This window comes from Cellulophaga sp. Hel_I_12 (assembly GCF_000799565.1).
Taxonomy (GTDB): domain Bacteria; phylum Bacteroidota; class Bacteroidia; order Flavobacteriales; family Flavobacteriaceae; genus Cellulophaga.
Map to the genome: position 1 here is coordinate 1,965,857 of NZ_JUHB01000001.1, position 57,671 is coordinate 2,023,527.

60 protein-coding genes (2 of these 60 running past the window's edge) are annotated in these 57,671 nt (G+C 34.8%); 26 read left to right on the top strand and 34 right to left on the bottom strand.

The genetic code is table 11. The annotated features are described in order from the left end of the window. Positions 1-1,652: the 3' portion of an ABC transporter ATP-binding protein gene (locus GQ45_RS08695; protein ID WP_047416793.1), read on the top strand. 85 nt of this gene lie to the left of the window's left edge; only the last 1,652 of its 1,737 coding nucleotides appear in the window; its start codon lies off the left edge, out of view; it ends in the stop codon at positions 1,650-1,652. Positions 1,653-1,732: 80 nt separating this feature from the next. Here the strand turns inward: GQ45_RS08695 and GQ45_RS08700 are convergent, their stop codons facing one another. The 11 genes from GQ45_RS08700 to GQ45_RS08750 all read right to left on the bottom strand — a co-directional run bounded on the left by GQ45_RS08700 (position 1,733) and on the right by GQ45_RS08750 (position 9,577). After that, positions 1,733-2,329, bottom strand: a complete 597-nt coding sequence (locus GQ45_RS08700) for a hypothetical protein (RefSeq protein ID WP_052188171.1) — start codon at positions 2,327-2,329, stop codon at positions 1,733-1,735. A 167-nt stretch (positions 2,330-2,496) separates the two neighbouring features. Further along, positions 2,497-2,823, bottom strand: a complete 327-nt coding sequence (locus tag GQ45_RS08705; protein WP_047416797.1) for a 2Fe-2S iron-sulfur cluster-binding protein — start codon at positions 2,821-2,823, stop codon at positions 2,497-2,499. A gap of 35 nt (positions 2,824-2,858) precedes the next feature. Beyond that, positions 2,859-3,215 (bottom strand): four helix bundle protein, encoded by a 357-nt coding sequence (locus tag GQ45_RS08710; RefSeq protein ID WP_047416800.1) that lies wholly within the window; start codon positions 3,213-3,215, stop codon positions 2,859-2,861. 56 nt (positions 3,216-3,271) lie between these two features. Continuing rightward, a complete protein-coding gene (locus GQ45_RS08715; protein WP_047416802.1) occupies positions 3,272-4,330 on the bottom strand; it encodes an NAD(P)/FAD-dependent oxidoreductase in 1,059 nt (352 codons plus the stop codon). A 196-nt stretch (positions 4,331-4,526) separates the two neighbouring features. After that, the gene (locus GQ45_RS08720) at positions 4,527-4,772 is read right to left on the bottom strand and encodes a NifU family protein (protein WP_047416805.1); all 246 of its coding nucleotides are present in this window, start codon (positions 4,770-4,772) and stop codon (positions 4,527-4,529) included. A gap of 2 nt (positions 4,773-4,774) precedes the next feature. Then, positions 4,775-5,917, bottom strand: a complete 1,143-nt coding sequence (locus tag GQ45_RS08725; protein WP_047416808.1) for an Mrp/NBP35 family ATP-binding protein — start codon at positions 5,915-5,917, stop codon at positions 4,775-4,777. Positions 5,918-6,061: 144 nt separating this feature from the next. Continuing rightward, positions 6,062-6,400, bottom strand: a complete 339-nt coding sequence (locus tag GQ45_RS08730) for an MGMT family protein (protein WP_047416811.1) — start codon at positions 6,398-6,400, stop codon at positions 6,062-6,064. A gap of 1 nt (position 6,401) precedes the next feature. Next, the gene (locus tag GQ45_RS08735; RefSeq protein WP_047416813.1) at positions 6,402-7,031 is read right to left on the bottom strand and encodes a LysE family transporter; all 630 of its coding nucleotides are present in this window, start codon (positions 7,029-7,031) and stop codon (positions 6,402-6,404) included. A gap of 3 nt (positions 7,032-7,034) precedes the next feature. Continuing rightward, on the bottom strand, positions 7,035-7,706 hold the full coding sequence (gene trmB / locus GQ45_RS08740; RefSeq protein WP_047420225.1) for a tRNA (guanosine(46)-N7)-methyltransferase TrmB: 672 nt from the start codon (positions 7,704-7,706) through the stop codon (positions 7,035-7,037). 120 nt (positions 7,707-7,826) lie between these two features. Then, positions 7,827-8,891, bottom strand: coding sequence for a cell wall metabolism sensor histidine kinase WalK (locus GQ45_RS08745; protein WP_047416814.1), 1,065 nt, complete (start codon positions 8,889-8,891; stop codon positions 7,827-7,829). Then, a complete protein-coding gene (locus GQ45_RS08750) occupies positions 8,891-9,577 on the bottom strand; it encodes a response regulator transcription factor (protein WP_047416817.1) in 687 nt (228 codons plus the stop codon). Before GQ45_RS08750 ends, GQ45_RS08745 begins: the two co-directional genes overlap by 1 nt. Positions 9,578-9,783: 206 nt before the next feature. Here GQ45_RS08750 and GQ45_RS08755 point away from each other — a divergent pair, with 206 nt between their 5' ends. The 5 genes from GQ45_RS08755 (at position 9,784) to GQ45_RS08775 (ending at position 16,037) form a co-directional block, all read left to right on the top strand. After that, positions 9,784-12,606 carry a TonB-dependent receptor gene (locus GQ45_RS08755; RefSeq protein WP_047420227.1) on the top strand — a complete coding sequence of 941 codons (2,823 nt, stop codon included), beginning with the start codon at positions 9,784-9,786 and terminating at the stop codon, positions 12,604-12,606. A gap of 30 nt (positions 12,607-12,636) precedes the next feature. Further along, entirely contained in the window at positions 12,637-13,830 is a 1,194-nt protein-coding gene (locus tag GQ45_RS08760; RefSeq protein ID WP_047416818.1) for a hypothetical protein, read from the top strand. 209 nt (positions 13,831-14,039) lie between these two features. Continuing rightward, positions 14,040-14,351, top strand: a complete 312-nt coding sequence (locus GQ45_RS08765) for a T9SS type A sorting domain-containing protein (RefSeq protein WP_047416820.1) — start codon at positions 14,040-14,042, stop codon at positions 14,349-14,351. A 222-nt stretch (positions 14,352-14,573) separates the two neighbouring features. Beyond that, a complete protein-coding gene (locus GQ45_RS08770; RefSeq protein ID WP_047416822.1) occupies positions 14,574-14,894 on the top strand; it encodes a T9SS type A sorting domain-containing protein in 321 nt (106 codons plus the stop codon). Between the two features lie 126 nt (positions 14,895-15,020). Continuing rightward, entirely contained in the window at positions 15,021-16,037 is a 1,017-nt protein-coding gene (locus tag GQ45_RS08775) for an acyl transferase (RefSeq protein ID WP_369798286.1), read from the top strand. 134 nt (positions 16,038-16,171) lie between these two features. Here GQ45_RS08775 and tyrS read toward each other — a convergent pair whose 3' ends face one another. Further along, positions 16,172-17,467, bottom strand: a complete 1,296-nt coding sequence (gene tyrS / locus GQ45_RS08780) for a tyrosine--tRNA ligase (RefSeq protein ID WP_047416824.1) — start codon at positions 17,465-17,467, stop codon at positions 16,172-16,174. 99 nt (positions 17,468-17,566) lie between these two features. On the opposite strand from tyrS, the gene GQ45_RS08785 reads away from it, so the two are divergent. Further along, positions 17,567-18,574, top strand: a complete 1,008-nt coding sequence (locus GQ45_RS08785) for an NAD-dependent epimerase/dehydratase family protein (RefSeq protein ID WP_047416828.1) — start codon at positions 17,567-17,569, stop codon at positions 18,572-18,574. Here the strand turns inward: GQ45_RS08785 and GQ45_RS08790 are convergent. The 3 genes from GQ45_RS08790 to GQ45_RS08800 are packed head-to-tail and all read right to left on the bottom strand — an operon-like array spanning position 18,571 to position 21,053. Further along, positions 18,571-18,984: a DUF4296 domain-containing protein gene (locus tag GQ45_RS08790; RefSeq protein ID WP_052188172.1), complete on the bottom strand. Its 414-nt coding sequence runs from the start codon at positions 18,982-18,984 to the stop codon at positions 18,571-18,573. The genes GQ45_RS08785 and GQ45_RS08790 overlap by 4 nt on opposite strands. A gap of 3 nt (positions 18,985-18,987) precedes the next feature. After that, entirely contained in the window at positions 18,988-20,322 is a 1,335-nt protein-coding gene (locus GQ45_RS08795) for a dihydroorotase (protein ID WP_047416831.1), read from the bottom strand. Continuing rightward, complete coding sequence (locus GQ45_RS08800) at positions 20,319-21,053, bottom strand: polyprenol monophosphomannose synthase (protein WP_047416833.1); 735 nt, start codon at positions 21,051-21,053, stop codon at positions 20,319-20,321. Before GQ45_RS08800 ends, GQ45_RS08795 begins: the two co-directional genes overlap by 4 nt. Before the next feature lie 226 nt (positions 21,054-21,279). Between GQ45_RS08800 and GQ45_RS08805 the strand changes: the two genes are divergently transcribed. From GQ45_RS08805 to GQ45_RS08815, 3 genes are read left to right on the top strand one after another with little or no spacing between them, the layout of a single operon-like run. After that, on the top strand, positions 21,280-22,947 hold the full coding sequence (locus tag GQ45_RS08805; protein WP_047416836.1) for a glycosyltransferase family 39 protein: 1,668 nt from the start codon (positions 21,280-21,282) through the stop codon (positions 22,945-22,947). 57 nt (positions 22,948-23,004) lie between these two features. Further along, positions 23,005-23,664: a DUF4271 domain-containing protein gene (locus GQ45_RS08810; RefSeq protein WP_047416839.1), complete on the top strand. Its 660-nt coding sequence runs from the start codon at positions 23,005-23,007 to the stop codon at positions 23,662-23,664. Between the two features lie 5 nt (positions 23,665-23,669). Then, positions 23,670-24,416 carry a uroporphyrinogen-III synthase gene (locus tag GQ45_RS08815; RefSeq protein WP_047416842.1) on the top strand — a complete coding sequence of 249 codons (747 nt, stop codon included), beginning with the start codon at positions 23,670-23,672 and terminating at the stop codon, positions 24,414-24,416. A gap of 84 nt (positions 24,417-24,500) precedes the next feature. On the opposite strand, the gene GQ45_RS08820 is transcribed toward GQ45_RS08815, so the two are convergent. The 4 genes from GQ45_RS08820 to GQ45_RS08835 all read right to left on the bottom strand — a co-directional run bounded on the left by GQ45_RS08820 (position 24,501) and on the right by GQ45_RS08835 (position 28,054). Beyond that, a complete protein-coding gene (locus GQ45_RS08820; protein WP_047416843.1) occupies positions 24,501-25,361 on the bottom strand; it encodes an HAEPLYID family protein in 861 nt (286 codons plus the stop codon). An 80-nt stretch (positions 25,362-25,441) separates the two neighbouring features. After that, positions 25,442-25,777, bottom strand: coding sequence for a hypothetical protein (locus tag GQ45_RS08825; protein WP_231555175.1), 336 nt, complete (start codon positions 25,775-25,777; stop codon positions 25,442-25,444). Between the two features lie 205 nt (positions 25,778-25,982). Then, a complete protein-coding gene (gene pckA, locus GQ45_RS08830) occupies positions 25,983-27,590 on the bottom strand; it encodes a phosphoenolpyruvate carboxykinase (ATP) (protein ID WP_047416847.1) in 1,608 nt (535 codons plus the stop codon). 77 nt (positions 27,591-27,667) lie between these two features. Continuing rightward, the gene (locus GQ45_RS08835) at positions 27,668-28,054 is read right to left on the bottom strand and encodes a DUF423 domain-containing protein (RefSeq protein WP_047416850.1); all 387 of its coding nucleotides are present in this window, start codon (positions 28,052-28,054) and stop codon (positions 27,668-27,670) included. Positions 28,055-28,138: 84 nt separating this feature from the next. Between GQ45_RS08835 and GQ45_RS08840 the strand changes: the two genes are divergently transcribed. Both GQ45_RS08840 and GQ45_RS08845 read left to right on the top strand, forming a co-directional pair. After that, positions 28,139-29,512 carry a saccharopine dehydrogenase family protein gene (locus tag GQ45_RS08840; protein ID WP_047416851.1) on the top strand — a complete coding sequence of 458 codons (1,374 nt, stop codon included), beginning with the start codon at positions 28,139-28,141 and terminating at the stop codon, positions 29,510-29,512. 268 nt (positions 29,513-29,780) lie between these two features. Further along, positions 29,781-30,251, top strand: a complete 471-nt coding sequence (locus tag GQ45_RS08845; RefSeq protein ID WP_047416854.1) for an Lrp/AsnC ligand binding domain-containing protein — start codon at positions 29,781-29,783, stop codon at positions 30,249-30,251. Positions 30,252-30,386: 135 nt separating this feature from the next. Here GQ45_RS08845 and GQ45_RS08850 read toward each other — a convergent pair whose 3' ends face one another. The 3 genes from GQ45_RS08850 to GQ45_RS08860 form a co-directional block, all read right to left on the bottom strand. Next, positions 30,387-31,085, bottom strand: a complete 699-nt coding sequence (locus tag GQ45_RS08850) for a zinc metallopeptidase (protein WP_047416856.1) — start codon at positions 31,083-31,085, stop codon at positions 30,387-30,389. A gap of 157 nt (positions 31,086-31,242) precedes the next feature. Further along, entirely contained in the window at positions 31,243-32,334 is a 1,092-nt protein-coding gene (gene ald, locus GQ45_RS08855) for an alanine dehydrogenase (protein WP_047416859.1), read from the bottom strand. Positions 32,335-32,689: 355 nt separating this feature from the next. Continuing rightward, entirely contained in the window at positions 32,690-35,719 is a 3,030-nt protein-coding gene (locus GQ45_RS08860) for a leucine--tRNA ligase (RefSeq protein ID WP_047416862.1), read from the bottom strand. A 162-nt stretch (positions 35,720-35,881) separates the two neighbouring features. On the opposite strand from GQ45_RS08860, the gene GQ45_RS08865 reads away from it, so the two are divergent. The 6 genes from GQ45_RS08865 to GQ45_RS08890 all read left to right on the top strand — a co-directional run bounded on the left by GQ45_RS08865 (position 35,882) and on the right by GQ45_RS08890 (position 41,498). After that, entirely contained in the window at positions 35,882-37,750 is a 1,869-nt protein-coding gene (locus GQ45_RS08865) for a T9SS type B sorting domain-containing protein (protein WP_052188173.1), read from the top strand. A 138-nt stretch (positions 37,751-37,888) separates the two neighbouring features. Further along, entirely contained in the window at positions 37,889-38,767 is an 879-nt protein-coding gene (locus GQ45_RS08870) for an ABC transporter permease (RefSeq protein ID WP_047416887.1), read from the top strand. Between the two features lie 147 nt (positions 38,768-38,914). Then, positions 38,915-39,178, top strand: coding sequence for a DUF3098 domain-containing protein (locus GQ45_RS08875; protein WP_047416890.1), 264 nt, complete (start codon positions 38,915-38,917; stop codon positions 39,176-39,178). Next, positions 39,179-39,973, top strand: coding sequence for an undecaprenyl-diphosphate phosphatase (locus GQ45_RS08880; RefSeq protein WP_047416892.1), 795 nt, complete (start codon positions 39,179-39,181; stop codon positions 39,971-39,973). 19 nt (positions 39,974-39,992) lie between these two features. Then, positions 39,993-40,694 (top strand): tRNA pseudouridine(55) synthase TruB, encoded by a 702-nt coding sequence (gene truB / locus GQ45_RS08885; RefSeq protein WP_047416896.1) that lies wholly within the window; start codon positions 39,993-39,995, stop codon positions 40,692-40,694. Between the two features lie 66 nt (positions 40,695-40,760). Next, positions 40,761-41,498 (top strand): hypothetical protein, encoded by a 738-nt coding sequence (locus GQ45_RS08890; protein WP_047416898.1) that lies wholly within the window; start codon positions 40,761-40,763, stop codon positions 41,496-41,498. Here the strand turns inward: GQ45_RS08890 and GQ45_RS08895 are convergent. The 8 genes from GQ45_RS08895 to GQ45_RS08930 form a co-directional block, all read right to left on the bottom strand. Continuing rightward, positions 41,475-42,107, bottom strand: coding sequence for a thioredoxin family protein (locus tag GQ45_RS08895; RefSeq protein WP_047416901.1), 633 nt, complete (start codon positions 42,105-42,107; stop codon positions 41,475-41,477). The genes GQ45_RS08890 and GQ45_RS08895 overlap by 24 nt on opposite strands. Positions 42,108-42,381: 274 nt before the next feature. Beyond that, complete coding sequence (locus tag GQ45_RS08900; RefSeq protein WP_047416904.1) at positions 42,382-42,738, bottom strand: hypothetical protein; 357 nt, start codon at positions 42,736-42,738, stop codon at positions 42,382-42,384. A gap of 521 nt (positions 42,739-43,259) precedes the next feature. Then, complete coding sequence (locus tag GQ45_RS08905; protein WP_047416907.1) at positions 43,260-44,192, bottom strand: YitT family protein; 933 nt, start codon at positions 44,190-44,192, stop codon at positions 43,260-43,262. A 40-nt stretch (positions 44,193-44,232) separates the two neighbouring features. Continuing rightward, positions 44,233-45,543, bottom strand: coding sequence for a Na+/H+ antiporter NhaA (gene nhaA / locus GQ45_RS08910; RefSeq protein WP_047416910.1), 1,311 nt, complete (start codon positions 45,541-45,543; stop codon positions 44,233-44,235). A 25-nt stretch (positions 45,544-45,568) separates the two neighbouring features. Next, positions 45,569-46,975, bottom strand: a complete 1,407-nt coding sequence (locus GQ45_RS08915; RefSeq protein WP_369798287.1) for a TolC family protein — start codon at positions 46,973-46,975, stop codon at positions 45,569-45,571. Positions 46,976-46,977: 2 nt separating this feature from the next. Next, the gene (locus GQ45_RS08920; RefSeq protein ID WP_047416912.1) at positions 46,978-48,321 is read right to left on the bottom strand and encodes an HlyD family secretion protein; all 1,344 of its coding nucleotides are present in this window, start codon (positions 48,319-48,321) and stop codon (positions 46,978-46,980) included. 6 nt (positions 48,322-48,327) lie between these two features. Then, the gene (locus GQ45_RS08925) at positions 48,328-49,995 is read right to left on the bottom strand and encodes a peptidase domain-containing ABC transporter (RefSeq protein WP_047416915.1); all 1,668 of its coding nucleotides are present in this window, start codon (positions 49,993-49,995) and stop codon (positions 48,328-48,330) included. Beyond that, positions 49,988-50,674 (bottom strand): TetR/AcrR family transcriptional regulator, encoded by a 687-nt coding sequence (locus GQ45_RS08930; protein WP_047416917.1) that lies wholly within the window; start codon positions 50,672-50,674, stop codon positions 49,988-49,990. The genes GQ45_RS08925 and GQ45_RS08930 overlap by 8 nt, the downstream gene beginning before the upstream one ends. A 141-nt stretch (positions 50,675-50,815) precedes the next feature. Here GQ45_RS08930 and GQ45_RS08935 point away from each other — a divergent pair, with 141 nt between their 5' ends. The 6 genes from GQ45_RS08935 (at position 50,816) to GQ45_RS08960 (ending at position 53,797) form a co-directional block, all read left to right on the top strand. Beyond that, positions 50,816-51,190, top strand: a complete 375-nt coding sequence (locus GQ45_RS08935) for a hypothetical protein (RefSeq protein WP_156125389.1) — start codon at positions 50,816-50,818, stop codon at positions 51,188-51,190. A gap of 113 nt (positions 51,191-51,303) precedes the next feature. Then, positions 51,304-51,615 (top strand): hypothetical protein, encoded by a 312-nt coding sequence (locus tag GQ45_RS08940; protein ID WP_047416921.1) that lies wholly within the window; start codon positions 51,304-51,306, stop codon positions 51,613-51,615. A gap of 10 nt (positions 51,616-51,625) precedes the next feature. Beyond that, complete coding sequence (locus GQ45_RS08945) at positions 51,626-51,934, top strand: divalent cation tolerance protein CutA (RefSeq protein WP_047416923.1); 309 nt, start codon at positions 51,626-51,628, stop codon at positions 51,932-51,934. 64 nt (positions 51,935-51,998) lie between these two features. Further along, positions 51,999-52,562, top strand: coding sequence for a DNA-3-methyladenine glycosylase I (locus tag GQ45_RS08950; RefSeq protein WP_047416925.1), 564 nt, complete (start codon positions 51,999-52,001; stop codon positions 52,560-52,562). Next, the gene (locus GQ45_RS08955) at positions 52,549-53,127 is read left to right on the top strand and encodes a hypothetical protein (RefSeq protein WP_231555176.1); all 579 of its coding nucleotides are present in this window, start codon (positions 52,549-52,551) and stop codon (positions 53,125-53,127) included. The genes GQ45_RS08950 and GQ45_RS08955 overlap by 14 nt, the downstream gene beginning before the upstream one ends. Before the next feature lie 25 nt (positions 53,128-53,152). Continuing rightward, entirely contained in the window at positions 53,153-53,797 is a 645-nt protein-coding gene (locus GQ45_RS08960; protein WP_231555177.1) for a DUF2490 domain-containing protein, read from the top strand. Here GQ45_RS08960 and aat read toward each other — a convergent pair. The 3 genes from aat to GQ45_RS08975 form a co-directional block, all read right to left on the bottom strand. Further along, a complete protein-coding gene (aat, locus tag GQ45_RS08965; protein ID WP_231555178.1) occupies positions 53,786-54,448 on the bottom strand; it encodes a leucyl/phenylalanyl-tRNA--protein transferase in 663 nt (220 codons plus the stop codon). The two genes, GQ45_RS08960 and aat, sit on opposite strands and share 12 nt — an antisense overlap. A 106-nt stretch (positions 54,449-54,554) precedes the next feature. Continuing rightward, positions 54,555-54,935, bottom strand: coding sequence for a DUF3127 domain-containing protein (locus tag GQ45_RS08970; RefSeq protein ID WP_047420235.1), 381 nt, complete (start codon positions 54,933-54,935; stop codon positions 54,555-54,557). A gap of 8 nt (positions 54,936-54,943) precedes the next feature. Continuing rightward, a complete protein-coding gene (locus tag GQ45_RS08975) occupies positions 54,944-55,843 on the bottom strand; it encodes a flavin reductase family protein (RefSeq protein WP_369798288.1) in 900 nt (299 codons plus the stop codon). A gap of 95 nt (positions 55,844-55,938) precedes the next feature. Between GQ45_RS08975 and GQ45_RS08980 the strand changes: the two genes are divergently transcribed. Together GQ45_RS08980 and GQ45_RS08985 are read left to right on the top strand one after the other, a co-directional pair. Beyond that, positions 55,939-57,087 (top strand): HAMP domain-containing sensor histidine kinase, encoded by a 1,149-nt coding sequence (locus GQ45_RS08980; RefSeq protein WP_047416931.1) that lies wholly within the window; start codon positions 55,939-55,941, stop codon positions 57,085-57,087. A gap of 3 nt (positions 57,088-57,090) precedes the next feature. Beyond that, positions 57,091-57,450, top strand: coding sequence for a hypothetical protein (locus GQ45_RS08985; RefSeq protein ID WP_047416935.1), 360 nt, complete (start codon positions 57,091-57,093; stop codon positions 57,448-57,450). Positions 57,451-57,463: 13 nt separating this feature from the next. Here GQ45_RS08985 and GQ45_RS08990 read toward each other — a convergent pair whose 3' ends face one another. Continuing rightward, a protein-coding gene (locus tag GQ45_RS08990; RefSeq protein ID WP_047416938.1) for an HIT family protein crosses the window boundary here: on the bottom strand, positions 57,464-57,671 show its 3' portion. 182 nt of this gene lie beyond the right edge of the window; 208 of the gene's 390 nt are visible here — the last part of the coding sequence; the start codon falls outside the window, past its right edge; the stop codon is at positions 57,464-57,466.

A 57,671-nucleotide genomic window follows, 5' to 3' on the forward strand; every position in this document is an offset into this window, starting at 1 on the left:
TGATTGTAATTAGCAAAGCAGCTAGTTTTGTCGCGCCTTTGTCTCTCAAATATTTAATGGACGATATTATCCCCAATAAGGATGTCGATTTTCTAAAACTATTAGTGGGTGCGGTTGCTTTTGCAATTTTCGTACAAGCGATTACTTCGTTTTTGCTAACAAAAATATTAAGTGTACAGGCTCAATATTTAATCTCTGAACTTAGAGCTCAGGTTCAAAAAAAGGTATTATCGCTGCCCATCCGCTTTTTTGACAATGCTAAATCTGGCGCTTTAGTTTCAAGAATCATGACCGATGTTGAGGGGGTTCGAAACCTTATAGGAACGGGTCTTGTACAATTGGTTGGGGGCTCTATTACGGCGGTAGTTTCTTTGATATTGCTGTTAAGAATTAGTTGGACCATGACGGTTTTTACACTCATTCCCTTAGCCATTTTTGCGCTTATTGCTTTAAAAGCTTTTAAATTTATTCGCCCTATTTTTAGAAATAGAGGTAAAATAAATGCCGAAGTAACCGGACGATTAACCGAAACATTAGGTGGGGTTCGGGTTATCAAAGGATTTAATGCTGAAGCGCAAGAAAACAAAATTTTCGAAGAAGGTGTAGAACGCCTATTCTTAAATGTAAAAAAGAGTTTAACAGCAACGGCTTTTATGACTAGTTCTGCTACTTTTTTATTAGGCATTGCCACCACTGGAATTATGGGGATTGGTGGTTATAAAATTATGATGGATGAGTTGACCATCGGAGAGTTTTTGACCTTTACCTTTCTTTTAGGATTGATGGTTGCCCCGATTGTACAAATGAGTAATATTGGGAGTCAATTAACCGAAGCTTTAGCCGGCTTAGATCGTACCGAAGAATTGATGAATATGACTCCTGAGTCTGACCAAGAAAATAGAACCACAGTTTTAGAGAATATCAAAGGATCTATTGTTTTTAATGAGGTGTCTTTTGCCTATGAAGAAGATAAAGAAGTACTCCACAACATTAATTTTGAGGCTAATTCGGGCGATGTTATCGCTTTGGTAGGGAGTTCTGGCTCTGGAAAATCGACTATTGCTGGTTTAGCAGCTACTTTTTTGAATCCTCTTTCAGGTACTATTTTTATTGATGGTCATGATTTATCTAAAGTAGACTTGAATAGCTACCGAAAAAATTTAGGGGTAGTTTTACAAGATGAATTTCTATTTGAAGGCTCGATTAGAAATAATATTTTATTCCCTAGACCAAATGCCACCGAAGCTGAAGTACAAGCTGCAGTAAAAGCGGCATATGTAAATGAATTTACTGATAGGTTCGAAAACGGTTTAGAAACGCTTATCGGCGAACGAGGCGTGAAACTATCGGGAGGGCAACGCCAGAGAATAGCCATTGCTAGAGCTATTTTAGCCAATCCAAAAATATTAATTTTAGATGAAGCAACATCCAATTTAGATACCGAAAGTGAGGCGTTAATACAAAAAAGTTTGGCCACTTTAACCGAAGGTAGAACCACTTTTGTTATCGCCCACCGTTTAAGCACCATTAGAAAAGCGAATCAGATTTTAGTGATTGAAGATGGTCGTATCGCTGAGCAAGGAACGCATGACGAATTGATTGCCAAAGAAGGACGCTATTTTAACTTGTTTACCTACCAAGCTAGAATTTAGGGCGTACTTCCTTGATTAGTTTCTATAAGCCACAAAAAATGCGAGTATATATACTCGCATTTTTTGTAATCTTTTAAATTTTAAAATCGCCATCCAAAATTGAGACCTCCCCTTAATTGTACTTCAATAACATCTCTAAATTGATCATCCTTCACGAATCCTAAGTTTCTTCCCACGCCAACACCTAAATCAACCAGAAAACCACTATCACTTACCCATTTCCAGCCTATCCCAGCACCTATAGCCGTTTCAAAAGCAGTTTCTTCAGAAGAAGTTGTGCCACCTGGGCCTTCATTTATTTGTATACCATCAAAAGTGTAAAACTTCACAAAACCTTCTGCATAAAAACCCTTAGCACCGTAATCTTCTTTTGAAAAGAAATACTGACGATAGTAAGGCGTTAATGAAAATTTTTCATAATCAGAAAAATCTAAATCATCGTCTTCCAAAGAAATAAATAAATCAGCTCCAACACCTGAATATCTTCCCAAAATATATTCGTAGCGAGGACTAAATGCTGGTATCGCCAAAATGGATGTAATATCAAGACTTACTTCATGTTTATTGCTAGTTGCAAATGTCTCCATACGCTTTTGCGAGTCCGTACGGTCATCATCTTGTGCGATAAGATTTACAGTAGCCAATAGAGCTAGAACGCTTAACAGTAATTGCTTCATGATTCTTTATTTTTAATAACTTATGATGAAGATAGCGCAATTATTTAAAGTATTTTGTTTTAAAAAGTATTTTCTACTTTAAGTAGTTGTATTTTTTATGGTGTAGATACAATCCTAATTTTTAAGAAATTAGAAAAATAATTTCAGAACAAAGAAATTATTCAAAATTATGATTCCGGAGCCAACTCAATTTCCAAGCCTTCAATGTCTTCGGTGAGGTGAATTTGACAGCCTAATCGGCTATTGTCTTTGACGTAGAATGCTTCGGATAACATAGCATCTTCATCATCGGATTTTTCAGGAAGGGCTACATCATTTAGTACATAACATTGGCAAGAAGCACACATGGCCATACCACCACAAACACCGATAGTACCTTCTGGGGCCAGTTCGTAGGCACGCACCAGTTCCATGATATTCATATTCATATCGGTTGGAGCATCAACTTCGTGAGTTACACCTTCCCGGTCGGTGATTTTTATTTTTATATCCATAAATAAGTAGTTAGTGGTTAGGAATTAGTAGTTAGCTATTCTTTTTTACTAATCGATTTAATAAAACCAAATAACACTTTTGAGATTTCATTAGTTTTATCAATTAAATCTGAAGCTTTTTCCTTAGAGATAAAGTTAAGTTTTACAGATAAATATAACATGGAACGAACTTCACTGTTTGATGCTGAAGCAAAATATAAAAATCGAACAAAATCAGAATTAGAACTCCTTTCAAAGCCCTCCGCAATATTGTTAGAAATAGAAACCGATGCCCTTGTGATTTGCTCACGAAATCCGTAATCTCTGAGACTTCCAAAATTTTCATATATCTCTACGGCAAGTGCTTGTGCTCTTTGCCAAACTAAAATATCCTCAAATTTTTTAATTGCCATTATAAATTTAACTTACAATAAATCACTAACTCCTAACCCCTAATTACTAGCTACTACTAATTTATTGATTTCACAACAGCTTTTGGCGCTTCTTTTTTACTACCATCAAAACCATTAATTCCGCCAACGGTAGTGTATTTTAATACGTATTTTTTATCTGGAAAAATCCGTTGATAAGCACTTTGACACATTAGCGTAGCTTCATGAAAGCCACATAAAATAAGTTTCAATTTTCCTGGGTATGTATTTACATCTCCAATAGCATATATTCCTGGGATATTGGTTTGATAATCAAAGGTGTTTACTTTAATCGCATTTTTTTCAATCTCTAAGCCCCAATCGCCTATGGGTCCTAATTTAGGAGATAAACCAAAAAGGGGAATAAAATTATCGACTTCTAAATCGATATTTTGGGCTGCATCTGTATGTTTGGTAATCGTGACTGACTTTAAAGCACCATTACCGTTCACAGCTACAATTTCCGCAGGAGTAATGAGATTAATTTTACCCTCGTTCTTTAATTTTTGTACTTTTTCAACAGAATCTAATGCACCTCTAAATTCATTTCTTCGGTGTACTAAAGACACTTCTGATGCTACATCTGATAAAAAAATACTCCAATCTAAAGCAGAATCGCCACCACCAGCAATAACCACTTTTTTATTGCGATACATTTCAGGGTCTTTTACAAAGTAATTGATCCCTTTATCTTCAAAACTTTCGATATTCTCTAAGAGTGGTTTTCTAGGTTCAAAACTTCCTAAACCGCCAGCAATAGCGACTACTGGAGCGTTATGTTTCGTACCTTTATTGGTCGTAACGATAAATGACCCATCTTCCAAAGTTTCAATTGTTTCTGCGCGCTCCCCTAAAGTGAAACCGGGTTGAAAAGGCTTTATTTGTTCCATGAGGTTATCCACCAAATCGCCCGCTAAAACTTCAGGAAATCCTGGGATATCGTATATGGGTTTTTTTGGATACAATTCAGAACACTGTCCGCCAGCTTGCGGCAATGCATCAATTAAATGGCATTTTAACTGTAGTAAACCTGCTTCGAAAACAGCAAAAAGACCCGTAGGTCCTGCGCCAATGATAAGTATGTCTGTTTTAATCATTAAAAATAATCTTTAAAAATGCTAGGTAAAATTACAGCTTAGTTTTAAATGAAAACCTGATATTTATCAGGCCTCTAAGAAAGCTTTAAACCAGCTGTTCACTTCACAATTCATGAAAGCCCATAATGGCTATTTAATTAAATAATGGCAAGACCAACCGATATGAATCAGCGCATAGCAGCTCGTTTGCTAATTTTTATAGTCCCGAAATATTGATGACTTCTTGTATTTGGGGAGCGTATTTTTTAATCGTCATTTCTACTCCACTTTTTAGGGTCATCTGATTTACGGAACACCCTACGCAAGCCCCCTCTAACCGTACTTTTACCGAAGAATCGTTATCTATAGAAATCAACGAAATATCACCCCCATCACTTTGTAAAAACGGACGAATTTCGTCTAGGGCTTTTTCGATATTTAATCTTAATTCTTCTGTGTTCATAATTATTTCTTTTTAACAGCAGAACAACCTGCCATTGTTGTTATTTTAACCGCCTCTGTTGGTGGCAAACTATCGTTTCTATTCACGACTTGTTGTACCACATTGCGCGTCAATTCTTCAAAAGCAGCCTCTGTCGCTGTTCCCGTTTGCATCGCTGCTGGTCTACCTACATCACCTGCTTCTCTAATGCTTTGTACCAAAGGAATTTCACCTAAAAAGGGTATTTTTAAATCTTCTGCTAAGTTTTTAGCACCTTCTTTACCGAATATATAGTATTTGTTATCAGGCAGCTCTTCTGGAGTAAAATAGGCCATGTTCTCTACAATTCCTAAAACAGGAACGTTGATAGAATCTTGTTGAAACATCGCCACTCCTTTACGCGCATCAGCTAAAGCGACTTCTTGTGGTGTGCTAACCACAACCGCACCTGTTATGGGCATTGCTTGCACTATACTTAAATGAATATCGCCTGTTCCCGGAGGTAAATCGATCAACATAAAGTCTATTTCTCCCCAATGAGCATCAAAAATCATCTGATTTAATGCTTTAGAGGCCATAGGTCCTCTCCAAATTACCGCTTGGTTGGGTTGGGTGAAAAATCCGATAGACAATAATTTAACGCCGTAACTTTCTACAGGCTTCATTTTAGATTTTCCTTCGATATTTACCGCTAAAGGCTTTTCATTCGCAACATCAAACATGATAGGCATCGATGGGCCATAAATATCAGCATCTAACAAGCCTACTTTGAATCCCATCTTAGCCAATGTAACAGCTAAATTTGCCGTAACGGTAGATTTACCCACACCGCCTTTACCAGAAGCTACAGCTATAATATTCTTGATACCTGGTATTGGTTTACCTTTAATTTCATTCGTTTTTGGCTTCGTTGAAGGTGCATCAACTTTTACATTAATTTTTATTTTTGCCTTCTCGTAAACCTCTTTATGAATGATCTTAAGGATCTCAACTTCGGTTTTTTTACGTGCTTGAAGACTTGGATTTTTTATAGTAATATCTAATTCAACCTCATCACCGAAAATTTGAATGTTGGTCACTGCTCCACTTTCTACCATATTCATACCCTCGCCAGGTACTGTAATATTTTCTAAAGCTTTCAGGATATCTTTTTTCTCTAACTTCATTGTCAATTTTTTACAGTCTTTATTAAAACTGATTCTAAATTACAAAGATACAGTTTAGAACCGATATTTTGAAAGGATAAAATTGAAATATCGAATGGTTCTATAAGAATGGTTGATATGCTACAGCTTAATTCATCAGGTTACTTAAGCACCCAACTCTTTATAGGGATCCCAAAAAAGTTTTTCGAAATCTTGAATTTGAAAAGCGACAACTTTAATGCCCTCGTTTTCTAACAATTGCTGCATTAAATTGGTGCCTGCAAAATGATGTTTACCCGTTAACAAGCCTTTTTTGTTGACTACTCTATGCGCTGGAATATCGTCCATTGCATGTGATGCATTCATTGCCCAGCCTACCATACGCGCACCACGAGTGGCTCCTAAATGTTTCGCAATAGCACCATAGGAAGTTACCCGACCATAAGGAATTTGCCTTGCAATTTCATAGACTCTCTCAAAAAAATTTTGATGATCAGGCTTCATTTTATTGATTAAAAATACGAACAGTGGTGATGACAAAAAGGATCAACATTAAGGCACTTAAAATGTAATTAGAGTTCCTTGAAAACGAATTGTTTTTTGTTTCTAACTTATAAAAGTAGATCGTGTACAAATACAAAACGGTAAATGTTCCTAAGCCAGCAGCTACCACAAAAGTTAAAACATCAGTAATTTCAAAATTGATCCAGCCAGAGGTCTTCCACATGGCGTTTAAACCGCTATAGTAAGGAATGGTCAATAGGTTTAAGGCTGCTAATAATATTCCCTTAAAATAACTGTTTTTTTTACTTAAATTAAGTGCTTTTTCTTTTTGAATGGTATTTTTTTTGGCTAAAACAAAAAAATAAATGGTAAAAAAAGCAAATACCACTAGGGCTATTTTTAATAAAACAGCCACTACCTCTGGATTATTATGTAAGTATTTTGAAATAAGTACGGCAATATAGGCCTGTACCATGATCATGGTCGAGACTCCAAGACTAAACATAATTCCGTTTAATTTGCCTTTTTCTACGCTGGTTTTTGCGGCATTCATATTCAATAATCCTGGAGGAACTGTGGCCATAAAAGCTGCAGAAAAGGTGACAAAAAAAAGAATTAATACATGCGTCATTGGTTATTTGACTTTAAATTGAATAAAGGTGATTGGTTTTCCTTTCTCAAGATACTGCTTTTCGTAGAAAGTTTGAATATTCATTACTTCTTTTGGACTTCCTTCATTTTTGTACACATCATGATTAGCGTAAAGTACTTCTAATCCAGAGCCATGTAATAAACCTAAAGTATACCCATGCATAAATTCACTATCGGTTTTTAAATTAACAACACCGGCATCGTTTAAAATAAATCGGTATTTATCTAAAAATAGTTGATTGGTTAGTCTGTGTTTTGTTCGTTTATATTTTATTTGAGGATCTGGAAAAGTAATCCAGATTTCTGAAATTTCGTTTTCAGCAAAGAGCAAATCTATTAATTCGATTTGGGTTCTTAAAAAAGCCACATTGGTTAAATGATCTTCAATTGCTGTTTTTGCACCGCGCCAAAATCGAGCCCCCTTAATATCGACCCCTATAAAATTTTTATTCTTATTTTGTTTGGCTAGCCCAATCGTATATTCGCCTTTACCACAGCCCAATTCCAAAACAATAGGATTATCATTTTTGAAAAAGGAATTCCAATTGCCTTTTAAATGCACCAAACCCTTTTGAACATCATCTCTATCTGGTTGAAGAACATTTTCAAAAGTTGCGTTTTCGTTAAATCGTCTTAGTTTATTTTTACTTCCCACTTTTTTGTACTGTTTTAAAAAAGGCAAAGCTAAATAAAAAATTTCTTGTACGTGATGATCTCCGAGGAAGTACCGTAGGATGCTTATTGATGCCTAGAAACAACCTAGCCAGGAGCAAGTTTATACGTCGTTTTTGATAGATTCTGCTTTTTCTAAGGTAAATGAAAATTCAGAACCAACACCGAGAACACTTTCCACATAAATTTTTTCATTATGCGCTTCAATAATATGTTTTACAATGGCTAGCCCCAGCCCTGAACCACCTTCTTCTCTACTTCCACTCTTATCAACCCGATAGAAACGTTCAAAGAGTCTAGGAATAAATTGCTTGGCGATACCTTCCCCATTATCGGTAACTCTGACTATAACTTTGTTTTTTATCAAGTTTTCAACGCTAACTTCTGTGGTGCCATTTGCATGACCATATTTTATAGAATTCACTAGAAGATTAGTAATTACTTGCTGTATTTTTTCTTTATCGCCTTTTACTAAAATTGGCTTTAGGTATTTCATATCAAAAGCAAGCGTTATTTTCTTCTTAGAAGCCTTCATTTCTAATAAGTCAAATATATTTTGAATAAGCTCTACAATGTTAAATTCACTGACTTCTAAGTTTAAATCGCCAACTTCTAACTTGGTGATTAAATCAAGGTCTTTTACAATATAGATAAGTCTATCAACACCTTTACTAGCACGTTGTAAATACTTTTTACGCAGCACTTTATTCTCTGCAGCACCGTCTAATAAGGTTAAAATATAGCCTTGAACCGTAAATAGGGGTGTTTTAAGTTCGTGTGATACGTTACCTAAAAAGTCTTTACGATACTCTTCTCTGATTTTTAAGGTGTCGATTTCAATTTTTTTATCCTTGGCGAACTTTTCTATTTCTGCCGTTAAGGTTCCCATATCGGTAGTGACCGTTCTAGAGCTTAAGCTTGAAGATTCTAGTAGAGAAACATCATCGTAGATACGTTTAATTCTTTTGTAAATAAATTTTTCAACGCGCAACTGAATTACAAAGAAGCAAACAGCAAAAGAAACTAAAGCTGTAACAATTAAAAGTAGCACATTTAATTCTTCTTGAAATACTAAAAAAAGAAACAGCAACAATAATGATAAAATAGCGGTTATATAAATCGCTGAACGTAAAGCAAATTTGTACGATTTTTTAAATAATATCGCCATTATAAAATAAACTTATAGCCTACCCCTTTTACCGTTTTAAAATGATCATCACCAATTTTCTCACGGAGTTTTCGAATATGCACATCAATAGTACGCCCCCCTACCACAACTTCATTGCCCCAAACTTTATCTAAAATATCTTCTCTTTTAAAAACTTTATTGGGTTTTGAGGTCAAAAGGGCTAGCAACTCAAATTCTTTTCTAGGTAAGGTTAATTCTTCCCCATTATTAATAATCTTATATTCTTCGCGATTAATAACAATATTACCCACTTTTACAATATCATCGGTATTTTCACCTTCTTCTTTTAACCTCCTTAAAAGTGCTTTTACTTTACTAACTAAAACTTTAGGCTTTATAGGTTTCGTAATATAATCATCAGCACCTGCATCAAAACCAGCCACTTGAGAATAATCTTCGCTACGAGCGGTTAAAAAAGTAATTAATGTATGTTCTAAACCACTCGTGTTTCTGATAATTTCACAAGCTTCAATGCCATCCATTTCTGGCATCATAACATCTAAAATTATTAAATGCGGCTGTTTTTTCTTTGCTTTTGATACAGCTTCAACACCGTTTTTAGCGGTAAAAACATCGTAACCCTCTTGGGATAAATTGTAATTCAGAATTTCTAAGATATCTGGTTCATCATCTACCAGAAGTATTCTAATGTCTTTCTTTTTCATCTGTCACTATTGTTTTTTGAAGGCTGCTTCACTTTTATTCTATCACTCAAAAGTAAAGATAATACTAATATTACTAAGGGCTTAACTATAATTTAATATGATAACCTTAAGGTAACGTTATAAAAATAGATGTTTAACATACAGCTAACACCACTTTTACAAAGGCTAGGTTTCTTTGCATCATGAAATTTGAACAGCTACATAAAATGAAATACGCTTTACTATTTTTTGTTTTTTTGATCACTAGTGCAGCTACATCCCAAGATGTTGGGAGTATTGTTGGAAAAATTACAGACAAAGAATTTAATAACGATCCATTGGCTTTTGCTAATGTTTTGATTAAAGGTACTACTAAAGGAACAACTTCTGATTTTGACGGCCTTTTTGAAATTACGAATGTGGAACCGGGCACGTATACTATTGTTTTTAGTTATTTAGGCTATCAAACCGTTGAAATACCAAACGTAGTGGTAGAGGCGGGAAAAGTGACTACCATAGATACACCAATGTCAGCTAGTGAAGGAATGTCTTTAGATGAAGTAGTAGTAACTACATCAGCCCGAAAAGATTCTGAAATAGCACTTTTATTACAGCAGAAAAATGCACTAACCATGCAAGAAGCTATAAGTGCTGAGGCTTTAACCTTAAAAGGGATTGATGATGCTGCTGCCGCTGTTGCTCAAATTTCTGGAATTTCGAAACAACAAGGTTCAAGTAATGTTTATGTTAGAGGTCTTGGCGACAGGTATCAAAATACAACGATGAATGGCTTATCACTTCCTTCTAATGATGTCAATAAAAAGAATATTAATCTTGATTTATTTTCATCAAGTATCATAGAAAATGTTTCAGTAAGCAAGGCGTATACACCACTTTTTTATGGAGATTTTGCGGCAGGAAATGTGAATGTAAAATCTAAAGAGTACACCGGTAATGGATACTTAGAAGTTGCTCTCGGAAGCGGGGTTAACTCGAACGCAGCGGGTGAGGCTTTTGTGAGAAGTGAAGGCCCTAGTGATTTTGGTTTTTACAATAGATATAGCAATGATCCCTTCGCAATTATTTTATCGCATGGTGTTGACCCTATATCATCATGGGAGCCTATAAACATCTCGGCAGCCGTTGAAGGTGGATATTCATTTAATTTTAACGGTGATAAGTCTAGATTAAGCTTTTTTGGTGCAGCTAGCTTTAATAATGGATACACCATTTTAGAAGGTCCTGCTAGAGATTTTACAAATGTTCTAAAAGTAGACTTTCCAAGTGTTAGAGAGTTCTCATATAGCACAAACACTACCGCTTTGGGTAATATTACGTATAAAATTGACAGCAATAATAAAATTAACTATAGTTCGCTTTTTATAAATAGCTCAACCGATGCAGTAGGCTACTATGGCGTAGATGGAAATGGTTTTAACAGAGATGCCATTGCAAGTGATACAGGATTTTATGTAATGAATGTGCAGTTTAACCAAGACATGATTTTTGTAAATCAGCTGACTGGACAGCATATTTTTGATGATAAACTAAGTTTAGATTGGGGTACTGGTTTTAATAAAGTATTCTCAGATGAACCAGACAGAAAAAGAATAACCTTAGAGGATTATCAATTTTCTTTAGATAATGATCCTACTACAAATCCTATTTTTTATACCAATATTCCTTTTGATAACCAACGATTTTTCCAAAGTATTGAAGACGATGAGCTAAATAGTTTTTTGAATTTAGGTTATGAAGTTTCTGAAAAAGTAAAGTTGAATATCGGTTATAATGGAAGAAGAAAAGAACGAAGATTTAACAGTATACGTTATGGATATGACATTCAAGACAGAGACGCTACCCCTATTACCGATGTAAATAATTTTGACGCTATATTTAGCGTTGACAATATTAATATCCCCAACGGAGAAGGTATTTATAATACTTTAGTTTTAAATGCTATCAATAACGAGGTCGGCAATATTAACCGACCTGGCTTACCTGAAAATACCTACCAAGGAAATTTAGAGGTACATGCCGGTTTTTTATCTGCTGAAATTGCTGCTAATAAATGGAGTTTTGTTCCTGGCATTAGAGTGGAGTCTTTTAGTCAAAAAGTAGCCTATAACGTTATTAATATTCGTCAGGACGATCCAGGCTTTAGATCGGTCTATGAAAATTTATATTTACCTAGTTTAAATATAAAATACGGTTTAACTGAAAACGCTAACCTACGCCTTGCCTTTAGTCAAACAGCTTCTTTCTCTGAATTTAAAGAAGCAGCACCTTTTGTATATGAATCGGTAACTCAAAGAGTTGGGGGTAATCCAGATTTACTCGGTGGCCTAAACGGTACAAGTGCTACCTACTCTGATGTTTTTAACTACGACTTAAAATATGAATGGTTCTTAGAACGTGGTGAAATTTTTTCTTTGGCAGCCTTTGCTAAAACTATTAAAAATCCAGTAAATAGAGTTGTTGCTGCCGACGCTACTGGAACCCAGCGTTATTTTAGAACTGGTAAGCAAGCAGATATCATTGGAGCAGAAATAGAAATTAGAAAAAATCTACTTTTAGATGCAGAAGATAGACCTGTATTTTCATTAGGATTAAATGCAGCATATACACGCACGCAACAAGATTTACAAGACATTCCTGCGGGAGAACTTAACACTTTCGGAACTTCTTTTGATAGAGATTCGGACCAACTAGAAGGGGCTTCACCACTTATCATTAACACAGACTTAAACTATAGTCCAACTTTCGGCGACTACAAGCCTAAAGCAACCTTAGCCTTCACTTATTTTTCAGATAGAATATTTTCTATTGGGGCAGGTAGCTTGGGTAATATTGTAGAAAAAGGAGTACCCACATTAAACTTTGTCTGGAAAAATTCTTTTGGAAAGCATTTTGAAGCAAACCTTTCAATAAAAAATATACTAGATCCTAATATTTCTTTTATTCGAGAAAATACAGGAAATGGAGACATTGTAATTCGTGAATTCACACTTGGCGTAAACGCGGGCTTGACCCTTAATTATAAATTTTAATATATCAATTCTATTTTAAACTCAAACAAAATGAAAAACAAGTTTTTACTTTTAAGTTTAACTGCAACTATCTTTATATCCTGTGAGAGTGATGATACTGCAGATATCATTATTAACGATAACAGTGTTACAACGGTTAATAATACAACCACTACTGGAGAAAATCCGGCAACAACAGTGAATTTAAATGGGTTATATTCTGCCGATTTAACACTTGACCCGAATATCGAATATATCATTACAGGCCCTGTATTAATGGCTAGTGGTACCACATTAACCATCCCTGCTGGCATGACTGTTAATGCTCAGCCCATTGGTGTAAACGCTTACATTGCTATTCAACAAGGTGCTAAAATCAATGCTAATGGTACCGCAGCAAATCCGATAATATTCACTTCTAATGCAACAGCTCCTTCGTCAGGAAATTGGGGTGGATTAGTACTTTTAGGGAGAGCACCTATTAACTCTACTGCCGATGGTTCTACTGAAATTGCAACTTCAGAAGTTGGTGCTTTGGCGTATGGTGGTAATAGTTCTGATGATGACTCAGGAATTTTAAGATATGTGCGTATAGAATATGCTGGAGGTGCTATAGATGGCAATGCAGAGTTAAACGGATTATCGGTTTACGCTGTAGGTACCGGAACAACCATAGATTACGTTCAAATTTTTGAAGGATCTGATGACGGGTTTGAATTTTTTGGAGGAACTGTAAATGCTAGCCACTTGGTAGTAGTGAATGCTGAAGACGATTCTATTGACTGGACAGAAGGCTTTACAGGTACCTTAACAGATGTATATGTTCAACAAGATGCAGGAAAACCTCACGACAGTGGTTTCGAATGTGATGGTTTTAATACTGATTTCTCACTTGTTGGTTCATCAGTTTCAAAACCGACCATCAATAACGTGACGGCTATTGGTGATGGCGATAGTGGTAGAGCATTTAGATTACGCGCTGGAACACAAGGTATTTTTACAAATGTGGTAGTGACTAATTTCCAAAGAGGTTTTGTCATCGAAGACGATGTAAATAACTTACCTACAAGTGCGGGTGTAACTTCTGGTGATTTAACTGCTACTAATGTTTCTTTTGCGGCTAGTGTAACGACACCATATACAGGCACCGCACCACAAGCAGATTTTATAAAAGGTGACGCTTCTGCCGCTACTGGAACAGCTATTGGTACTTGGGGTGCTGGATGGACCAGAGGTATTCAATAAAAAATAAATCAAAACAAAAAAACCCGCACATGTGCGGGTTTTTTTGTTTTTGAAATTGTAAGAAAGTGAGATACACAACTTTAAATTCGTATTTATAGCAGTAATTTGTGCATTTCATCGAAAATATTTCATTCCATGGGCTAAGGCTGCAACGAACGGTTTTAAATTTTAGTATATTCGCTCTATGCTTTTTTTGCCTTACTAATTGTATGAAGAAACTTTACATTTTAATCTTATTCTTATCTTTTGCCTCTTTTAGCTATGCTCAAGAGCAAAAAAATATTGGAGATATTGAAGGTTTTAAACTGTATCCTAACCCAGTAACTACCGGTAAAGTTTACATCAACACCAAATTAAATGCTCCAAAAAAAATAATTATTCTAGACGTTATTGGCAACAAGGTCTTAGAAGCGACAATTATAGGTTCAGAGTTAAACCTATCGGATTTGGATGCTGGCATCTATATAATTCGTGTTTTTGAAAAAGACAAAGTGGCTACCCGAAAGCTTATTGTGAAGTAAAAAATAGCGTTTCTTTTTTATTCTCTCTTTTATTTTTAAAACTCTAATTAAGCGGCGTTTAGCTTAAAAAATAAGTAGATTTTTTTTAGAAAAACTACATTTAAGTTATTGTAAAATGCAAAAAAATAGGGTTCACCTACAATAATTTGTATTTCACAACAAATAGTACACAATCATTTAAGCTTTGTATATTTTTACTTCAGTTATCCCAAATGATGAATCATGAAGAAAATCTACTTTCTATTACTTATGGCGTTTGCCTTTACATTATCTGGTCAAGAAAAACTTGATACGCAAAAAGATAATCCCGAAATTGTCGGATTCAAATTGTATCCGAACCCTACGTATAATGATATCGTTTACATTACTACAAAAGATAACGCCACTAAAGATATTCTAGTATATGACTTATTTGGAGAAATTGTTCTTAAGGAGCGAACTACTTATAAAGAATTAAACATTGCCATATTAGATGCTGGGGTATATATTGTACAAGTAACAGAAAATTCAAAAACTACTTCAAGAAAATTAGTCGTAAAATAAAAACCCAACCAACTTTATTTAAAAACTCCTTTTCCTAACAGATAAGGAGTTTTTTTATTTTAGATGGTTGTAGTTTAAAATTTTGTTAGGTGTAGCCAAGAGATTTACATCTTGTTTATAAACTACATGAAAACTATGTTTACTTTTGCACCACGATTAGCAACTATGGATTGGTCAAAAATTTTCAAAATAAAATCATATTTAGACTTTGAACGTATTTCACTTGAAGTTTACCAACACCAATATACGAACAATACAGTGTATCAAGAGTTTTGTGACTACCTCAACAAAACACCAGATACCGTTCAAAAACTAATGCAAATCCCCTTTTTACCAATCGAATTTTTTAAAACGAAAAAAGTAGTCTCCACCAATGCTAAGGCTCAAATACTATTTACCAGTAGTGGCACCACTGGAAGCACCACTAGCACACATTATGTGTCTGATGTTGGGTTGTATGAAGAAAGTTATTTAAGGGGGTTCGATTATTTTTATGGCAACATTCAAGACTATTGTGTATTAGCCCTTTTACCCTCCTATTTAGAACGTGAAGGTTCTTCCTTGATTTATATGGCCGACGATTTAATCAAAAAAAGTCAACATCCGGAAAGTGGATTTTATCTGAATGATATTGAACTATTAGTTAAAAAATTGATTGCCCTAGATCATCAAGGCACTAAAATTATCCTTATCGGTGTATCTTTTGCACTGCTTAATATTGCCGAAAAATATAGCCTCAATTTAAAAAATACGATTATCATGGAAACTGGCGGTATGAAAGGACGAAGAAAAGAAATGATTCGTGAGGAGCTCCATGCCATTCTAAAAAACGGATTTGGCGTACAAAAAATTCATTCGGAATACGGCATGACAGAACTTTTATCTCAAGCCTACTCCAAAGGAAACGGAGTTTTTAATACCCCACCTTGGATGCAGGTTTTAGTGCGTGATACCGAAGATGCGTTGAGTTACCAAACCAATGGAAAAACTGGTGGGATCAATGTTATTGATCTAGCCAATGTCAACTCTTGCTCCTTTATAGCCACCCAAGATTTAGGTAAAAAATTCGATGACGGGAGTTTCGAGATTTTAGGCAGGTTCGACCACTCTGACATACGAGGATGCAACTTAATGGTTTTTTAAAGTTCCGGGAACGCTACAGAACTTAAATTTATCTCAAGCTAAAATTCTAATACACTCGTTTACCCTATAGCTGCAGTAGTACACTGCGTTCCACTGAGAATTCATTGCGTTGGGCTACAAAAAGTCCCGTTCCCTTATTTCACCAGAATCACAAAATAGTTTTTCTTTCCCCGTTGCAAAAGCACAAACTTATTATTGATTAAATCTGCTTTGGTAATTACATAATCTTCCCCAACCTTCTCTTTATTCACCGATATAGAATTTTGTTTTAACTCGCGCCTTGCTTCCCCATTAGATGCTAAAAAGCCTGTTTTTGCCGCTAAGGCAGCAATCATATCTAAACCTTCTTCCACATCTGCCATGGTCACTTCGGCCTGAGGAACGCCTTCAAAAATATCTAAAAAAGTTTTCTCGTTTAACTTTTTTAAGCTTGAGGCAGTCGATTTTCCAAATAAAATTTCACTGGCCTCGACCGCATGATCTAAGTCTTCTTGCGAATGTATCATTACTGTAATTTCATCTGCTAATCGTTTTTGTAAAATTCGCAAATGGGGTGCTTTTTGATGCTCTAAAACCAGGGCAGCTATTTCTTCCTTCCCTAAAAACGTAAATATTTTAATGTACTTTTCGGCATCCTCATCCGAGGTATTTAACCAATATTGGTAAAACTTATAGGGTGATGTTCTTTCAGCATCTAACCAAACATTACCACCTTCGGTTTTCCCGAATTTAGTACCATCTGCCTTAGTAATTAAAGGACAGGTCAAGGCAAACCCTTTACCACCACCAATTCTACGAATTAATTCAGTGCCTGTAGTAATATTTCCCCATTGGTCGCTCCCACCCATTTGCAAGGTGCAGTTATGGGTTCTAAACAAATGTAAAAAATCGTAGCCTTGTACCAATTGATAGGTAAACTCCGTGAACGACATACCCTCTTTAGCCTCTGATGATAAGCGTTTTTTAACCGAGTCTTTAGCCATCATATAATTTACGGTAATGTGCTTGCCCACATCTCGAATGAATTCTAGAAAAGAAAAATCTTTCATCCAGTCGTAATTATTCACTAAAACTGCCGCATTATTTGCGTCGCTTTCAAAATCCAAAAATCGTGAAAGTTGATTTTTTAAAGCTTCTTGATTATGACGTAAACTTTTTTCATCTAACAAATTACGCTCGTTCGATTTTCCAGAAGGGTCGCCAATCATTCCTGTTGCCCCACCTACTAATACATAAGGTTTATGCCCTGCTAATTGAAAATGCCGCAACATCATTACTGCCACCAAATGTCCAATATGTAAAGAATCTGCCGTAGGGTCTATACCCACATAAGCCGATTGCATCTCATTCATTAAATGTTCTTCAGTTCCAGGCATGGCATCGTGCAACATCCCCCGCCATTGTAATTCTGCTACAAAATTAATTTTCATCAGTGCTGTTTTTTAGCTGAATGCAAATATAAAAGAATTGTGTTGTTTAAAGGGGTATAAAAAATGAATAAATACGATACTAATGTGTATTTTTAAACCATGATTTTAGTCACAGGTGGAACAGGTTTAGTAGGTGCTCATCTTTTGTTTGAATTAACGAAAAATGGCTCTGCAGTAAAGGCAATTTGCAGAGCTACAAGTGATGTACAAAAAGTTGAAAAAGTATTCTCCTATTATACAGAAAACTATAAAGAACTGTACCAAAAAATACAATGGATTAATGCTGACCTTACGAATATTCCTGACTTAGAAACTGCTTTTGCAGGCGTTACTTATGTATATCATTGTGCAGCGCTTATATCTTTTGATCCTAAAGATTATGATCAATTACAAAAGGTAAATTGCGAAGGCACCTCTAATATCGTCAATCTTTGTATTGCAAAAAACATAAAAAAACTCTGTTATGTAAGCTCTATTGCCACTATAGGTAAAAACCTAAACCATGAAGCTGTAGATGAAGAAACAGAGTGGACTAAAAAAGATGCTAACGTTTATGCTCTTAGCAAATACGATGCTGAAATGGAGGTTTGGCGTGGCTCGCAGGAAGGGCTAGCGGTAGTGATTTTAAATCCTGGAGTCATTATTGGTCCTGGTTTTTGGGGTACTGGAAGTGGAAAGTTATACACAACGGTCGCGAAAGAACATAGGTACTACCCCCCAAGCGGAACAGGATTTGTTGCCGTAAACGATGTGGTTCAATTATTGGTAATGGCGATGAATTCTAATATAGACAAAGAACGTTTTATTACTATTTCAGAGAATTTGAGTTATAAAGATGTACTAGGTTTAATTGCCCTTGAATTAGGCTTAAAACCACCTACGAAGGCGCTTGCTTTTTGGCAACTCGAAGTGCTATGGCGATTAGATGCTTTACGCTCTTTTTTATTCAAAGGCGAACGAAAAATAAGCCAAAAAATGGTCGCCTCCTTACGAGAAAATAAAGTGTATCGGAATGAAAAAGTAACTAGCACTTTTAATTACAAGTTCCAAGCGCTGCAACCAAGCATTGCTTTTACTAGTGAAAAATTTAAAAAAGAGAAGCTTTAGTTTGTAACTAAACTATCTATGGGTTTTGTTAATTCTTTAACCCGTGCGATACTATCTAATTTTCGTTGTTCTTTTTTAGCATCATCTAATTCTTTCACTTCTGCTTTTAGTCGCGTTTCCGCTTTTTGATAAATTTCTTTATAGATTAGTGGGTTTGATGCATAATAAACATCGCTTTCTACAAATTGCAGACTATCGATATCATGCTTTAGGTAAATATAATTCATGGTTTCAATACCCTGCGTTACAAGCACTTGCTTATTTGTATTTTTAGCCGAAGTTACTATGGCTAAATCATAATAAATAGCTGCCATTTTATCTTTTGGTATTAGGTTTTCGGGTTCTTTTATTAATTTCTCCTTACAAGAAAAAAATAAAATTAAGAATCCCAGAAAGACTATTCTACGCATGAGTTATCGGTTAAACGTTAATCGTTTTGCATTTCTTTTTTCTGAAAAGACACCGTTATCGTATGCCAAATGTCCGTTGACAAAGGTATGCGATATTTTAGAACGAAAGGTGTTTCCTTCAAAAGGCGACCACCCGCATTTATAGGCGATATTTTCTTTACTGACCGTCCATGAATTATCGAGATCTACTACTACTAAATCCGCAAAATAACCTTCACGAATATAGCCTCGTTTTTCTATCTCGAATAAAATAGCAGGATTGTGGCACATTTTTTCTACAATTTTTTCCAAGCTAATCACTCCTTCGTGATATTTTTCAAGCATCGCTGGCAGGGCGTGTTGTACTAAAGGGCCCCCAGAAGGTGCATTGGTATAGGTGTTTTCTTTTTCTTCGATGGTATGTGGGGCGTGGTCGGTAGCCAAAACATCAATACGGTCATCTAAAAAAGCCTTCCATAATTGCGCTCTGTCTTCAGCTGTTTTAACCGCAGGATTCCATTTAATTAAGGTTCCTTTAGTTTCGTAATCTGCATCCGAAAACCATAAATGATGCAGGCAAACCTCAGCGGTAATTTTCTTATCTTTTAATGGAATATCATTTCTAAACAAACTAGTTTCTATACCTGTAGAGAGATGAAAAACATGAAACCTAGCACCTGTTTTTTTTGCTAATTCGATGGCCTTGGATGAAGATAAATAACAAGCCTCAGCACTTCTAATTAACGGATGCGCTGCTATAGGAATAGCATCACCGTAGGTTTCTTTATACGCGGCCATATTGTTACGAATCGTAGTTTCATCCTCACAATGCGCTGAAATGACCATCTCCGTATTTCTGAATATTTTTTCTATCACCTCCTCATTATCCACCAGCATATTCCCTGTTGAAGAGCCCAGAAATAATTTTATTCCTGAACAGGCATTTTTATCAAGCCGTTTTATTTCTTCAAGATTATCATTGGTCCCGCCAAATAAAAAGGAATAATTAGCATAAGAGCTCGCTGCACCTAGCGCATGCTTTTCTTCTAGTTTTGCAATGGTCGTGGTTTGTGGATTGGTGTTGGGCTGCTCCATATAGGTAGTAATTCCACCTGCTATAGCAGCTCTACTTTCGGTAGCAATAGTACCTTTATGCGTTAAACCGGGTTCTCTAAAATGTACCTGATCATCAATGATACCTGGTAGTAAATATTTTCCACGCGCATCAATAACCACGGCAGTAGCATCGGAGATATCCTTAGCGATTTTTACAATGCTATCTTTGTCAATTAAAACATCTCCCTCAATTTGCGAATTCTCATTAACAATTATCGCATTTTTTATTAAAAATCTACTCATTCCTTAAAGTTATTTTTTCGAAAAAAACTCATCCATTTCATTTTTAAGACCCCAAAAACCGCTTCACGAACTATCGATGAATTCATTTTTGATTTTCCCAAAACACGATCTGTAAAAACAATAGGCACCTCAACTATTTTGAATTTTCTGAGGTGGGCTCTAAATTTCATCTCAATTTGAAAAGCATAGCCTACAAAATGGATGGCAGATAAATCTATGGTTTCTAATACGCGTCGTTGGTAACAAATAAACCCTGCGGTTGGGTCATGCACGCGCATGCCGGTAATAATTTTTACGTAAAAGGATGCCCCATACGATAACAAAACACGGTGCAATGGCCAATTGACGACATTTACCCCTTTTATATAGCGAGAACCAATGGCTACGTCGGCTCCATTCACACAGGCTTGGTATAAACGAATTAAATCTGATGGTGTATGCGAAAAATCGGCATCCATTTCAAAAATATAATCGTACTTTTTTTTCATCGCCCAACGAAATCCGTGGATATAGGCGGTACCTAAACCGGCTTTTTCTTTCCGTACTTCAATAAATAAGCGGTCTTTAAATTCGCTTTGCAAACTTCTTACCTTTGATGCTGTCCCGTCAGGAGAGTTATCATCTACAATTAAAACATGAAATTCTTTCTCTAAAACAAAAACCGCACGAACTATCGCCTCTATATTTTCAATCTCGTTGTAGGTAGGAATAATTACTAGACTATCGATCATTAATGTACATCTATAAAACAAAAATAACTTTTTTTATCCTGCTAAAGAAAACCAGCTTTATGTTTTATGTTTTTTTTACACTATGATGCATTTAAATCAGCCTGTGAAACCACTTCATTAAAAGATAAAAAATTACTTAAGGTAGCCTCCAAACACATCATTTAATGATAGGCTATGGGCAATCTATTATAATTTGTAATTTTACCGAAATTAAGAAGTAGATGTCATGTTAAAAACCCCTAAGTTATTTAGCTATTTATTAGTAATTATTTTTATTATTAATCTTATACAGAGCTATTTCACTGATTTAATTTTTGATGAAGCTTATTATTGGCATTATGCCCAAAGTATGGCCTGGGGCTATTTTGATCATCCGCCAATGGTGGCTTTAATGGCTAAAATTAGTAGCTTTTTTTTTGATGGCGAACTGGGGGTTAGGTTTGTCAGCTGTATACTTTCTGTAGGTACTTTATTTTTTTTATGGTTGTTAATTGATAACCCAAAGAAAAAAAACTACGTGCTGCACTTTTTTGTGCTTACTTTCTCTATGACTTTATTGAATGCTTACGGTTTTTTTACACTACCCGACACGCCTTTATTATTCTTTACTGCTGTTTTTTTATACCTCTATAAAAAGTTTATCGCCTCACCTACTCTCTCTATTGCCGTAGTATTAGGACTCAGCATGAGCGCCTTGATGTATAGTAAATACCATGCCGTTTTAGTGATTATTTTTGTATTGCTATCGAACTTAAAACTAGTCACCAATAAGCTTGCTTGGCTCGCTGTTGGGGTTGCTTTGCTTGGGTACTTTCCTCATTTTATGTGGTTGTACGAGAATGACTTTGTTTCGATACAATACCATCTTTTTGAACGTCCCAACAGGGGGTATGATTTTAATGACTTTACACTAGGTTTTTTTCTAAATCTATTAGCGCTTTTTGGCTTTACTTTCTTTTGGATTTACAAGGCACTATTAAAAACAAAACCTACCGATTTATTCCAAAAGGCTTTATTGTTTTTAACCTATGGTACCATCATCTTCTTTTTTATTTCAAGTCTTAACCGGAGAATACAGACCCAATGGATGATTGTCATATCAATTTCGTTGGCGGTTATTGCCTTTAATTATATGTTAGAAAATGAAAATGCCAGAAAATGGATTTTTAGAATGGGTGTGTTAAATATTGTGCTTTTAACATTTGGCCGATTTGCACTTGTTTTTGAAGAAATTTCGCCAATACATTATGAGGCCCATGGGAACCAAGAATGGGCGACAACAATAGCAGAAAAAGTTGGAAAAACACCTGTGGTTTTTGAAAATTCGTACCGAAACGCACCCATGTATGCTTTTTATAGTGGACACATCGCATTTTCTTTAAATAATGTCATGTACCGTCGAAATCAGTATTCTATTGACGATAGTGAAGCTAAAGTTCAACATCAGAAAATAGTATATATTTCAGAATATGCAGAAACCGGTGATATAGCGGTAGACCTGCCCAAACAAAAACATGGCTTTGGTTCGTATATTGAAAATTTTGAATCGTTCAGAAAACTAAGGGTCCTGGTGGAGCAAAAAGAAGTTTCCATAAAAGCAGAAAAAGACATCATGTTTAAGCTTTACAATCCTTATGAAGAAAACATTAGCTTGGAAAAATTAAAATTTACTGTGGCCTATCACAACCAGTATAAAAGACCAGAAGAAATAGTAGCGATTGACGTTATACCACAAAATTTAGCCGCCACAGAATTAAAGGCAAAAGATACCCTGTTTTATAGTTTTAAATTGCCGAAATTTAGCATGAAAAATCCTGGGTATTTTAAGATTGCTATTTCTGAAAATGGCTTGTTCCCTGGTATGAATGGGGACAATATAAAATTAGTAGATTAGAAAATAGCCTAAAATTATTTCAAGAATACTACTTTTAGCGCTTTAAAATTTTTAAAAATGAATAACGCTGTATTACGAACATTAGAAGATATAGACTGGATCACCATAATTCTGGGCTGTAGCGTTTTATTTCTAGTGATAGCCAAGCAATTGTTTTATAGCCGTTTTACCAACTTTATGATCCTCCCTTTTAATAACAAGTACATTTTTATGTATAATAAAAAAGAGAAATTGTTACATTGGTTTACCATTTTGCTTTCTATTTTTCAAATCTTAAATTTTGCCTTATTTATTTATTTGTTAAGTGATATATTTCCGAGCCGTAGTTCTAGCCAAGTGCCCTATTTGTTTTATAGTATTATAGGATTTTTGCTTATTTTTTTTATAAGTAAGGTTTTATTGCAACTAGCAAATGGTCTCATTTTTAATATAAGTGATATCATTAGCGAATACCTCTTTAAAAAAATATCGTATTTAAACTATAGTGGATTGGTCATGTTTATGGCCAACATCTTATTAACTTATGTCTTAAAAGATTCAAAAGCTGTCGTTTACGTAAGTGGATTTTTAATTTTACTCATAAATACGATAGGATTAGTCATTGTATTACGAAATCATCAAAAATTGATAGCCAATAATTTTTTCTATTTTATTTTGTACCTTTGCACACTCGAAATAACACCCTTGGTGCTAATTGGAGATTACTTTAAAGACTGATACCTATGAAAGTAAAAACGATTTTGGTTTCTCAACCAGAACCGAAAATGGAAAACTCTCCGTATTCTCGGCTAATTGATAAAGAAAAAGTAAAGGTAGATTTTAGACCTTTTATTCATGTGGAGGGCGTAGATGCTAAGAATGTCAGGCAGCAAAAAATTGATTTAAACAATTTTACGGCTATCATTTTAACGAGTAGAAATTCTGTTGATCATTTTTTTAGATTAGCTGAAGAAATGCGTTTTAAAGTTCCTGATACTATGAAATATTTTTGTCAGTCTGAAGCCGTTGCTTATTACTTACAGAAGTATGTGGTCTACAGAAAGCGCAAAATTTATGTAGGGAAAATGAATTTTCAAGACCTTACTCCTTTATTCAAAAAATATAAGGAAGAGAAATTTTTACTACCCTCGTCTGATGTTCTAAAACCCATAGTTCCTGAAACTTTAGATGCTTTAGGCGTTAATTGGATTAGAGGCATTTTTTATAAAACAGTCGTGAGTGACCTGTCTGATTTAAAAGATGTGTATTATGATATTTTGGTCTTCTTTAGCCCGTCAGGAATACAGTCTTTACTTAAAAATTTCCCTGATTTTAAACAAAACGAAACAAGAATTGCTGTTTTTGGTAACTCTACCGTTAACGCAGCTACCGAAGCTGGTTTAAGAATTGATATCAAGGCACCTACGCCTGAAACACCTTCAATGACTATGGCCTTACAAAAATACATTACAAGCGCTAATAAAAAATAAGATTGTAGTTGACATAAAAATGCCTCTTTTTTCAAGAGGCTTTTTTATGTCAATGAAGATACATGTGCCAAGATATACTTGTATTTATTTACGCTTATGTTTGGGTTCCCAAATCAGTCTCACAAAAGAGCTTAATCTTTCATTTTCCCTACTCACAGGAATTCCTGCTACGATTCCTATTAATAAGTTCTCGGCAATTCCTAAGCGCATTTGAGGACGCAAAGTCATATCAAAATCATTTTGATCAAAGGTTTTGTTCAATTCAACACCAATAAAATTTCGCGTACCGGATATCATATAATGAAAACTTGTGTTGACATCATAGGTGGTGTGTACTTTATTTGAACTAAAATGCTGTTCCAACTTTGGCCCGGTATATATCAAGGAATGAAAATTGCTTCCCCAACGCTTGGCCACTACAAAAAATGGATTATACACATTTCCTTTTATAAATGGGTCTCCGAAATTTCTAAAATCAGACAGTTCAAACTCATTGATGTAACCAATTGCCATTGACATCGCCATTGGCGCATTCACAAAGAAGGTCCATTGCGTAGCTATTTTGATGCTGTTTAATTGATTTGAAGGAACTGAGCCTAATTCCGTTTCAAGAGCGCGTGTATAAAAGGTAAAGGGTAATTCAACTTCAAAACCTAGTCTATCAATAGGTGCCCATTCATACTCTACTAGGGCTTCATAAGAATCAAATCTTAAGTTATCTGTTAAACCTAAGCCTACATTCCACTCTTTCTCTCCTTTTCTTGCACCTAAATCACGTATCAGGTCGATGTAAAGCGGTTCGGCGTGTAACACTTTATCGGGTTCTTGGTAGTCTTCTACGTGTTGAATATAAAGGCTATCTTTTTCTGAATTAGTAATTTGTGCAGCTGCATAAGAGCAGGATACCAATAGCATAAATACTATTAATGATGTTTTTATGTACATTTTTGATTTGTTTTTTAAGAATAATAAAATTATCCCAGCACTATTTTAGTTGCGGGAAGTAGTCAAGTCGTAAAAACAAATCAATTCTTGGGCGGAGGAGTATCTAGTTTTCCAAATCCTTTCACCAGATTAGTGTTATAATCCGTAAAGTTTTGCACTGTTAGTGCATCGTTTTCTTTATGTAAAATTGAATATATAAGGTAATGATGAATTAAATCAATTTTAATAGTCGTTTTTGTGATAGGCTCGTCTGTATCACTGTCATCATATTCTTCTATAGCATTTTCATATCCTAAAACAAGTTCAACGACCATTTCAATAATACTTTCTTGGTCATTGATCGATAAATCTTCAGGAATGTTTAAGGGGTTATGATCTACTGTATCAACACTGATGTTGAGCAGATAAAGCCCCATTAGTCCCCAAAGGATTTTAATAAATAAATTATTTTTTATTTTACGAATCAATACTCAAAATTAAAATTCTTTTGTCCCTATGCTTTAGGCAAAGAAAACAACGGGCTAAAAAAATATTCCAAAATCAAAAATACCAACTTTTTTAAAACAAAAAACAAAAAGATTTGCCAAAAAAAAAGCCTCTTTTTTAAGAGGCTTTTTTTAATTAAAATCCGTAACGCTGCGGACCGCCACGTCTTATTTCTTCACTCGCATAAGCTTCGAACTTTTTAAAGTTTTCACGGAATGCGTTTGATAATTTAAAGGCTGTCGTATAATACTTTTCATCGTCATTCCAAGTGGCTCTCGGACTTAAAACTTCCGTTGGCACTCCTGGACATTCTCTTGGTTGCGCTACTCCAAAAACAGAATGTATACTATAGGTGTCATAGGAATAGGGGCCTAAATCACCATTTAGTACTGCAGTAATCATGGCGCGCGTATATTTTAATTTCATACGCGTACCTACACCATAAGGACCACCGGTCCATCCTGTATTTATTAACCAAACATTCACGCCTGCTTCCTGCATTTTTTTACTTAACATTTCAGCGTATTTTGCCGGATGTAATGGCATAAAAGGTGCTCCAAAACAAGCAGAAAAATTAGGAGTTGGCTCTACAACACCTGCTTCTGTACCGGCTACTTTAGCCGTATAACCTGAAATAAAATGATATGCCGCTTGACTAGGTGTTAACTTTGAGATAGGAGGCAGAACGCCAAAAGCATCTGCCGTTAAGAAAAATATGTTTTTAGGGTTTTTCCCGATAGAGGGTTCCTGAATATTGTCGATATGGTAAATGGGGTAACTCACCCTAGTGTTTTGAGTGATGCTCGTATCTTCAAAATCAACCACACCTTGAGCGTTCATGATAACGTTTTCTAACAAGGCACCTTTTTTAATCGCCCCGTAAATTTCAGGCTCGTTTTCTGCTGATAGATTAATTACTTTTGCGTAACAACCACCTTCAAAATTAAAAACGGTGTTTTCATTGGTCCATCCATGTTCATCATCACCAATTAATTTTCTGTTAGGATCCGCTGATAAGGTTGTTTTTCCAGTTCCTGATAAGCCAAAGAAAATAGCCGTATCACCGTCTTTACCAACGTTTGCCGAACAATGCATCGGCAAGGTGTTTTTATACACCGGTAAAATAAAGTTTAAGGCAGAAAAAATTCCTTTTTTAATTTCTCCTGTATATCCTGTACCTCCAATTAAAGCAATTTTTTTTGAAAAATTTAAAATCGCAAAGTTATGCTGCCGCGTACCATCGATTGCTGCATCTGCCATAAAACCCGGCGCATTTATCACTGTCCATTCTGGATCAAAACCAACCAAATCCTCATCTGTTGGCCTTAAAAACATATTATAGGCAAACATATTAGACCATGGATATTCATTGATGACGCGGATATTTAATTTATAGGCTGGATCTGCACAGGCATAACAATCACGTACAAAGAGTTCTTTTTCATTGAGATAGGCAATTACTTTATCATAAAGCGCATCAAATGCCTTTGGTTCAAATGGGATATTAATATTTCCCCACCAAACTTTGTCTTCGGTTATTTCGTCTTTTACAATAAAGCGATCCATCGGAGATCTGCCCGTAAATTCTCCGGTATCGACAGCTAAAGCTCCTGTAGAAGCCTCTTTTCCCATTCCTTTTTCTACAGTAATTTGATGCAGTTCATTAGGAGTTAATTGATACTGAATTTTGTCGGTATGAATACCATAATCAGATAACGAAATCGTTTTCGCGACTTTACTCATGTCTTAGAAGATTTATAAGTTGTAATGGGTCAAAATTATTGAATTTATAATTGATACCATATTTTTTTCGTTAATATCTATTTAAAATCTTTTAAACAACGGATTCCTAGTAGCGCCCAACCGGCAATTAAAAGCGTTCCACCAATCGGTGTAATTAGTCCAATAACCTTAAAATCAAAACTTGTTAATGCATTTGTTGCTAAAGCATAAATCGAAAATGAAAACAACACCACCCCTATAGTAAGCATCCAATACACCAGTTTTTTACTTTTTTCTGGTATTTTCGTAAGCCCGCCTAAGACCAATAATAAAAGTGCGTGATACATTTGATACGTAACACCAGTTTTAAAAGTCTCCATAGCTTCAGTGCTTATTAAATTTTTTAAACCATGCGAGGCAAAAGCCCCTAAAATAACGGCTACTATTCCAAAGAAAATTCCAGTGCTAAAAATTGTTTTGTTCATAACTAAAATGATTGTTATTTTTACAAATATAACAATTGTTGCTTTTTTTATTTTAATTGATTTCTCTTATAAAGATACAAAACTATGCTAAGAAACATACTCATCATTGGTGCAGGAAAATCAACTTCTTACCTATTAGATTATTTTTTTGAGAAAGCAGAGCAAGAGCAGTTGCAGTTAACCATAGCGGATGTAAATACCGATACCATTCCTGTAAAGTTTAAGCAGCACCCTAATTTTGAAGTGGTTTGTTTAGATATTTTTAATACCCCTGACCGACAAAAACTAATTCAAAAAGCAGCTATAGTGATATCGATGCTTCCTGCGAGTTTGCATATGAATGTCGCAAAAGATTGCATTGCATTTAGCAAACATTTAGTAACAGCTTCTTATGTGAGTGATGAAATACAAGGTTTAGATCAACAAGCAAAAGATAAAGGTTTAGTCTTTATGAATGAAATTGGTCTCGATCCAGGTGTGGATCATATGAGCGCCATAAAAATCATCAATAAAATTAAAGAAAAAGGAGGTAAATTACTCTTGTTCGAATCTTCTACTGGTGGTTTAGTCGCTCCGGAAAGTGATACCAACTTGTGGAATTATAAGTTTACTTGGAACCCAAGAAATGTCGTAGTTGCTGGTCAAGGAGGTACTGCTAAATTTATTCAAGAAGGCACCTATAAATATATACCCTATCATAAATTATTTAGAAGAACAGAATTTATAAGCATTGAAGGCTATGGAAAGTTTGAAATTTATGCGAATCGCGATTCTTTAAAATATAGAGAAGCGTATGGCCTGTCTAACGTATTAACCTTGTACAGAGGAACGATACGGCGTGTTGGTTTTTCTAAGGCGTGGAATATGTTTGTACAACTTGGACTTACCGATGATAGCTATACTATTGAGAATTCTGAAGGGATGAGCTATAGAGAATTTGTAAATCATTTTCTACCCTACTCCCCAACAGATAGTGTAGAACTAAAACTGCGCTATTACCTTAAAATTGATCAGGATGATGTGATGTGGGAAAAACTGCTCGAATTAAATTTATTTGATGCGAATAAAAAAATAACTTTAAAAAATGCAACCCCTGCTCAAATTCTACAAAAAATATTAGAAGATAGTTGGACTTTAGCGGACACCGATAAAGATATGATTGTCATGTATCATAAATTTGGATACGAGTTGAAAGGTGAAAAGAAACAAATAGACTCACATATGGTTGTTATTGGCGAAAACAGAACCCATACCGCAATGGCAAAAACCGTCGGCCTTCCTGTTGCTATCGCCACCTTACTCATCCTCAATAAAAAAATAACAACGGCTGGTGTTCAAATTCCGCTTCATAAAGAGGTTTATGAACCTATTCTTGACGAATTAACGAACTACGGGGTTGTTTTTAAAGAAATTGAAGTTCCTTATTTGGGATATAATCCAGAATCGGTAGCAGGTTAAATTTTTATACCATTTTAAGAAATATCCTTCCTAATTAAAACAAATTAGCTATATTTAATTTTAAATGAAATATATTCTGTGTTTTTAACTACCATATGCACTATTTAAATTCTAATTTGGGAATTTAAACGTTATAATAGGGCATTCAAAACGTATCCTATGCAGCACTTTTTACTTTGAAAAAAAGCTCTCTGTTTTTTTGATGTATAAAGGAAAAAATACTTGCGCTGACATGTACATAGCTACTAAAAAAGAGGAACCATAAAAAATGAAGTCTACCAAAGAAAATGTCAAGATTGACGGTATCGATAAGAAAATTTTACGCTTTTTAATGTCTGATGCGCGTAAACCTGTTTTAGAAATTGCGCGAAATATTGGAATTTCGGGAGCAGCCATTCATCAGCGACTTAGAAAATTAGAAAATTCTGGCTTAATTGTAGGTTCTAAATTTATGATCAATCCAAAAGCATTAGGCTATTCTACCATGGCCTATGTAGGTATTTATTTGGATAAAGCTATGAGTAACCCACTCGCTGTAAAAGAGCTAGAAAAAATTCCTGAAGTATTAGAATGTCACTATACCACAGGAAATTGGTCTATTTTAATCAAAGTATTGTGTCGAGACAATGAGCATTTAATGCAGGTGCTCAATAATAATATTCAGCAAATAGGTGGCGTATCAAGAACCGAAACCTTTATATCTCTCGATCAACAAATAGAACGGCAGATTACCATTTAATAAACGCCATAAAGTGCCGTAAGTATAGCTGCCGCTAAAGCACACAAGGATATTATTTGTAATCACCTAGTAAAAAAAAAGAACTCTTGTTTTTAGAGTTCTTTCTTTTATAGCTATATTATCAACTTGTTTTTATTAATCCCTACTACCTCCAAATACTTGGATAGCCCAATAGGCCAGGGTCGCTAAAGATCCAATAGCAGCCACCAAATAGGTTCTTGCCGCCCATTTTAAAGCATCTTCTGAACCTTTATATTCTTCGGGCGTCACTATATTTTTAGCCTTTAACCATGCTAAAGCTCTGTTACTCGCGTCATATTCTACAGGCAAAGTAATAAAACTAAAAAGTGTAGCCATACCCATCATTATAAGCCCAGCAATTGCGACATAATAGCCTAAGCCAACACCTGCGGCGGCGCCTAACATAAGTCCGCCAAAAACAACCCACATAGACATGCTAGAAGTAATACTCACTATGGGTACCAATTTAGAACGCAGGGTTAACCATTCATAAGCCTGTGCATGCTGTACAGCGTGACCTACTTCATGAGCTGAAACAGCGGCAGCCGAAGCATTTCTTTGATTATAAACCCCTTCACTTAAATTCACTGTTTTGTTAGCAGGATTGTAATGATCGGTCAACATTCCGGCTGTGGAAATCACTTTTACGTCACGAATACCATGATCTGACAACATCTTTTCTGCTATTTCAGCACCACTCATGCCATTTCGCAAATGAACTTGAGAATAATGCTTAAACTTACTTTTTAATTTGTTACTCACCAACCAACTTACTAGGGCAATTCCCCCTATCAATATCCAATATATCATCATAATTTTATCGCTTTAAAAAAATAAATATAGTAAAGTTTTTCATTTTGCTTACTATCTCTTAACAGTATATAAACAAAAATCCCGCCAAATTTTCCAATCTAAAAAAAAGGAAAATTTGTCAGGATTTTATTCCGGCATTCAACTAAAAGTTACACTTTTAGGATACCCAATCGAAAGCTTCTATAATTTCTTTATAAACTACTTCTCCTTCAGATATATTCAACCCCTTTTGTAGTCCTGGATCAGAAGCTAAGGCCTTTTTCCATCCCATATTGGCTATTTTAATAGCGTAAGCCGTAGTCACGTTAGTTAATGCTAAAGTTGACGTGTAGGGCACTGCACCTGGCATATTCGCCACAGAATAATGTACTATTTCATCAATAATATAAATAGGATCTTCATGGGTTGTAGGCCTTGTTGTTTCTACACAACCACCTTGATCAACTGCCACATCTACGATTACAGCACCTGACTTCATGGTTTTAAGCATGTCACGTGTAATTAGGTTTGGTGCTTTTTTACCTTTTAGTAAAACACCACCTATAATTAAATCATGCGTTTGTACATGTGCTCTAATATTGTATTCATTTGAAAATTCAGTTACACAATTCGCAGGTAACACGTCGTTGGCGTAACGTAAACGCTTCATATCTATATCTAAAATAGTTACTTGAGCCCCTAAACCTGCAGCCATTTTAGCGGCTTGCATACCAACAACACCCGCTCCTAAAATCAACACTTTACCTGGTGATACCCCTGGTACACCGCCTAACAATAACCCACGGCCTTTTACGGGCTTCTCTAGGTATTTGGCTCCTTGTTGTACTGACATTCTTCCTGCCACCTCAGACATTGGTGTTAATAAAGGCAAACCACCTTCTTTATCTTCAACCGTTTCATAAGCAATACATACTGAACCACTCTCTATCATCGCCTTTGTTAAGGGCTCGCTTGATGCAAAATGAAAATAGGTAAATACTATTTGTCCCTTTTTTATTAAGCTATACTCTTCCTGTATGGGCTCCTTTACCTTGACAATCATTTCGGCTATAGCATAGACCTCTTCTATAGTTTCTAAAATTACCGCTCCAGCTTCAATATAAGCTTCATCTAAAAAACCACTATTGTCGCCAGCGGTCGATTGCACATATACTTGGTGATTGTTTTTAATTAATTCGTAAACACCACCTGGAGTCATGCCTACACGACTCTCATTGTTTTTAATTTCTTTAGGAATACCTACTATCATACCTTGCTATTTTTTAATTTATTTCTTCGATTGACTTACTAGGGTCAAATTTTTAGTATCACGACGTCTCAAAACTATTCGTAAAAGCCAGAAAAAGCTATAGTTTTTCTACGCTAATGCCTATTTATTTAGTCCCTCCAAAATTGCTACAAATAGTTATAATAAAAAAACAATACGTCGTAAAATTGTCTCAGTTTAACTAATAATCAGTCTTTTAACACTAAGTACAACATTGCTTTACTTAAATATTAAAATGCTTGCTTTTAATTTATGAATATCAACAAAACATTAGTTCCTTGATACCCTACTCCACAAGGCCTACACACCTAAATGCATATGCAATGCCTTACCAATATTAGCCTACAATATTTATAATTTTACCCGGAATAATAATAAGTTTTTTAGGCGTTCTCCCGTCTAATTGTTGTTGTGTTTTTTCGTGAGCCATCACGGCTTCTTCTATTTGTTCTTTAGAAAAATCCATAGGCAGCTCTAGTTTAAAACGCATTTTACCATTAAAAGAGACCGGATATTCCTTACTGCTTTCTACCAAATATTGACCATCAAATTTTGGAAAAGGAGCCCTTGAAATAGATTCGGTATACCCCAATTTACGCCACAATTCTTCGGCTATATGGGGTGCGTAAGGCGAAATTAAAATAAGTAAATTTTCTAATATTTCTCTGTTGGTACATTTTTGAGCAGAAAGTTCATTCACGGCTATCATAAAGGTAGAAACCGAAGTGTTAAAAGAGAAATTCTCTATGTCTTCTGCTACTTTTTTGATGGTTTTGTGTAAAGTTTTAAGAGCCTCTCCCAAGCCCTCTGAAGGGGAGGAGCTTGTTACGTGAAATGCATTATCTGGACCTGTATGATACAAACGCCACAATTTCTTTAAGAAACCATGTGTACCCGTAATACCCGCAGTATTCCATGGTTTTGATTGCTCTAATGGCCCTAAAAACATTTCATACAAACGCAAACTGTCAGCGCCGTATTCTTTGCAAATAGCATCAGGACTTACCACATTGTACTTAGATTTCGACATTTTTTCAATTTCCCTACTAACCTTAAAAGTACCGTCTTGTTCTTTTACAAAAACAGCATCCTTATATTCTGGTCGCCAATTTATGAATGCCTCAATATCTAATTCATCAGATGCGTTTACAAAGTGGACGTCTGCATGTATTTTCTGCAAAGCATCATAATTTTCAGATTTTAAATCGCCATCGAAATCAGCAGAAACGTGGTAATTCCCCAAATCATCAGCTCTGTCTTTGGAAACAAAAGTTAATTTTCCATCAATCTTAGTTCTATAAACAAACGCACTAGTCCCGGTAATCATCCCTTGATTAATCAGTTTTTTGGCGAATTCATCTTTAGGAACAAGGCCTTTATCAAACAAGAATTTCTGCCAAAAACGGGCATATAATAAATGCCCCGTAGCGTGTTCACTGCCACCTATATATAAATCTACATCTTGCCAGTAATCAATCGCTTCTTTGGAAAAGATTTCGTTTTTAGTATTCGGGTCCATGTAGCGGTTAAAGTAGAAACTACTCCCAGCCCAACCCGGCATGGTATTTAATTCTAAGGGGAAAATGATTTTATGATCTATTAAATCGGTACTCACCACTTCATGGCTTTCTGTATTCCAAGCCCAAACATCGGCATTCCCTAATGGGGGCTCACCTGTTTCGGTAGGTAAATATTTCTCTACTTCTGGTAATTTTATAGGTAAATGTTTTGCATCAATCATTTGCGGCATTCCATTTACATAATACACTGGGAACGGTTCTCCCCAATACCTTTGGCGACTAAAAACAGCATCGCGCAAACGGTAGTTTATTTTACCTTGTCCTTGTCCTAAAGTTTCTAAGGATTTAATCGCAGTATCACTGGCTTCTTTGTAGCCCAATCCGTCTAAAAAGTCAGAGTTGCTGATGATGGTCTTTTCTTTATCTGCATAGGCTTCCTGAGAAATGTCGACATCTTTGAAAATATTAGGAATTGGAATATTAAAATGTTTTGCAAAATCGTAATCGCGTTGATCGCCACAAGGAACAGACATTACTGCACCCGTTCCATAGCCTGCCAAGACATAATCACCTATCCAAATAGGAATAGGCTCTTTGGTAAACGGATGTTCCGCATAAGCCCCTGTAAAAGCACCAGAAATGGTTTTTACATCAGCCATTCTATCGCGCTCGCTGCGTTTTGCCGTGGCTTCTACATAGGCGTTCACTTCTGCCTTTTGTGCTGGAGTTGTGATTGTAGTCACCAATTCATGCTCTGGGGCAAGTGTCATAAATGAAACTCCGAAAATGGTATCAGGTCTTGTCGTGAAAACTTCAATGCCTAATTCTGAATTTAAAATTCTGAATTCTACCTGCGCTCCTTTACTCCTTCCAATCCAATTGGTTTGAGAATCTTTTAAAGGCTGTGGCCAGTCTATTTTAGCTAAATCATCTAACAAGCGTTGTGCATAGGCCGAAATACGCATACTCCATTGGGTCATTTTTTTACGAATCACGGTATGCCCACCACGTTCAGAAACCCCGTTGACGATTTCATCATTCGCTAAAACAGTACCTAAAGCAGGGCACCAATTTACTTCAGTTTCGGCTAAGTAGGTTAATCGGTATTGTAACAGTATTTCTTGTTGTTTTTTGGTGTCAAAAGCATTCCACTCATTTGCCGAAAAAATTTCAATCGTATCGTCGGCAGCGGCTTGTACTGCTTGATTTCCATCTTTTTCAAAAATTGCAATCAACGTAGCTACATCTTCTGCCTTATCAATATTTTTATTGTACCACGAGTTAAATAGTTGAATAAAAATCCATTGTGTCCATTTATAATAGTCAGGATTAGAGGTACGCACTTCGCGACTCCAATCAAAAGAAAATCCAATTTTGTCGAGCTGTTTTCTGTAGCCTTTGATGATGTTTTCTTGATAATTTTCATCCTTAATAAATGTTGCTTCGTTCTTATCGATTAAAGCTTCATTTTTTATGCTACCGTCTGCATTTACGTATTTTGGCATTATGTTACCATCGGCATCTAAACAACCATCAATATTAATAGAGGTCGTCACTGCCGGGTGCAAGCCTGTTTGTATCGCGTATTGTTCCGCAGGTAAACCAAAAGAGTCATAACCCATTGGGTGCAGCACATTAAACCCTTTGTGCCTTTTGTAGCGCGCATAAATATCACTAGCAATATACCCTAATGGATGCCCAACGTGTAAACCTGCTCCAGACGGATAAGGAAACATATCTAACACATAAAATTTTTCTTTATCAGAATTGTTGTCAGCTTGAAAGATTTTATTGTCTGACCAATATTTTTGCCATTTGGCTTCAATTTCGGTGAAATTGTAGTTCATCGTGAATAGTTTGTAGTACCGTAGTCGGTTTTTATGCCTTGCAAAAATAAGTTTAATATAGCAAAGGCGAAAAAGATTATGTAACTATCCCAAAAACTATAAAACCAACTTAATCAACGATAAAACAAGTGGTGTAATTTTTAAAAAACATATCTTTAAATCGTGAAGAGGATTACGACACTATTTTTTTTATGTATAGGACTATCTACTCAGGTTTTAAAGGCCCAACTGGGCTTTTGTAATGGAAACTCAGGAGATCCTATTTTTACGGAAACCTTTGGAACGGGAACAACGCCTGGACCTGCACTAGGTCCTGGAATTACTACCTACTCTTTTGTAAATGGCACACCAGATGATGGTAGCTATACCATTTCAAACAGAACAAATTTTTTTGATTGGCACGATGCGCAAGACCACACACCAAATGACACCAATGGAAAAAGCTTAATTGTCAATGCCGGTTTTACAGCGGGAGAGTTTTATAGGAGAACAGTAACAGGACTTTGTGAAAATACCTCTTATGAATTTTCATCGTGGCTCTTAAATTTACTTCCAGTGGGTAGTTGTAATGGTAACGGGATCCCTATCAACGTAAAATTTCAAATTTGGGACGCCACGGATACAAATTTATTAGCCTCCGGAGATACGGGTCAAATCGCTAATAAAAGCACTGCTGTTTGGGAACAATACGGTTTGGTTTTTCAAACCATTCCTGGTCAAACTTCGGTGATTTTAAAAATGCTGAACAATGAAATTGGCGGCTGTGGAAATGATTTGGCTATTGATGATATCGTTTTTAGAACTTGTGGAGATTTTATTGAAATAAAGGATACTCAAAATGCGAATTACATAGAAGCTTGTGAAGAAAATGGCCCTGTAGCTACAGTATTAACAGCATCACCAGATTTTTCTATTTATAATTCGCATGCATACCAATGGCAAGAAAGTTTTGATGCTACTAATTGGACAGATATTCTCGGGGCAACAAATCAATCTTATACCACACCTGCTTTAACAACAACACGCTATTTCCGAGTGAAAGTTGCTGAAGATGCTATTAATTTAGCCAACCCACTATGCAGTTCAGTTTCAGAAATTTTTGATATTCTAATTATAGCGACACCAGCAAACCCCATTAGTAATGGCGATGTTACCGTCTGTATAAACGAGCCAAAACAAGTTCGTGTGCGTGTGCCTTCAACTATTTTAGTCAATTGGTATGATGCGCCTTTTGGTGGTACCCTATTACAAGAGAATAGCCCCACATATAGCCCTACTGCACCAGGTACTTATTATGCAGAGGCAAGAAGCTCTTTAGGCAACTGCCCTTCTGCCGGAAGAACAGGTGTTAACATTCAATTTGTTGATTTACCCGTAGTCACTGATGAAAATTTTGATTTTTGCGAAGGTGAAACGATAGTTTTATCCGCAAACTTACAGAATGTCTCCTATTTATGGAGTACTGGTGCAACGACAGAAACAATTACAGTTTCAGCAGCAGGAATATATACAGTAAATGTCACCAACAGCACAAACTGTTCCAGCACAAAAACGATAAGCATAGCCCAAATTGAGGTTCCAAAAATTCAAGAAATAAAATCCAAAGGCAATGATATTATTTTAAATATTGAAAATGAATCAGGTAGTTTTGAGTATTCTATTGATGGCTTTAACTATCAAGATAGTCCTATTTTTACTAATGTAGTAGGTGGCTTGTACACCATTTATTCCAGAGAAAAAAGCGGCTGTGGCCTAACTTCTATAACCTACTTTCATTTAGTAATTCCTAATTTTTTTACACCCAATGGTGATGGTGAAAATGATACATTTAGTATTACCGGAATTGATTTTTATGACGTCTACGAGATCACAATTTATGATCGGTATGGTAAACTCTTAAAAAGTATTCAAAATTCTTCTAATGGGTGGGATGGCACTTTTAATAACCAGAATTTACCAGCAGATGACTATTGGTATTTGATAAAAATAGACCAAAAAACGTATCAAGGTCATTTTACTTTAAAACGATAAATTTTAAATGTTAGAACAAAAAAAACCAGTTGTAGAAATAAAAAAAGTCTTTCAAGGCCTCTAGGTTTAACAAATGCTTAAAGTTTAAACAAGTTCTGAATATACTTTGCTATTTTTACCATATTATTTTCTATACTTATGAGTACATCATTTGAGCGTTATCAAAAAAGAAAATTAATATCGAGTTATTTCTCGGTAGTTTTAAGTATTGGTTTGGTCTTATTTTTGTTAGGAATTTTAGGATTGCTTGTCTTAAATACTAAAAAAATGGCAGATCACTTTAAGGAACAAATTACCATATCGGTTTTTTTAAAAGACAATGCAAAACAGGTTGAAGTAGACCAACTTCAAAAAAGTTTAGCCATGGCTGATTATACGAAAACTGCTACCTATGTTTCTAAAGAAGAAGCCGCAGAGCAACACAGTGAAGATATTGGAGAGAATTTTCAAGAATTTTTAGGCTACAACCCACTAAAAAATTCGATTGATGTGCAACTCAAAGCAGACTTTGTGACCCCTGAACAGTTAGAAGAAATTGCTGCAGAGATTACGGAGAAAGACTATGTGCAAGAAGTGAGTTACGACAAGCCTTTAATTGGTTTATTAAATGAAAATGTAAAAAGAATTAGTTTTTGGATTTTAGTTGCTAGTGGTATTTTCACATTTATTGCAGTTTTATTAATCAACAGCTCTATCAGGTTATCGATATATTCAAAGCGATTTATTATCAAAACGATGCAGATGGTAGGGGCTACAAAATTATTTATTCGAAAACCATTTCTTTGGATTAATATAAAATTAGGCATGTTAGGTGCTTTTTTAGCCATCGTTGCTTTAACAGGTGTACTTTATTATGTACACGAGAATTTTCCTGAATTTGGATTAATGAATGACCCTGTTATTCTTATTATTTTGTTGGTAAGTGTTTTTGTTTTAGGGGTTTTAATTTCATTAGTAAGCACGTATTTTGCTACCCAACGTTTTTTAAATCTAAGAACAGACGAATTGTATTATTAAAGTTCAAGTTAAAAAAGCAGTAAGACATTGAAAACTACAAAAGCTGTAAAACTAAAATTGAAGTAAAAATATCGTTCAAGAGATCTATCACAATCATTGAAAATTTTCAAATTTAAACCATAAAAAAAAATAACATAAATTTGCAGCATGGCGAATAAAAACAACAATGTGAATTCAGAATCGAAGCAAGAGTTTATTTTTCAAAAGAAAAATTATATTTTCATGTTTATCGGTTTAGCCTTTATAACTATTGGTTTTATCTTAATGAGCGGTGGTGGCAGCAACGATCCAAATGTTTATAACCCTGAAATTTATAATTTTAGAAGAATAAGACTTGCCCCTACCTTGGTTTTAATTGGTTTAGGAATTGAAGTCTACGCCATTTTATTGAATCCTAAAAAGAAGAATTAATTGGAAATTATAGATGCAATAATCCTTGGAATCATTCAAGGGTTAACAGAGTTTCTACCTGTTTCATCAAGCGGTCATTTAGAATTAGGAAAAGCTATTTTAGGTGACAATTCTGTTCCTGAGGAGAGTCTCTTGTTTACCGTAATTCTTCATTTTGCCACCGCGTTAAGCACCCTAGTTGTTTTTAGAAAAGATGTTTGGGAAATACTTAGTGGACTTTTTCAATTGAAATGGAACGAAGAAACTCAGTTTTCATTGAAAATAATCATTTCCATGATACCAGCAGTCTTTGTTGGTTTGTTTTTTGAAGAACAATTAGAAAGCTTCTTTGGAGGTAATGTGCGTTTTGTAGGTTCTATGTTACTTATAACAGCAGTCTTACTTTATTTTGCTGATAAAGCGAAAGACACTGATAAAAAAGTTAATTTTAAAAATGCCTTTTTAGTGGGTATTTCTCAAGCCATTGCTATGTTGCCCGGGATCTCTAGAAGTGGGGCCACTATTTCTACCTCTGTTTTACTTGGGGTAGACAAAACAAAAGCTGCGCGATTTTCTTTTTTAATGGTAGTGCCCTTAATTTTGGGTAAAATTGCTAAAGATGTCATGGGTGGTGATTTAGTTTTTACAGGAGAAAATAATGTAGCCATGGGCGCTGGTTTTATCGCTGCTTTTATAGCCGGCTTAGCGGCTTGTACATGGATGATTAAATTGGTCAAAAAAAGCAAGCTATCTTATTTTGCTATTTACTGTTTTATGGTAGGCCTTGTTGCTATTGCCTACGGATATTTAGCTTAAACATACTTAAAAGAAACTTTTGAAAACAAAAGAAGATTTTTTAGACGGACAAACACTTTTAATAGATAAACCCCTAGGTTGGTCTTCATTTCAGGCTGTAAATGCAATAAAATGGAGTATCCGTAGGGCTTTTGACCTTAAAAAGATAAAAGTGGGTCACGCAGGTACCCTCGACCCTTTAGCCACCGGATTGTTGATTATTTGTACTGGAAAATCTACCAAAAAAATTAACGACTACCAAGCCCAAGAAAAAGAGTATACAGGAACCATTACGGTTGGTAGCAGCACACCTTCCTACGATTTAGAGACTGAAATTGATGCTACCTTTCCAACCCATCACATTACAGAAGAGCTTATACAACAAACTACCCAACAATTTACGGGTACTATTCAGCAACTTCCTCCTGTTTTTTCGGCCTTAAAAAAAGACGGAAAACGATTGTATGAATACGCTAGAGAGGGGATAGCGGTAGAAATCAAAACGAGAGAAATTACAATCACTGAGTTTGAAATTACCAATATTTCCGAAAATGATATTTTCTTTAGAGTAGTATGCAGTAAAGGCACCTATATCCGCTCTTTAGCCCATGATTTTGGAAAGGCACTAGGGTCTGGAGCACATTTATCGTCACTAAGAAGAACCAAAATAGGTGATTTTAACGTAAATAAAGCGATAACTACAGAAAGTTTTAATACTTTGTTGCAGTCGCTTGGAGAATAATTATTCAAATAGTGGTAATTCAACGATTTAAATAAAATAATTTCCATAAAAAGTGGTTATAGCATTATGAACTTAACCAGAAGTCAACTTTCTTTACTCATTACCATTTTCTCCATGGCCATAGTGGTGTTGGCATTATACAACACGCACCTAAATTCTACTGAAAAAGAAGAGTATGTAATTGAACTGGCTGTTCTGGATGAAGAAGAGCTTGAGGAGCTTGTGAAAGAACAAGAAGAACTTCAAGAAGAATTAACACAATCTGAGTCCATAAAATCGCATATGGCCTTTAATGAAACTGCAAAAGCCAGTTACGGCAACCCTGAACCCCTGAAAACTTTAGAGGAATTAATGGCGGAAAGTGAAAGTAGCTCTGATAGTGATGAACCCTCAGAACTTTTATCTTCTGATAATGGTTATGCAGCTAATTTAAAAGAACTCCAAAAAAAACGCAAAGAGGCGAAAGAATTGCTTGGCGAGCGTGAAGCACAAAAAGATGTTCCTACCAACAATTTAGCGAAACGCAGAACTTCAATATCCTATTCTTTAATAGATAGAAATCATATTACGCTACCAGTACCTATTTACACCTGTATTGAAGGGGGGCGCATCGTTATAAACATCCTTGTGGATGGGAATGGAAATGTTCTTGAAGCTGAATTTAACAAGAAAAGCTCTTCGACAGAAAATGGTTGCCTCATTGACAATGCCATTAAATATGCTTTAAAATCGCAGTTCAACACTTCTTCTAAAGCGCCTCAAAAAGGAACTATAACTTATTTATTCCAAGAAAAGGCACGCTAAGATATCCGTAGCGGTACTTTGTCCTTTATCCTTGGTATACCACATTTGCAAGTCTTGCTTAAACTCAGGGGTTAAACTACCATGTTCTTGCTTATAGTCTTGAACCATTTGCATTGCTTCTTTAGGTCTTGGTCCCCAATCAGCTATAACATTTAAGGCTTCGTCAACAATCACAAGTTTAGGGATAGAAAGAGTGCCATTGGTTAAAAACAAGTTCATTAATTCCAAATTTTCATCCCTCAGGACTACTTTAAAATCAATATTGGCATTGAGTACTGCCATTTTATTCATTATCGGCATTATCTGAGCTGCATCTCCACACCAGCTTTCTGTAAGCACTAAAAAAGTAATTTTTTTGTCAATTTTTTTAAGCTTGCTAACGATAAGATCTGTTAACTTTATTGTTTTATCTAAACGCTTCATTCGTTTATCATTCAACAAGGTATAGTCTGCCAATTCCTCTAATTGTTGGGGGCCCGTTGTTTTATGCTCTAAAGCTAATTGGGTTACCATAGCGCGATAATCCTCATAGGAAAATGCTTTAGATAAACTTTCTTTCAGTATTGTTGTTATTGATTTTTCCACACGATTTATTGTTTGATGCTCCATACCCAAATATTTAATGCAAACTTAGCTCGTTTCTTATTTTTAAAACCTGAACTATATCATGTTTTGTAGAAAAAAGGAACCATAACTTACAACGTTGAGCATAGATTGCTGCGTTTGGGATATTTTATAGATCGGTCTGAAGCCTTAAAATAGAGGTACGGCATTTTTTATTTTTTAAATTTTGCATGGCCCTTATTAGTACAAAACTAGTAAGCATCAAAAAAGCCACCCATATACTAGAGTGGCTTTGCTTATTACTGTACCTAAATTATTTCTATTTTACAATACACTGATGAGCATCAAAATTTTTTGGCAAATAACGTTGTACGTCAAAACCAAGATCTATTTCTACCTCTTCTTCTATGTAATTAATATCATCAATAGCTAACTCAATACCTGCGTAAGGGTTAAAATCTGTTGGTAAATAATCATAAGGATTAAACCCTAAATCGATGTCTTGCTCCACTTCAATAAAATGAATGTCATTGACACCAATAGCACAACAAACATCGATTGTTTTTGTCTTTTTAAAAGGTATGGTGTATTCTAAATCGCTATCCCCCGTGTTCGCCTGGAGACCATTAACAAAGGTAAAAATTACTGCTGCGAAAACTACTTTATACTTATTCATAACTAAGGTATTTAAACATTATTCTTTAACTAATTTTTTACTAAGTACTGGCAAAATTGTTCTGGGAACGTATTGCGTTGTACCCGTTTTAGTCGAGTGCAAAAATACAACCAAACAAAAAGATTAGGCCAAGGAAATTCGTTAAATAATGGTTAAACTATTTATTTAACATAGTATTACTATCATTTTAAAAACAAAAGACATAACTACCTATATATAAACTACTTAAGTATATATATATATATTTAAAAATTAGGTGCAAGGGATTATTTCTACTGCTTTAGTACTTGACATATCCTAAAAATTACTTAAAATCTTGCCAGTTTTTTAGTCTAACGGGTATCTTGTGGTTTAAATGAAGAACTCTTAAGTCCAAAATAATTTAATTAGCTCGTGGTATTTACTATCCTAATTAGACCTGAGATTGGGCATAAATTAAGGTCTACTCCTAATAGTTTCGATCTACCATGGGTAACACCTGTTAAGCAAAAGCTATTGCTACAAAAGTACTTTGCAGAAGATTACATGGCGTGTCTCTTTTTAATCATGCCTCCTCGGGTATCATTGATACGATGCATGATCACAAAAGCTTTTGGATCAATTTTGGAGATTTCAATATTTAACCTCCTAATTTCAAGCCGCGTAATTACGGTGTAAATAACATCATGATCGTTATTAGCTCCTTTTTTTCCGTAACCACCACTTGCTTTATAAATAGTTAATCCCCGTCCTAATTTATGAATAATCATTTGACGAATTTCATCACTATCATCTGATATAATAGTTACACCTGTGTACTCTTCAATACCTTCTACGACAAAATCTAGAGTTTTTGATGCCGCTAAATAGGTGAGCATGGAGTACAAAGCAGTTTCTATAGTTAAAAAATAAGCCGCTGCTAAAAAAACTAAAATATTAATTAGAATGATGATATCGCCGATGGTGGTTCCAAGTTTTCTACTTAAAAATATAGCTACCACTTCTGTGCCGTCTAAGACACTGCCCCCACGAATACTTAAGCCTATTCCTGCCCCTAGAAAAAAACCTCCAAAAACAGCAACCAATAGCTTGTCTTGTGTAATTTCTGGAAAAGAAACTGTAGCCAATACTAAGGCTAAACCTAAAATAGCCAGACTGGCTTTGATTGTAAATATTCGGCCAATAACACGATACCCCATGATTAAGAAAGGGGTATTCACGATTATAATAAGAATCGGTAAAGGTACCTTGGTTACTTCTGCAATAAGCAAAGAAATACCTGTTGCACCACCATCAATAAAACTATTGGGTAGTAAAAAACTCTCTAGACCAAAGGCTGCTGCAAAAATACCTAAGATAATAAAAAAAGTATCTTTAATGAACGCATTAACACTTAAGCGTAGCCTTCGAGATTTTTTAAGATAAGTTTTTGCTCTTAACCAACGTTTGTAACCTTCTTTTTTATTGTTTTCCATATTGAAATAGTAAAGATGAAGGTACTATTAATATTTAAACTTATTCCGCGCTAAGCTCTTTTCTTCCACTCCATCGCAAAATAAAATAACCAATAATACCCGATAAAATAGAACCTGAAATAACACCTACTTTTGAAGAATTTACATAAACTACTTCACCATAAAAAGCTAAGTTGGCTATAAATATTGACATGGTAAAGCCTACACCTGCTAAAATAGCTACACCTATTATTTGCGTAAAATTTGTACCACTAGGCAGTTGGGCCCATTTTAACTTTATACTGAGGTATGACAATAAGGCAATTCCAATACATTTACCCACAAACAGGGCAATAGCAATGTTGAGAATTAATGACATATCTATCTCCATGTTGCTGCTAAAAGCTACCCCGGCATTAGCTAAAGCGAATAAGGGCATAATAAAATAAGCGCTCCAGCCATGCAATTTATGTTCTAAATACTGAAGTGGAGATCGAAACTTTTCGGTTAATTCTTCTAAATTATCCATCTCTTGAATTTGATCGTAGGACAAAATAGGCTCTTTTGATTTTTCTGTTTTAATAATCCTTTCTGCAATAGTTTTTAAATTATCAATAAAATCGACCAGCACAACTTTTTGCCTTACCGGCACCGTAAATGCCAGAAGAACTCCTGCAATGGTTGGGTGGATTCCTGATTTTAGAAATAAAACCCAAATAATCACCCCTAGAATTGTGGTTAAATATTTTGAATAATAGCCTTTTTTCTCTGCAATTACTAATGGTATAAAACAAATTGAAGCATAAAGTATGAGTATCCAATTGATCGTTTCGCTATAAAATACAGCAATGACTAACACAGCAACTAAATCATCAACAATGGCGAATGCCGTTAAAAATATTTTAAGGCTCAGCGGCACACGGTTTCCGAGTAAGTTCAATATAGCTAAGGTAAAAGCAATATCAGTCGCCATAGGAATACCCCACCCTTTAAATGTTTCTGGAGTATCATTTAAAACCATAAAAAGTACGAGCGGAAAGATGACACCTCCAATGGCTGCAAATAAGGGAAGCGCTGCTTTTTTGAACGAATTTAACTCACCAATTAATAATTCTCTTTTAATTTCGAGCCCTATTAAGAAGAAGAATATGGCCATAAGACCGTCATTAATCCATAAGATTAAGGGTTTCGATAAACTAAAAGAATCAGAAGTAATTCCTATTTTAAAATCCCATAGCCATTCATAAACGTCACTGTAGCCCGAGTTGGCCCACAACATGGCAAAAATGGTGGCTCCAAAGAGCAATATGCCACTTAAACCTTCAATTTTTACGAACTTTTGGAATGGAGTAAGAATCACTTTTCTAATCATATTTTTTTAATAAGAACCCTCGAAGTTATAAATTTTTTGGGTTTGAGGCTAGACTATTAAATAATTTAGCTTTTGCTTCAAAAAATTTATTTTGAACTTGATTCTTTTTTAACTCGGCATCGATTAACTTACTTTCCCTTGAGTTAATTAAAAATAGTGAACTTTCTCCAAAACTAAATTTACGTTCTTCCGCTAACAGTAAGGTGGTATAATTCTGAACAATTTCATCAATTAAACTATTTTGAATTTCAAAGGAATCTAATTCCTTATAAATCGCAATAATTTTATTTTTAATGGATATTTCAGCATTCTTAAAATCGAACTCAGCATCTTGTAATTTAAACTTAGCTAATTTTAAATCTCCGCGTTCTTTTCTTAAAAACAACGGAACTTGAAACGTAATGCCTCCTTTATAATTTGGTGTCTGCAGCGAATTTATCAAAGCTGGTGTTTCTGTCAAAAAATTATACTCTACATCTATTTTTGGAAGCAATTTATTTGCTTTTAAATTTTTATCAACGTTTAGCGCTTTAATTTTAAAATCTAGTGATTTAAGTTTAGGATGATTCTCGATGGTAAAACTATCCAAGGGCACTCCTAAGATTTCTAAAGTAATATCGATCTCCTTATTCAAATTCTCATCAGGAATCACGTTTTCTTGAAGCTCTAGCGGAATATTATCATTCAACCACAAAAAATTAGATAATTGTAGTGAGGTATTCATGAGTCTAACCTTTGCTTGCTCAAAGTTTAACAATCTATCTTGAACAGCTATTTTAGCCTCTACCGTGTCAATGGCCGCAACTTGGCCCGAAGCCGCACTTTGTTTTACCCCCTTAAAACGTACTTTGGCATTTTCATAAAAATTATCAAAAATTTTGCTTTCATTATAGGCTTGTAACCAATCAAAATAGGCTAGCGAAGCTTGGTACAAAATTTCATTTATTAGCAAGTCTCGATCTGCAATCGACTGTTCCCTAAAAAATTTTGCCTGTTTAAGCGTGGCCATCCGCTCATTAATCCATAAGCCTTGGCCTACTGACATGCTTACTCCGGCGGCATATAGGCCATCTTCTGGCACTGTTGATTCAGGATTAAGGTACACGCCATCGTTTTGTTCAAAAGTTCCTTTTAAAGTTACGCCATACCAAGTCGGTATTTTAAACGCAGCATTTAGCCGATCATAATACTCAGTACCTTTAAATTCTTTCGTATCAAAATCTACTTCTATTTTAGGGTCGAAACCGCCACGCGATTTCATTAAATTAGCTTGACCAATGGCTATGGTTAATTCTGCTTGTTTTGCAATAGGGTGGTACTTTTTTACAAAACCAAGGTATTCGTTGAAATTTAAAACAACGGTGTCCTTGGTTTGCCCATTTAAAAAGTAAACACAAACAAAAAATAAATAACATAAACTATTACGCATCATATTTACTTTTTTGAAATAGCTGTATCGGGCTGATAAAAATTAGGTGGAAAGCCGTTTATCTGACGCCACAATTCGTACCAAATTGGTACGTCTTCTAGCAAGGCTATCGTATTGGTTCCAGAACCCACACGAAGTTCGTCTGGCCAAGGCTTTTCTTCTGGATCTTGTATTAACAAGACACGATATTTTCCATTGGTACTCATAAAATTTTCAATAGCAAATACAACCCCACCATAAGTACCATATGATGCATTTGGCCATCCGCTAAAAATAATCACAGGCCAACCATCAAATTGAATTCTTACTTTTTCTCCTTTATGCACTAAGGGTAGATCTATAGGTGCCACAAACATTTCAACAGCTTTATCATAATTCTGTGGCATAATACTAACTAACTCTTCGCCTTCTTTAAAGGTTTCACCCAAACCCGCCTTTAAAGTTCTATTAATTAATCCACTTTGCGTTGCCCTTATATAGTATAAATCATTGCGTATCTCATAATTAGTAAACTGATTTTCAAGTTTAGTTACTTGCGCCTCAGAATCGAATTGTGAAGATTGCGCAGTTCGCATATCACTTTCTGCTTTTGATATTTTATCTATATAGTCTGCCTGAACACTATTTATTTCTATTTCAGCATTTATAACCTCATTCTTGCTGGCTAGTAGTTTATTCTCTTGAGAAATTATTTTTGCCTGCGTTTCTTGAAGTTTTAACCTTTTTTCTTCTACATCAGTTAGCGCAAATAATCCTTCCTCTTCAAGCTGAACGATTCGTTCATATTGCCTTTCTGCAATGCGCAAATTCGTTTCGGCTGCCTTGAGATCTATGCTATCACTTTTTACTTTGAGTTTTGATTGTAGTAATTTGTTTCTAGCCTGCGCTAGTTTTAAACTACGCCCGTTTGATAAAGCCCCAATTTGCGTATTTAATGCCTTAACTTTTCCCTGGTATGAAGAAACAGACATTTCTTTAGCGTTTATTTGCATTCTTGTGCGTTCCACTAATCTGGGATCAAAATATTCATTTTTTACTTCGGAAATAAACAATATCGTATCTCCTTTTTGAACGTAGTCGCCCTCTTGCACGTACCATTTTTCAATTTTACCAGGTATAGTTGATTGAATAGTTTGCGGACGCTGATCTGGTTTTAAAGTAGTTAAAGCTCCTTTGCCCCTAATATTTTGCGTCCATGGAAGAAATATGAAAATTAAACCAAAAATAGCCGACGCCAATAAAAATCGATTAAAATGCTTGTAATGCCTTTTATGGAAAACTGTTTGGGTTGACTTATAGGTGGTAAGATCAACTTTTTGATTTACTGTGTTTTTAGATATGTTTAGCATCGTATATTATTTATCACTTACTATTTTACCTTCTTCAAGTGTTAAAATTCTGTCACATCTGGTTAGCCACTTTGGATCGTGACTAACTATAATAATAGACCATGGGTTGGCTTTATCTATTAAAAAATCCATTATTTTTAAAGCATCCATTTCGTCGAGTTGGTCTAAAGGTTCTTTTAAAATTAATAATTTTGGTTTGCGCACAATAGCCCTTGCTAATACAATCTTTTTTGCAACGTTGTGCGGTAATTGTTGACCCTCAGGGAAGATAAACGTATGGATCCCTTTTGGTTGCTTTTTTATAAATTTTGACAATTCGGTTTTTTCTATTGCCCAATATAAATCTTCTTGAGAAATTGAGGTATCACCGAAAGTAATGTTATTCAAAATTGTACCTTCAAATGTGCTCTCCTCCGTTAATGATTGCCCAATAAAAGAACGATAATGATTGGGGATGATATTATCAAGTGCTATATTATTAATAAAAATGTTACCCTCTGTAGGCTTATAGAGTCCTGCAATTAAACGCAATAAACTTGTTTTTCCAGATCCATTAGAACCCAAAATCAATGTTCTGCTTTTGGGGGCAATGGTCAAAGATAGGTTGTCTATTATTTTAATTTTAGAATTTATAGGTGTAAAACCTACAGCATCTAACTCAACTATTAATTCTGAATCTTGCGTTAAAGGAGTTTGCCCTTCTTGGTTTTCTATCTCTTTATCAACTACCTGCCCTATTTTTTCTAAAGACGTTAAAAGGTCATAAATAGTTTCTAAGCCTCGAATTAACTTTTCTACAGAATTTATAACTAATAAAATAATGATCTCGGCCGCCACAAATTGACCGATATTCATTTCTTGATTTAAAACTAATAAACCTCCGATTAATAAAAGACCACCAGTGACTAAAACTTTAAAGCCAATCATTTGAATATACTGCATGACTAAAACTCTAAAGTGGTTTTCTCTGGCACCTAAATAATCGCTTACTAAAAGATCATTTTTCATTAGGGCATGAGACGTATTTCCTGATAATTTAAAACTTACTAAGGAACGAGCAACTTCTTGAATCCAATGTGCAACTTTGTATTTATACTTAGATTCTTCTAAGCTTGTATTTAGCCCTTTCTCAGCGGTAAATTTAAATACCACATAAATTAATAATACGAGTAGTAATCCGTAAATGATAAAAAATGGATGGTAGAAAGAAAGTAATAACAAGCCAAATATAATTTGCAACAAGGACGCCGGAAAATCAATTAACAGTTTTGCTAGTGATTTTTGAATATTAATCGTATCAAAAAAGCGATTGGCAAGTTCTGGTGGGTAATAATTATTTAACTCACTCATTTTAATTTTCGGAAAACGATAAGACAATTCAAAAGAAGCTCTTGTGAATATTTTTTGCTGAATGTTTTCTATAATTCTAATTTGCATTAATTGCAAAATTCCACCAAAAGCGACTCCCCCCGTAACAAGAATGACCAAAATAATCCAGGAAGTACTTATCTCAGCGCCTTGAATTAAATTAATGATCGCCTGTATCCCTAAGGGTAAGGAGAGATTTACCAGTCCGGCGAAAATAGCATAGTACAAGGTTTGTAAAATATCTCTTCGGTCTAATTTTAATAAGCCAATTAAACGCTTAAAAGGACTTAATGTATTTTTAGCCATTTTTTGCCGTATTTAGAGTGTTTAAAACCATATGTGTAAAATATTCGGTTGGTGTTTTAGGTGAATGACAATTTGTGAGTGACGGAAAATGATCTTTCAAGAAAAATTGATGTAATGAACTCTCTAAAACAGTACTTGACAAACTTAAGGGGTATTCATAACTTGGGTTTAAATTCATGATCATTTCACTAAACCTCGTAACCAATCGCTTATAAATAACATAATACCCATTTTTATTTTCTTGGTCTACTTCCTTTGTCAGGTACGATTTTGAATACTCGTTAATAACAATTTTATTTAAAGCTATTTCATTGATATGGGAAAAAGCAGAATCTTCTTCTGTTTGTCGCGTAATGACTTCAATGGCCTTTACTATTTTCTGCTTTGGATCGGGAATATTATTGGTTGAAAACACCAATTGATATTCTAACCAACCCCAATACCAAGACGCCAAATACAATAAAAGTTTATGCTTATTTTCAAAATACCTATAAATTGAACTTTCTGTAGATGCTATTTCGTCACCAAGTTTTTTAAACGTAAATTTCTCAAATCCCATTTCGTGGATCATTAAGATACTGTGCTGTATAATTTTTTTTCCCAACTCTGACGATTCAGGATCTTTAACGTATATTTTATCATTAATGATAATTTTGACAGAATGTATAAGTTGATCCATATAGTGGCCTTTGAAAAATTAAAACGCTAATTTAATAGTATTACTACTAACAATAGATAGTTTAACTATTTTTTAACGTAATTCAAGCTGTTTTTTTTGCTGTAAATTTATAAATTTGACAGTAACCATAATAAAACAGCAATGATGATAAAAAATATTTTACTTTCGATGGCCTTACTATCTTTTGGTATTTTAAGTGCTCAAAACTCAAGTGCTACAATCGAAGTAGGGACTATACTTCGCCTTTCTGAACCTGTTAGCGACACCTATAAACACATAGATTTTCCCAAAAAAAACACTGTCATAAAGCGCGGAGCTATTGCCGATTATACCAGTTTAAAAGGGTTAAAAGTTGTTGTTGATGCGGTAGAAACAACAAAAAATGGAGAAACCTTGATACATCTTAAAAGAAACGATGGGAAAAATTTTTTCAGATTTTACCCAAAAGTAACCGCTAATTATCAAGAGGCTTTAAATAGTGGTGAAATACAATTGGTTCCAAAAAATAATAGCTAATAAAGCTGTTATTTACCGAATCAACTTAAAACTAATCCCTACGCTGCCCTTGTAGGGATTAGTTTTTTTATAATACATAAAACATCTTGTATCCTGTTGAATCAATATAAATCATGATTTTATCTCAAAAAAATACCCTTACTCAAGATATTACAGAAGCTAAAAAACAAGGTTTTATTTTAGAATTTTACTACAGAGATTTTAAAATTTATGCTCGTAATACAGATAAAGTTTATGATAAGAATGATTGCCTCTTAATAGAATATTGCCGACACGAAGGAATGTCTGATCCTGGCGATGCTTCTATTTTGTTTTTAATTGCCTGTAATGATGGCAGCAAAGGACATTTAATTAGCGGGTACGGAATATATGCTGATTCAGAAGTTATCGATTTTGTTTTATCATTAAAAAAACAGACTAAATAATAGTATAAATATGATTTTAGTACACATTATTACTAATGATAAATTACAAGCCCTAGAAATAGTACATCTATTAACGCTTGAAAAATTAATATCAAATGCTATTGTCTCAAAAAAAATGATGTATGAGTATAAAGATGAGCTTATAAAAAAAAAGCAGTTTTTAATTATAGGACAAACAAAAGGCTTATTATTTAAGTTAATTAATGAAAAATTAAGTACTAATTATCTCCAAAGTATGCCCATACTTTATGCAGTACCCATAATTTATATGGACGAAAACCAAACCCATTATATTCGGCAGCATACAGCAAAAGTTTAAAAAAATACTCTTCTTCCAAAATTAATAATCTACCTTAGTTTAAAGGTATTTTAGAGAAAAAAAAATGGAAAAACAAAGGTGTGGATGGTGTAAAGGAGATTTGCTCTACGAAGAATATCACGATATGGAATGGGGAGTTCCGGTTAAAGATGATGATACATTATTTGAGTTTTTAATTCTAGAAACGTTCCAAGCTGGTTTAAGTTGGATTACCATTCTTAAAAAACGCGAAAATTTCAGAGCTGCCTTGGATCAATTTAGTTACAAAAAAATTTCAGCCTACAACGAACATAAAATAGCCTCCTTATTAGAAAATAAAGGTATTGTAAGGAATAAACTAAAATTAAAAGCCACTGTTAGCAACGCACAAGCTTTTATGCATATTCAAAAGGAATTTGGTAGTTTTCAGAATTATATTTGGGGTTTTATAAATCATAAGCCCATTAAAAATAAAGTTAAAAATTATAAAGATATACCACCAAATACCGCACTATCTGACGTCATTAGTAAAGACCTAAAAAAAAGAGGGTTCAAGTTTGTTGGCAGTACCGTTATCTATGCTCACATGCAGGCGACTGGAATGGTAAATGATCATGAAATTAATTGTTTTAGGTATGATGAAGTTTAAATTTTTAGGAGTCCTCTTTTTTTTAGTGACTATAACTACCACCGCTCAGGTAAAATATGAACGTGAATTCCGGATTAAAAAATCACAATTCCCAGCAATAGCGCATCAAGTTTTAAAAAATAATTTACAAGGTGCAAAGCGACTTAAATTTTACAAAGAAATTGATAGCACCAACATCAGCTATGAAGCAAAATTTAAAAAAAGTCGGCTTTGGTATAGCATAGAGTTCAATAAAGAAGGCGTTTTAGAGGATATTGAAATCACCATTAATGAGGTTGACATCCCCAATGAAACTTTTGATAAAATTCATCACTTTTTAACTACTAATTTCATCTCCTATAAAATCAAAAAAATACAACAGCAGTATGTAAATAATGGGGATGAGGCTAAGGTAATAAAAGATGCTTTTCAAAATTTAATGCTACCCTATATAAATTACGAAATTATGTGCAGTGGAAAAAAAGATAAGGCCTATCAAGATTTTGAAATCTTATTTAATTCCGAAGGAATTTTTAAATCGATTAGAAAATCATTACCTGCAAATTATGACCATGTGCTGTATTAAAAAACATATTTTTTTTGGTTTTTTTTTGACAGGATTTTTATCATTTGCTCAAGAAAATTTTACGGGCTATCTAGAGCCCTCTGTTGCCATAAATTATAAGGTCAAGGCTACTTATTCTCATAATTTTACATTTTCAAACAGAAGCTATTTTTTTAATAACGAAGCCTATCAACTTAAAACTCGGCAAATTGACATAGCGCATTTTTCTGATTTAAAAATAAAATCAAATCAAAGTATTGCTTTAGGAGTTCAATACCGATTTAGAGATAATTTTGAACCTGATCGAGAAAATGAATTGCGATTAACTCAACAGTATAACAGCACTTTTAAATCCAGAAACATACGTTTTGGTCATCGGTTGCGGAGCGAACAAAGAATTCAAACCTCATTAACAACGCATCGATTTAGGTATAGATTTGCCCTTGATTTTCCGCTTCAAGGAGAAAATTTGGATATGGGTGAAACCTATTTGGTAGGTTCAACAGAAAGCTTGTTAAGCGTTGCAAAAGCCACTAGACCAAGTTTTGACCAGCGAATTACTACTCATATTGGGTATTTTTTGTCCGCATCCATAAAAATACAAGCAGGTATGGAATACCGGTTAGAAAACTACAATCAAGAAACAGAAAGAGTTTTATTTGTAACCTCCTCTTTAATCTTAGCTTTGTAGTAGTTCTATAAACACTTTTCTTGGAATCTCTTCCGCTCCTAAACTTTTCAAGTGCGAGGTGTATATTTGACAATCAATAAGCTGGTAGCTTTTTGCATGTAACTCTTGGGCTAAATTTATGAATGCAAATTTTGAGGCATTAGCCACCAAACTAAACATACTTTCTCCACAAAAAACATGACCCAGATCTATACCGTAAAGTCCGCCCACCAAGCGGTCATTTTCCCAAACTTCATAAGAATGCGCGATACCCATTTCATGTAGTTTTAGGTATGCACTTTTTATGTTATTAGTAATCCAGGTACCTTCTTGATTTTTCCTTTGAATTTTTGAACAGTGCTCAATAACAGTAGTAAAACAGCTATTTTTAGTTAGGGTAAACTGATTACTTCTAATCACTTTACGCATTGTTTTTGATATTTTTATCTTTTCGGGAAATAAAACCATTCGTGGGTTTGGACACCACCAAAGTATCAGCGAATCTTCATTAAACCAAGGGAATATACCACTTTTATAGGCTAATATTAAACGCTCAGGAGATAAATCGCCACCTACAGCTAATAAACCCTCGGCATTGGCATGCTCAACAGTCGGAAATTTTAAGGCCTCTGATAGAAAATAAATAGGTTTATGATGTTGCTTATTTTTCAATTCAATGATTTCAAGTTAAAATACGAAAGAACTACAAAACAAAAAAGACCTAATCATCAAAAAAATGAATAGGTCCTATAAAAAATAGTGTTTGCTTTATTGACGTTTAAAAAGGTAAATCGTCGTGATCTTCCTCGTTTAAATTATCCGCTGCCTCAAAAGAACTCATAGGTGGTACGGGTGGCATTCCTGCTGTATTTGGAACATCTGATTGTACATTTTCAATTCTCCAGCCTTGGATAGCGTTAAAATATTTGGTTTCTCCCTGAGGATTAACCCATTCTCTACCTCTTAAATTAATACCTACTTTCACTGACTGCCCAACCGTGGTTGCGTTTAACAAATCACATTTATCTTGGATAAATTCTACCAATATATGTTGCGGATACTGTTCTTCTGTGGTTACTACCAATTCTCTTTTTCTAAAACCGTTGTTGCCAATCGCTTGGGTTTCTCCAACCATTTTTACTTTTCCTTGTACTTCCATTTTGTCTTTTAATTTGATAATAATACCTTCCAAGCGGAAAGTACGTTATTTTTATGTAAATATTCTTGTGCTTTTTGATGTAATTTTGTTTTATCATTGGCACTAACCAATGACTTCAATTCCTTATTGGAGGCCACAAAATCGTTAACTTCTTCTAAACTAGGAATTTTTTCGATATTTGCCAACATCCCCAAGTCATTTCCTGTTAAAACCTTACTCAATTTTATACTATCAGGCAAAGCATCTACACCAATACCATGTGTTGAAAGTGGTTTTGGCACTTCAAAAAGACCCAAATTGGCCCTACTATACCAGTTGCCTCCCATCCGCGCTACCAAATCTATTTTATGCTGATCGATACTTCCATTCTCATCTAAAATGGCCTTAGCTATATGCACTTTTACTACTTCACAGAAAACTAAATTCCCTGCACCACCTTCGGCACCTAAAGCTTCTACTTTAGTGACCTTACATTCGAACTGAACTGGAGCTTCTGCCACTCGAAATGGCGCCACCAAATCAGAAGCTAGCATCGTTAATCCGGCTTTTATAAATTCATTTTCGCCCTCAGGATATTCTGTACTCGCTAAAGACATTTGTTGCACCATTGCAAAGTCAACGACATTGATAACAACTTCTTTTGTTTTTAATACATTTTCTAAGGTATGTTTTGTGGTATTATCACGCACCCTTCTCGCAGGAGAAAATAGTAATATAGGTGGGTTGGCACTAAACACATTAAAAAAACTAAAAGGAGAAAGGTTTGGTCTACCTTCATCATCCATAGTACTTGCAAAGGCAATTGGCCTAGGCCCAATAGCACCCAGAAGATAGCCATGTAGTTTTGCTGTTGCAAGCTCCTTTGGCAACACTGAAATCATTTCTAGCATAGGTGTACAAAAGTACATAAATTAGTTCCAGAAATGAAAATTGCGAGTTTATTTCCATAGAATATCTTTAAACAAAATGCGTTATATTGTAACACTATTCAGTACGTATTGAAATGAACTTTAACCCCGATAAAAAAACGACCACTATATTACTACAAATAACATCTTTTGTTATTGTTAGTTTAATACTTTGGAACACCAATAGTTTCTTTAAAAAATTTAAAGAAGAAGAACGTAACAAAATGGTGATTTGGGCTTCTGCTCAAGCCGAAATTTTACAATCATCTGAGGATAGAGATTTGGGCGACTTACCTGTTGTTGTTTTGAAAAACAATGAATCTACACCCATGATTTTGGTCAATAGAGATGGGGCCATTAAAGTTAGTAATATGCCTAAACAGGTAGCCACGGATACTATTTTAGTTCAAAAAAAAATAAAGAAATTTGAAAGTGAAAATACCCCAATTAAAATTGATTACAAAGGGGAAGATTTAGCCACGCTATACTATGGAAACTCTGAGGTTTTAAATAAATTAAAATACTATCCCATTGCGCTTTTATTAATTATTTTTCTTTTTGGCGCGGTAATTTATTTCTTCTTTAAAACCAATAAAGCTTCAGAGCAGAATAAACTTTGGGCGGGCATGGCCAAAGAAACTGCACATCAAATTGGCACCCCCTTAACGTCCCTTTTGGGATGGAACGAACTTTTAAAAGCTGAAAATATTAGTCCGACAATCACCGATGAAATTCAAAAAGATATTTCCAGATTAGAAACCATTACAGATCGTTTTTCAAAAATTGGATCCTTACCTAATTTAGAAACCCATGATATTGTGGCAGAAACAAAAAACGCTTTTGACTACCTTCAACTGCGAAGTTCTAAATTAATAGTATTTTCATTTGATACTAAGGTTGAAAACATGCTTGTGCTACTGAACAAACCATTATACCAATGGACCATAGAAAACTTAGTAAAAAATGGTATTGATGCCATGCGTGGCAAAGGAAGTATTAGCATTGAAATTTTAAAAGAAGGCAATAATGCCGTAATTTTAGTTTCTGATACAGGTCATGGTATTTTAAAGAAAGAATTTCAGGCTATTTTTAATCCGGGCGTTACCACTAAAAAAAGAGGATGGGGCCTTGGTTTGTCTTTAGTAAAACGAATTGTTGAAGAATACCATAATGGAAAAATAAAAGTACTGTCTTCTAGTAAAGAAGGCACCATTATGAAGATGACGTTTAAATTGAAAAGTTAGGTTATGGCAGAGATTAAATTAGAATTGATTAAAGAAGCAGAACTTACCAATAACTGTCCTGAGTGCTTTAATCAAGAACTAAAGCTATCGTTTTATCAAAAACATTCGTATGGGAAATTTGTTCATAAAATTACGGATGAAGTTTCTTCAGAAATTAAGTGCAAAACTTGTCATAATGCCATTTACCCTGTTTCTTGGACCCCTGATATAGAACGTGTTTACGAGTATTATAAAAAAACCGCAATCCCAGTTGAGCCAGCCGTGAAATACACACGTAGCTTGTATATTATAATATTACTCCTGATTGTTTTAGTGGCTGCTAGCGTTTATATTTTACTAAATCGGGAATTATTCACGAGTTAAGAACTATAAAGGTCTAAAGTTCAGCTTTTATTTTTGCTGCAATAGCTTCAAACTCTTCTCTGGAGAAAGAAACTTTCTGCTGAAACGTAGCATCTTTCATATCGTTTAAAGGAATAAGATGCACGTGAACATGAGGTACTTCAAGACCAATAACCGTCATCCCAACACGTTTACATTGAATCGCTTTTTCTAAGGCGATACCGATTTTTCTAGAAAAAGCC

Bases quoted from the DNA above. Each gene is read 5' to 3' on its own strand.
- GQ45_RS08700 (WP_052188171.1), bottom strand. From the start codon at position 2,329: ATGAAGCAATTACTGTTAAGCGTTCTAGCTCTATTGGCTACTGTAAAT.
- GQ45_RS08705 (WP_047416797.1), bottom strand. From the start codon at position 2,823: ATGGATATAAAAATAAAAATCACCGACCGGGAAGGTGTAACTCACGAA.
- GQ45_RS08710 (WP_047416800.1), bottom strand. From the start codon at position 3,215: ATGGCAATTAAAAAATTTGAGGATATTTTAGTTTGGCAAAGAGCACAA.
- GQ45_RS08715 (WP_047416802.1), bottom strand. From the start codon at position 4,330: ATGATTAAAACAGACATACTTATCATTGGCGCAGGACCTACGGGTCTT.
- GQ45_RS08720 (WP_047416805.1), bottom strand. From the start codon at position 4,772: ATGAACACAGAAGAATTAAGATTAAATATCGAAAAAGCCCTAGACGAA.
- GQ45_RS08725 (WP_047416808.1), bottom strand. From the start codon at position 5,917: ATGAAGTTAGAGAAAAAAGATATCCTGAAAGCTTTAGAAAATATTACA.
- GQ45_RS08730 (WP_047416811.1), bottom strand. From the start codon at position 6,400: ATGAAGCCTGATCATCAAAATTTTTTTGAGAGAGTCTATGAAATTGCA.
- GQ45_RS08735 (WP_047416813.1), bottom strand. From the start codon at position 7,031: ATGACGCATGTATTAATTCTTTTTTTTGTCACCTTTTCTGCAGCTTTT.
- GQ45_RS08745 (WP_047416814.1), bottom strand. From the start codon at position 8,891: ATGGCGATATTATTTAAAAAATCGTACAAATTTGCTTTACGTTCAGCG.
- GQ45_RS08750 (WP_047416817.1), bottom strand. From the start codon at position 9,577: ATGAAAAAGAAAGACATTAGAATACTTCTGGTAGATGATGAACCAGAT.
- GQ45_RS08755 (WP_047420227.1), top strand. From the start codon at position 9,784: ATGAAATACGCTTTACTATTTTTTGTTTTTTTGATCACTAGTGCAGCT.
- GQ45_RS08760 (WP_047416818.1), top strand. From the start codon at position 12,637: ATGAAAAACAAGTTTTTACTTTTAAGTTTAACTGCAACTATCTTTATA.
- GQ45_RS08765 (WP_047416820.1), top strand. From the start codon at position 14,040: ATGAAGAAACTTTACATTTTAATCTTATTCTTATCTTTTGCCTCTTTT.
- GQ45_RS08770 (WP_047416822.1), top strand. From the start codon at position 14,574: ATGAAGAAAATCTACTTTCTATTACTTATGGCGTTTGCCTTTACATTA.
- GQ45_RS08775 (WP_369798286.1), top strand. From the start codon at position 15,021: ATGAAAACTATGTTTACTTTTGCACCACGATTAGCAACTATGGATTGG.
- tyrS (WP_047416824.1), bottom strand. From the start codon at position 17,467: ATGAAAATTAATTTTGTAGCAGAATTACAATGGCGGGGGATGTTGCAC.
- GQ45_RS08785 (WP_047416828.1), top strand. From the start codon at position 17,567: ATGATTTTAGTCACAGGTGGAACAGGTTTAGTAGGTGCTCATCTTTTG.
- GQ45_RS08790 (WP_052188172.1), bottom strand. From the start codon at position 18,984: ATGCGTAGAATAGTCTTTCTGGGATTCTTAATTTTATTTTTTTCTTGT.
- GQ45_RS08795 (WP_047416831.1), bottom strand. From the start codon at position 20,322: ATGAGTAGATTTTTAATAAAAAATGCGATAATTGTTAATGAGAATTCG.
- GQ45_RS08800 (WP_047416833.1), bottom strand. From the start codon at position 21,053: ATGATCGATAGTCTAGTAATTATTCCTACCTACAACGAGATTGAAAAT.
- GQ45_RS08805 (WP_047416836.1), top strand. From the start codon at position 21,280: ATGTTAAAAACCCCTAAGTTATTTAGCTATTTATTAGTAATTATTTTT.
- GQ45_RS08810 (WP_047416839.1), top strand. From the start codon at position 23,005: ATGAATAACGCTGTATTACGAACATTAGAAGATATAGACTGGATCACC.
- GQ45_RS08815 (WP_047416842.1), top strand. From the start codon at position 23,670: ATGAAAGTAAAAACGATTTTGGTTTCTCAACCAGAACCGAAAATGGAA.
- GQ45_RS08820 (WP_047416843.1), bottom strand. From the start codon at position 25,361: ATGTACATAAAAACATCATTAATAGTATTTATGCTATTGGTATCCTGC.
- GQ45_RS08825 (WP_231555175.1), bottom strand. From the start codon at position 25,777: ATGGGGCTTTATCTGCTCAACATCAGTGTTGATACAGTAGATCATAAC.
- pckA (WP_047416847.1), bottom strand. From the start codon at position 27,590: ATGAGTAAAGTCGCGAAAACGATTTCGTTATCTGATTATGGTATTCAT.
- GQ45_RS08835 (WP_047416850.1), bottom strand. From the start codon at position 28,054: ATGAACAAAACAATTTTTAGCACTGGAATTTTCTTTGGAATAGTAGCC.
- GQ45_RS08840 (WP_047416851.1), top strand. From the start codon at position 28,139: ATGCTAAGAAACATACTCATCATTGGTGCAGGAAAATCAACTTCTTAC.
- GQ45_RS08845 (WP_047416854.1), top strand. From the start codon at position 29,781: ATGAAGTCTACCAAAGAAAATGTCAAGATTGACGGTATCGATAAGAAA.
- GQ45_RS08850 (WP_047416856.1), bottom strand. From the start codon at position 31,085: ATGATGATATATTGGATATTGATAGGGGGAATTGCCCTAGTAAGTTGG.
- ald (WP_047416859.1), bottom strand. From the start codon at position 32,334: ATGATAGTAGGTATTCCTAAAGAAATTAAAAACAATGAGAGTCGTGTA.
- GQ45_RS08860 (WP_047416862.1), bottom strand. From the start codon at position 35,719: ATGAACTACAATTTCACCGAAATTGAAGCCAAATGGCAAAAATATTGG.
- GQ45_RS08870 (WP_047416887.1), top strand. From the start codon at position 37,889: ATGAGTACATCATTTGAGCGTTATCAAAAAAGAAAATTAATATCGAGT.
- GQ45_RS08875 (WP_047416890.1), top strand. From the start codon at position 38,915: ATGGCGAATAAAAACAACAATGTGAATTCAGAATCGAAGCAAGAGTTT.
- GQ45_RS08890 (WP_047416898.1), top strand. From the start codon at position 40,761: ATGAACTTAACCAGAAGTCAACTTTCTTTACTCATTACCATTTTCTCC.
- GQ45_RS08895 (WP_047416901.1), bottom strand. From the start codon at position 42,107: ATGGAGCATCAAACAATAAATCGTGTGGAAAAATCAATAACAACAATA.
- GQ45_RS08900 (WP_047416904.1), bottom strand. From the start codon at position 42,738: ATGAATAAGTATAAAGTAGTTTTCGCAGCAGTAATTTTTACCTTTGTT.
- GQ45_RS08905 (WP_047416907.1), bottom strand. From the start codon at position 44,192: ATGGAAAACAATAAAAAAGAAGGTTACAAACGTTGGTTAAGAGCAAAA.
- nhaA (WP_047416910.1), bottom strand. From the start codon at position 45,543: ATGATTAGAAAAGTGATTCTTACTCCATTCCAAAAGTTCGTAAAAATT.
- GQ45_RS08915 (WP_369798287.1), bottom strand. From the start codon at position 46,975: ATGATGCGTAATAGTTTATGTTATTTATTTTTTGTTTGTGTTTACTTT.
- GQ45_RS08920 (WP_047416912.1), bottom strand. From the start codon at position 48,321: ATGCTAAACATATCTAAAAACACAGTAAATCAAAAAGTTGATCTTACC.
- GQ45_RS08925 (WP_047416915.1), bottom strand. From the start codon at position 49,995: ATGGCTAAAAATACATTAAGTCCTTTTAAGCGTTTAATTGGCTTATTA.
- GQ45_RS08930 (WP_047416917.1), bottom strand. From the start codon at position 50,674: ATGGATCAACTTATACATTCTGTCAAAATTATCATTAATGATAAAATA.
- GQ45_RS08935 (WP_156125389.1), top strand. From the start codon at position 50,816: ATGATGATAAAAAATATTTTACTTTCGATGGCCTTACTATCTTTTGGT.
- GQ45_RS08940 (WP_047416921.1), top strand. From the start codon at position 51,304: ATGATTTTATCTCAAAAAAATACCCTTACTCAAGATATTACAGAAGCT.
- GQ45_RS08945 (WP_047416923.1), top strand. From the start codon at position 51,626: ATGATTTTAGTACACATTATTACTAATGATAAATTACAAGCCCTAGAA.
- GQ45_RS08950 (WP_047416925.1), top strand. From the start codon at position 51,999: ATGGAAAAACAAAGGTGTGGATGGTGTAAAGGAGATTTGCTCTACGAA.
- GQ45_RS08955 (WP_231555176.1), top strand. From the start codon at position 52,549: ATGATGAAGTTTAAATTTTTAGGAGTCCTCTTTTTTTTAGTGACTATA.
- GQ45_RS08970 (WP_047420235.1), bottom strand. From the start codon at position 54,935: ATGGAAGTACAAGGAAAAGTAAAAATGGTTGGAGAAACCCAAGCGATT.
- GQ45_RS08975 (WP_369798288.1), bottom strand. From the start codon at position 55,843: ATGTACTTTTGTACACCTATGCTAGAAATGATTTCAGTGTTGCCAAAG.
- GQ45_RS08980 (WP_047416931.1), top strand. From the start codon at position 55,939: ATGAACTTTAACCCCGATAAAAAAACGACCACTATATTACTACAAATA.
- GQ45_RS08985 (WP_047416935.1), top strand. From the start codon at position 57,091: ATGGCAGAGATTAAATTAGAATTGATTAAAGAAGCAGAACTTACCAAT.